Origin of the sequence: Candidatus Corynebacterium faecigallinarum (assembly GCF_052264515.1) — a bacterium.
GTDB lineage: Bacteria > Actinomycetota > Actinomycetes > Mycobacteriales > Mycobacteriaceae > Corynebacterium > Corynebacterium faecigallinarum.
This window is the reverse complement of sequence record NZ_JBQQOC010000001.1, coordinates 1-57671: the sequence shown is the minus strand read 5'-3', so window position 1 is coordinate 57671 and position 57671 is coordinate 1. Positions and strand designations below refer to the sequence as shown.

The 57671-nt window shown below is 67.0% G+C and carries 50 protein-coding genes and 1 tRNA gene (1 of these 51 running past the window's edge); 29 read left to right on the top strand and 22 right to left on the bottom strand.

Annotated features, from left to right (window positions below; genetic code table 11):
- The 10 genes from ACTXPP_RS00255 to secG all read left to right on the top strand — a co-directional run.
- Window positions 1-337, top strand: partial view of a PH domain-containing protein gene (locus ACTXPP_RS00255; protein WP_443340394.1) — the 3' portion only. It extends 167 nt beyond the left edge of the window; 337 of the gene's 504 nt are visible here — the last part of the coding sequence; the start codon falls outside the window, past its left edge; the stop codon is at window positions 335-337.
- A gap of 37 nt (window positions 338-374) precedes the next feature.
- Window positions 375-2447 carry an excinuclease ABC subunit UvrC gene (gene uvrC / locus ACTXPP_RS00250; RefSeq protein ID WP_443340393.1) on the top strand — a complete coding sequence of 691 codons (2073 nt, stop codon included), beginning with the start codon at window positions 375-377 and terminating at the stop codon, window positions 2445-2447.
- A 24-nt stretch (window positions 2448-2471) separates the two neighbouring features.
- Window positions 2472-3377 (top strand): RNase adapter RapZ, encoded by a 906-nt coding sequence (gene rapZ, locus ACTXPP_RS00245; protein WP_301497591.1) that lies wholly within the window; start codon window positions 2472-2474, stop codon window positions 3375-3377.
- Window positions 3374-4474, top strand: a complete 1101-nt coding sequence (locus tag ACTXPP_RS00240) for a gluconeogenesis factor YvcK family protein (protein WP_443340392.1) — start codon at window positions 3374-3376, stop codon at window positions 4472-4474. Before rapZ ends, ACTXPP_RS00240 begins: the two co-directional genes overlap by 4 nt.
- Window positions 4458-5456 (top strand): DNA-binding protein WhiA, encoded by a 999-nt coding sequence (gene whiA, locus ACTXPP_RS00235; RefSeq protein WP_443340391.1) that lies wholly within the window; start codon window positions 4458-4460, stop codon window positions 5454-5456. Before ACTXPP_RS00240 ends, whiA begins: the two co-directional genes overlap by 17 nt.
- 138 nt (window positions 5457-5594) lie before the next feature.
- Complete coding sequence (gap, locus tag ACTXPP_RS00230; RefSeq protein ID WP_443340390.1) at window positions 5595-6602, top strand: type I glyceraldehyde-3-phosphate dehydrogenase; 1008 nt, start codon at window positions 5595-5597, stop codon at window positions 6600-6602.
- A complete protein-coding gene (locus tag ACTXPP_RS00225; RefSeq protein WP_443340389.1) occupies window positions 6602-7813 on the top strand; it encodes a phosphoglycerate kinase in 1212 nt (403 codons plus the stop codon). The genes gap and ACTXPP_RS00225 overlap by 1 nt, the downstream gene beginning before the upstream one ends.
- 45 nt (window positions 7814-7858) lie before the next feature.
- Window positions 7859-8641 carry a triose-phosphate isomerase gene (gene tpiA / locus ACTXPP_RS00220; protein WP_443340388.1) on the top strand — a complete coding sequence of 261 codons (783 nt, stop codon included), beginning with the start codon at window positions 7859-7861 and terminating at the stop codon, window positions 8639-8641.
- Window positions 8642-8678: 37 nt separating this feature from the next.
- The gene (ppc, locus tag ACTXPP_RS00215) at window positions 8679-11564 is read left to right on the top strand and encodes a phosphoenolpyruvate carboxylase (protein ID WP_443340387.1); all 2886 of its coding nucleotides are present in this window, start codon (window positions 8679-8681) and stop codon (window positions 11562-11564) included.
- 134 nt (window positions 11565-11698) lie between these two features.
- Window positions 11699-11938 carry a preprotein translocase subunit SecG gene (gene secG / locus ACTXPP_RS00210; protein ID WP_301495636.1) on the top strand — a complete coding sequence of 80 codons (240 nt, stop codon included), beginning with the start codon at window positions 11699-11701 and terminating at the stop codon, window positions 11936-11938.
- 95 nt (window positions 11939-12033) lie between these two features.
- On the opposite strand, the gene pgl is transcribed toward secG, so the two are convergent.
- The 5 genes from pgl to tkt form a co-directional block, all read right to left on the bottom strand.
- On the bottom strand, window positions 12034-12834 hold the full coding sequence (pgl, locus tag ACTXPP_RS00205; protein ID WP_301495638.1) for a 6-phosphogluconolactonase: 801 nt from the start codon (window positions 12832-12834) through the stop codon (window positions 12034-12036).
- Complete coding sequence (locus tag ACTXPP_RS00200; RefSeq protein ID WP_301495640.1) at window positions 12831-13889, bottom strand: glucose-6-phosphate dehydrogenase assembly protein OpcA; 1059 nt, start codon at window positions 13887-13889, stop codon at window positions 12831-12833. The genes pgl and ACTXPP_RS00200 overlap by 4 nt, the downstream gene beginning before the upstream one ends.
- Window positions 13889-15409 carry a glucose-6-phosphate dehydrogenase gene (gene zwf, locus ACTXPP_RS00195; protein ID WP_301495641.1) on the bottom strand — a complete coding sequence of 507 codons (1521 nt, stop codon included), beginning with the start codon at window positions 15407-15409 and terminating at the stop codon, window positions 13889-13891. The genes ACTXPP_RS00200 and zwf overlap by 1 nt, the downstream gene beginning before the upstream one ends.
- On the bottom strand, window positions 15406-16500 hold the full coding sequence (gene tal / locus ACTXPP_RS00190) for a transaldolase (protein ID WP_301495643.1): 1095 nt from the start codon (window positions 16498-16500) through the stop codon (window positions 15406-15408). Before tal ends, zwf begins: the two co-directional genes overlap by 4 nt.
- Before the next feature lie 76 nt (window positions 16501-16576).
- Window positions 16577-18658, bottom strand: coding sequence for a transketolase (tkt, locus tag ACTXPP_RS00185; RefSeq protein WP_443340386.1), 2082 nt, complete (start codon window positions 18656-18658; stop codon window positions 16577-16579).
- 332 nt (window positions 18659-18990) lie between these two features.
- Between tkt and ACTXPP_RS00180 the strand changes: the two genes are divergently transcribed.
- Entirely contained in the window at window positions 18991-19917 is a 927-nt protein-coding gene (locus ACTXPP_RS00180; protein ID WP_301495647.1) for a heme o synthase, read from the top strand.
- Window positions 19918-20273: 356 nt separating this feature from the next.
- Here the strand turns inward: ACTXPP_RS00180 and ACTXPP_RS00175 are convergent, their stop codons facing one another.
- The 4 genes from ACTXPP_RS00175 to mptB form a co-directional block, all read right to left on the bottom strand.
- Window positions 20274-21326 (bottom strand): COX15/CtaA family protein, encoded by a 1053-nt coding sequence (locus tag ACTXPP_RS00175; protein WP_443340477.1) that lies wholly within the window; start codon window positions 21324-21326, stop codon window positions 20274-20276.
- Window positions 21327-21493: 167 nt separating this feature from the next.
- On the bottom strand, window positions 21494-22324 hold the full coding sequence (locus tag ACTXPP_RS00170; protein ID WP_443340385.1) for an ABC transporter permease: 831 nt from the start codon (window positions 22322-22324) through the stop codon (window positions 21494-21496).
- Entirely contained in the window at window positions 22321-23214 is an 894-nt protein-coding gene (locus ACTXPP_RS00165; RefSeq protein WP_443340384.1) for an ABC transporter ATP-binding protein, read from the bottom strand. Before ACTXPP_RS00165 ends, ACTXPP_RS00170 begins: the two co-directional genes overlap by 4 nt.
- Before the next feature lie 59 nt (window positions 23215-23273).
- A complete protein-coding gene (gene mptB, locus ACTXPP_RS00160) occupies window positions 23274-25019 on the bottom strand; it encodes a polyprenol phosphomannose-dependent alpha 1,6 mannosyltransferase MptB (RefSeq protein ID WP_443340383.1) in 1746 nt (581 codons plus the stop codon).
- Window positions 25020-25243: 224 nt separating this feature from the next.
- Between mptB and ACTXPP_RS00155 the strand changes: the two genes are divergently transcribed.
- The 7 genes from ACTXPP_RS00155 to ACTXPP_RS00125 are packed head-to-tail and all read left to right on the top strand — an operon-like array spanning window position 25244 to window position 31662.
- Window positions 25244-25927 carry a helix-turn-helix transcriptional regulator gene (locus tag ACTXPP_RS00155; protein ID WP_301499085.1) on the top strand — a complete coding sequence of 228 codons (684 nt, stop codon included), beginning with the start codon at window positions 25244-25246 and terminating at the stop codon, window positions 25925-25927.
- A gap of 1 nt (window position 25928) precedes the next feature.
- Window positions 25929-27374 carry a Fe-S cluster assembly protein SufB gene (gene sufB, locus ACTXPP_RS00150; RefSeq protein ID WP_301524664.1) on the top strand — a complete coding sequence of 482 codons (1446 nt, stop codon included), beginning with the start codon at window positions 25929-25931 and terminating at the stop codon, window positions 27372-27374.
- 3 nt (window positions 27375-27377) lie between these two features.
- The gene (gene sufD, locus ACTXPP_RS00145; RefSeq protein ID WP_301498881.1) at window positions 27378-28589 is read left to right on the top strand and encodes a Fe-S cluster assembly protein SufD; all 1212 of its coding nucleotides are present in this window, start codon (window positions 27378-27380) and stop codon (window positions 28587-28589) included.
- A gap of 45 nt (window positions 28590-28634) precedes the next feature.
- Window positions 28635-29399, top strand: a complete 765-nt coding sequence (sufC, locus tag ACTXPP_RS00140) for a Fe-S cluster assembly ATPase SufC (RefSeq protein WP_301520474.1) — start codon at window positions 28635-28637, stop codon at window positions 29397-29399.
- A gap of 7 nt (window positions 29400-29406) precedes the next feature.
- Window positions 29407-30693, top strand: coding sequence for a cysteine desulfurase (locus ACTXPP_RS00135; protein WP_301495942.1), 1287 nt, complete (start codon window positions 29407-29409; stop codon window positions 30691-30693).
- Window positions 30690-31142 carry a Fe-S cluster assembly sulfur transfer protein SufU gene (gene sufU, locus ACTXPP_RS00130; RefSeq protein WP_301495943.1) on the top strand — a complete coding sequence of 151 codons (453 nt, stop codon included), beginning with the start codon at window positions 30690-30692 and terminating at the stop codon, window positions 31140-31142. The genes ACTXPP_RS00135 and sufU overlap by 4 nt, the downstream gene beginning before the upstream one ends.
- A gap of 19 nt (window positions 31143-31161) precedes the next feature.
- A complete protein-coding gene (locus ACTXPP_RS00125; RefSeq protein WP_443340382.1) occupies window positions 31162-31662 on the top strand; it encodes a metal-sulfur cluster assembly factor in 501 nt (166 codons plus the stop codon).
- On the opposite strand, the gene ACTXPP_RS00120 is transcribed toward ACTXPP_RS00125, so the two are convergent.
- Window positions 31652-32908: a lycopene cyclase family protein gene (locus ACTXPP_RS00120; protein WP_301495945.1), complete on the bottom strand. Its 1257-nt coding sequence runs from the start codon at window positions 32906-32908 to the stop codon at window positions 31652-31654. The two genes, ACTXPP_RS00125 and ACTXPP_RS00120, sit on opposite strands and share 11 nt — an antisense overlap.
- A gap of 497 nt (window positions 32909-33405) precedes the next feature.
- Here ACTXPP_RS00120 and ACTXPP_RS00115 point away from each other — a divergent pair, with 497 nt between their 5' ends.
- Both ACTXPP_RS00115 and ACTXPP_RS00110 read left to right on the top strand, forming a co-directional pair.
- The gene (locus ACTXPP_RS00115; RefSeq protein WP_301495947.1) at window positions 33406-35034 is read left to right on the top strand and encodes an ABC-F family ATP-binding cassette domain-containing protein; all 1629 of its coding nucleotides are present in this window, start codon (window positions 33406-33408) and stop codon (window positions 35032-35034) included.
- 70 nt (window positions 35035-35104) lie between these two features.
- A complete protein-coding gene (locus tag ACTXPP_RS00110; protein ID WP_443340381.1) occupies window positions 35105-36454 on the top strand; it encodes an alpha-hydroxy-acid oxidizing protein in 1350 nt (449 codons plus the stop codon).
- On the opposite strand, the gene ACTXPP_RS00105 is transcribed toward ACTXPP_RS00110, so the two are convergent.
- The 5 genes from ACTXPP_RS00105 to ACTXPP_RS00085 all read right to left on the bottom strand — a co-directional run bounded on the left by ACTXPP_RS00105 (window position 36414) and on the right by ACTXPP_RS00085 (window position 42471).
- The gene (locus tag ACTXPP_RS00105) at window positions 36414-37175 is read right to left on the bottom strand and encodes a hypothetical protein (RefSeq protein WP_301520473.1); all 762 of its coding nucleotides are present in this window, start codon (window positions 37173-37175) and stop codon (window positions 36414-36416) included. The genes ACTXPP_RS00110 and ACTXPP_RS00105 overlap by 41 nt on opposite strands.
- A 38-nt stretch (window positions 37176-37213) precedes the next feature.
- Window positions 37214-38584: a PFL family protein gene (locus ACTXPP_RS00100; RefSeq protein ID WP_301495952.1), complete on the bottom strand. Its 1371-nt coding sequence runs from the start codon at window positions 38582-38584 to the stop codon at window positions 37214-37216.
- Window positions 38585-38598: 14 nt separating this feature from the next.
- Window positions 38599-38865, bottom strand: a complete 267-nt coding sequence (locus ACTXPP_RS00095; protein ID WP_301495961.1) for an ACT domain-containing protein — start codon at window positions 38863-38865, stop codon at window positions 38599-38601.
- Window positions 38866-39003: 138 nt separating this feature from the next.
- Window positions 39004-39576: a TetR/AcrR family transcriptional regulator gene (locus ACTXPP_RS00090; RefSeq protein WP_301495954.1), complete on the bottom strand. Its 573-nt coding sequence runs from the start codon at window positions 39574-39576 to the stop codon at window positions 39004-39006.
- Window positions 39577-39657: 81 nt separating this feature from the next.
- Window positions 39658-42471 (bottom strand): aconitate hydratase, encoded by a 2814-nt coding sequence (locus tag ACTXPP_RS00085; RefSeq protein WP_301495956.1) that lies wholly within the window; start codon window positions 42469-42471, stop codon window positions 39658-39660.
- 307 nt (window positions 42472-42778) lie between these two features.
- On the opposite strand from ACTXPP_RS00085, the gene ACTXPP_RS00080 reads away from it, so the two are divergent.
- Both ACTXPP_RS00080 and ACTXPP_RS00075 read left to right on the top strand, forming a co-directional pair.
- Window positions 42779-43279 carry an Rv1476 family membrane protein gene (locus tag ACTXPP_RS00080; protein WP_301495958.1) on the top strand — a complete coding sequence of 167 codons (501 nt, stop codon included), beginning with the start codon at window positions 42779-42781 and terminating at the stop codon, window positions 43277-43279.
- A gap of 550 nt (window positions 43280-43829) precedes the next feature.
- Window positions 43830-45716, top strand: coding sequence for a DIP1281 family NlpC/P60 protein (locus tag ACTXPP_RS00075; RefSeq protein ID WP_443340380.1), 1887 nt, complete (start codon window positions 43830-43832; stop codon window positions 45714-45716).
- 16 nt (window positions 45717-45732) lie between these two features.
- Here ACTXPP_RS00075 and ACTXPP_RS00070 read toward each other — a convergent pair whose 3' ends face one another.
- Window positions 45733-46566, bottom strand: a complete 834-nt coding sequence (locus ACTXPP_RS00070) for an Rv1486c family protein (protein WP_301497773.1) — start codon at window positions 46564-46566, stop codon at window positions 45733-45735.
- A 28-nt stretch (window positions 46567-46594) separates the two neighbouring features.
- Here ACTXPP_RS00070 and ACTXPP_RS00065 point away from each other — a divergent pair, with 28 nt between their 5' ends.
- The 3 genes from ACTXPP_RS00065 to ACTXPP_RS00055 are packed head-to-tail and all read left to right on the top strand — an operon-like array spanning window position 46595 to window position 49228.
- Window positions 46595-47473: a DUF3097 domain-containing protein gene (locus ACTXPP_RS00065; protein ID WP_443340379.1), complete on the top strand. Its 879-nt coding sequence runs from the start codon at window positions 46595-46597 to the stop codon at window positions 47471-47473.
- Window positions 47474-47485: 12 nt separating this feature from the next.
- A complete protein-coding gene (locus ACTXPP_RS00060) occupies window positions 47486-47923 on the top strand; it encodes an NfeD family protein (protein WP_301497767.1) in 438 nt (145 codons plus the stop codon).
- Window positions 47924-47926: 3 nt separating this feature from the next.
- Window positions 47927-49228, top strand: coding sequence for an SPFH domain-containing protein (locus ACTXPP_RS00055; RefSeq protein ID WP_301497769.1), 1302 nt, complete (start codon window positions 47927-47929; stop codon window positions 49226-49228).
- Here the strand turns inward: ACTXPP_RS00055 and ACTXPP_RS00050 are convergent.
- The 3 genes from ACTXPP_RS00050 to ACTXPP_RS00040 all read right to left on the bottom strand — a co-directional run bounded on the left by ACTXPP_RS00050 (window position 49113) and on the right by ACTXPP_RS00040 (window position 50693).
- Window positions 49113-49838 carry a DNA-binding protein gene (locus tag ACTXPP_RS00050; RefSeq protein WP_443340378.1) on the bottom strand — a complete coding sequence of 242 codons (726 nt, stop codon included), beginning with the start codon at window positions 49836-49838 and terminating at the stop codon, window positions 49113-49115. The genes ACTXPP_RS00055 and ACTXPP_RS00050 overlap by 116 nt on opposite strands.
- A 9-nt stretch (window positions 49839-49847) precedes the next feature.
- On the bottom strand, window positions 49848-50525 hold the full coding sequence (locus ACTXPP_RS00045; RefSeq protein ID WP_301494649.1) for a TVP38/TMEM64 family protein: 678 nt from the start codon (window positions 50523-50525) through the stop codon (window positions 49848-49850).
- Window positions 50526-50604: 79 nt separating this feature from the next.
- Window positions 50605-50693: transfer RNA gene (locus ACTXPP_RS00040), tRNA-Leu, on the bottom strand.
- 318 nt (window positions 50694-51011) lie between these two features.
- On the opposite strand from ACTXPP_RS00040, the gene ACTXPP_RS00035 reads away from it, so the two are divergent.
- The gene (locus ACTXPP_RS00035) at window positions 51012-51575 is read left to right on the top strand and encodes a YbhB/YbcL family Raf kinase inhibitor-like protein (protein ID WP_301494651.1); all 564 of its coding nucleotides are present in this window, start codon (window positions 51012-51014) and stop codon (window positions 51573-51575) included.
- 69 nt (window positions 51576-51644) lie between these two features.
- On the opposite strand, the gene ACTXPP_RS00030 is transcribed toward ACTXPP_RS00035, so the two are convergent.
- Window positions 51645-52793: a quinone-dependent dihydroorotate dehydrogenase gene (locus ACTXPP_RS00030; RefSeq protein ID WP_443340377.1), complete on the bottom strand. Its 1149-nt coding sequence runs from the start codon at window positions 52791-52793 to the stop codon at window positions 51645-51647.
- An 8-nt stretch (window positions 52794-52801) separates the two neighbouring features.
- Window positions 52802-53911: a hypothetical protein gene (locus ACTXPP_RS00025; RefSeq protein ID WP_443340376.1), complete on the bottom strand. Its 1110-nt coding sequence runs from the start codon at window positions 53909-53911 to the stop codon at window positions 52802-52804.
- Window positions 53912-54147: 236 nt separating this feature from the next.
- Here ACTXPP_RS00025 and ACTXPP_RS00020 point away from each other — a divergent pair, with 236 nt between their 5' ends.
- The 3 genes from ACTXPP_RS00020 to ACTXPP_RS00010 are packed head-to-tail and all read left to right on the top strand — an operon-like array spanning window position 54148 to window position 56781.
- Entirely contained in the window at window positions 54148-55032 is an 885-nt protein-coding gene (locus ACTXPP_RS00020) for an undecaprenyl-diphosphate phosphatase (protein WP_443340375.1), read from the top strand.
- Between the two features lie 52 nt (window positions 55033-55084).
- On the top strand, window positions 55085-56389 hold the full coding sequence (gene mshC / locus ACTXPP_RS00015; protein ID WP_301494658.1) for a cysteine--1-D-myo-inosityl 2-amino-2-deoxy-alpha-D-glucopyranoside ligase: 1305 nt from the start codon (window positions 55085-55087) through the stop codon (window positions 56387-56389).
- Complete coding sequence (locus ACTXPP_RS00010; protein ID WP_301494660.1) at window positions 56386-56781, top strand: hypothetical protein; 396 nt, start codon at window positions 56386-56388, stop codon at window positions 56779-56781. Before mshC ends, ACTXPP_RS00010 begins: the two co-directional genes overlap by 4 nt.
- A 39-nt stretch (window positions 56782-56820) precedes the next feature.
- Here ACTXPP_RS00010 and ACTXPP_RS00005 read toward each other — a convergent pair whose 3' ends face one another.
- On the bottom strand, window positions 56821-57654 hold the full coding sequence (locus ACTXPP_RS00005; protein WP_301520171.1) for a thioesterase family protein: 834 nt from the start codon (window positions 57652-57654) through the stop codon (window positions 56821-56823).
- Window positions 57655-57671 lie beyond the last annotated feature (17 nt).

Below are 57671 nucleotides of genomic sequence, written 5' to 3'. Positions count from 1 at the left end.
CATCGGTGACACCGGTGTTGCCGTCACCGCCGTCGACCAGTTGTCCTTTCTCGGACTGGGCCTGATCTTCTCCAGCTGCATCCTGTGCCTGCTGCGTCCGCGCGTGCGGGTCAACGAGGCCGGGGTGGAGGTCCGCAACATCTTCGGCGCCCAGTTCTACCGCTGGAGCATCATCCACGGTCTCTCCTTCCCCCGCAACGCCCGCTGGGCACGCCTGGAACTCCCGGACTTCGAGTTCGTCCCCATGATGGCCTTCCAGCTCGCCGACAAGGCGACCATCGCCCGCAAGGTCGAGGACTTCCGGGTGCTCGAGGACCGCTACATGCCCGCCGAATAACCTGACTGCACCTCACGTATCCCCGAGACCCACGCCCATGGCTGATCCAGCGAGTTACCGTCCCGCCCCCGGTTCGATCCCGACGAACCCGGGGGTCTACACGTTCCGCGACGCCGATGACCGGGTGCTCTACGTCGGCAAGGCGAAGAACCTGCGGGCCCGACTGTCGAACTACTTCCAGGATCCCGCGCACCTGGAGCCCCGGATCCGCACCATGGTCCACACCGCCGATCACGTGCAGTGGACGGTGGTCGGCAGCGAGCTCGAGGCGCTGAACCTCGAGTACACCTGGATCAAGAAGTTCGCCCCCCGGTTCAACGTCATGTACCGGGACGACAAGACCTACCCGATGCTCGCGGTCAGCGTGAAAGAGCAGTTCCCGCGTGCATTCCTGTACCGGGGGCCGCGCAAGAAGGGCGTGCGCTATTTCGGTCCGTACCCCAAGGCCTGGGCGATCCGCGACACCCTGGAATCGCTGACCCGTGTTTTCCCGGTGCGCACCTGTACCGCCGGTGTGTACCGCCGGCATGAACAGCTGGGACGCCCCTGCCTACTGGGGTACATCGACCGCTGTTCTGCCCCCTGTGTCGGTCGGGTCAGCCCGTCAGAACACATGGAACTCGTCGACGGGCTGTGCTCTTTCCTCGCGGGGGGCAACACCGAGCGGGTGATGCGCGAGGTCCGTCACGACATGCAGTCTGCCGCCGAGAACCTCGATTTCGAGCGCGCCGCCTCGCTGCGCGACCAGCTCGGCGCGATGGAGAAGGCGATGGAGAAGCAGGCGGTGGTGTTCTCCGACGACACCGACGCCGATGTCGTTGCCGTCGACAGCGATGATCTGGAGGCCGCCGTCCAGATCTTCCACGTCCGTGGTGGACGCATCCGTGGTCAGCGCGGGTGGGTGGTCGAACGGCAGGCGTCCAGTGAGGACGGCAGCGGTGACAGCAGTGCCAGTGGCAGCAGTGCCAGTGGCAGTGCCGCTTTGTCCGTCCTGCTCGAGGATTTCCTCACCCAGTTCTACGGAGACACCGCCGCCCTCGACAGCGCCACCGAATCCGCCGTCGGCGGCAACTCCAGGGCCACCGACGGGGTCACCCTGGAACCGGTACCCCGGGAGATCCTCGTCCCCGAACTGCCCGCCGACGCCCCCCGACTCACCGAATGGCTCGAGGACCTCCGCGGCGGCAAGGTCCGGCTGCGGGTGCCCCAACGTGGCGACAAGAAGGCACTGATGGACACCGCCACCGCGAATGCGTCCCAGGCGCTGGCCCAGCACAAGATCGCCCGCGCCGGTGACCTCACCACCCGGTCAGCCGCACTGCGCGACCTTCAGGAGGCGCTGTGGATGGAGGATTCCCCGCTGCGGATAGAATGCACCGACATCTCGCATATCCAGGGCACCGACGTCGTCGCCAGCCTGGTCGTCTTCGAGGACGGGCTGCCCAGGAAGTCCGACTACCGGCGATACCGCATCCGCGAGGCAGCCGGGGACGGTCACTCCGACGACGTCGCCTCGATCGCCGAGGTCGTACGTCGCCGGTTCCGCCGTCACGGACAGGACCGCCTGGTAGTCCCCGCCGGGGATGACGGGGGAGACCTGCTCGACGGTGAAGTCACCGTGGAACAGGCCGAGGCGTCCTCCAAGAAGTTCGCCTACCCGCCGCAGCTGTTCATCGTCGACGGTGGCAAACCCCAGGTCAATGCGGCACAGGAGGTGCTCGATGAGCTCGGGGTCACCGATGTCACCCTCGTCGGCGTGGCCAAGCGACTGGAGGAGCTGTGGGTCCCCGGCGACGAGTACCCGGTGATCCTGCCCCGCAACTCCCAGGCGCTGTACCTCATCCAGCAGATCCGCGACGAGGCCCACCGCTTCGCCATCACCTTCCACCGGGCCGGCCGCGGTAGACGCATGACCCGCTCCGCCCTCGACGACGTCCGGGGCCTGGGACCGACCCGTCGCGCCCAACTGGTCAAGGCATTCGGATCGGTCGCCAAGGTCCGCGAGGCCGGGGTGGAGGGGATCGCCGAACTGCCAGGATTCGGCCTGACTCTGGCCGAGGCCGTGATGCAGGCGCTGACCCCGCAGGAGCCGGACCAGGGATCCGGCTGATGATTCCGGCTAGACTCGGGCGGTATGACAACCCCTGACAATCCGCGCGATTCCCAGCTGGAGGCGTCGCTGGTCCTGATCACCGGCATGTCCGGTGCCGGGCGCAAGGAAGCGGCCACGGTCCTCGAGGAAATGGGGTGGTATGTCGCCGACAACCTGCCCCCGGAACTGATCATGCGGATGGTCGAGCTCAGCTTCGAGTCCGACTCTCCGGTGGAACGGCTCGCCGTGGTCACCGACGTCCGCTCCCGGGATTTCGTCGGGTCGCTGACCGACGTGCTCACCAGCCTGCACGATTCCGGTCGACAGCCCTTCGTGCTCTACCTCGACGCCGACGACCGCACCCTGATCCGCCGCTACGGGCAGCTTCGCCGCGTCCACCCCCTGCAGGGCGATGAGACGCTGCAGGCCGGCATCGACCGGGAACGTGAATCCATGGAAGGCATCCGGCAGCGTGCGGACGTGGTCATCGACACCACCGGCACCAGTGTCCACGACCTGCGGCGCACCCTGGAGGGCTACTTCGCCGCCATCAGTGACCGACGGGAACACATCACCGTGCAGTCCTTCGGCTTCAAGCACGGTACCCCGCGGGACATCGACCTGCTGTTGGACGCCCGGTTCCTGCCCAACCCCTACTGGGAACCAGAACTGCGCGACTCCAGCGGCCTGGATGCCCCGGTGGCTGACTTCGTGCTCTCCCGGCCGGAGGCGTCCGACTACCTTGACGGGGTCGTCCGGCTGCTCTCCACCGCCTTGCCCGGCTACCGGCGGGAAGGCAAACACTTCATCACCGTGGCGGTGGGGTGCACCGGTGGCCAGCACCGGAGTCCGGCGCTGGTCGAGGCGCTGGCCGAGCGGTTGCGCGGCCTGTCCGAGCTCGACGTGCGGACCATGCACCGTGACCTGGTCAGGGGGGAGTCGTCATGACCGAGTACACCCCCGAGTACACACCTGAGGACCCCACCGAACACATCCCCGAGCGCTCCGACGGACACCCGTTGCAGAAGATCACCTCCCTCGGCGGCGGCCACGGCCTGTTCGCCACGCTCCGTGCTGCCCGCGAGGCCGCCGACTACGTCAGCGCGGTGGTCACCGTCGCCGACGACGGCGGGTCGTCCGGACGCATGCGTCGCGAACTCGGCTCCCTTCCCCCGGGAGACCTGCGCATGGCGCTGGCCGCCCTGGTCCGTGACTCACCACGCGGTCATCTGTGGGAGACGACCCTGCAGCACCGGTTCTCCGGGCACGGTGCACTCGCCGGCCATGCTGTCGGCAACCTCGTCCTCACCGGTCTCACCGAGGTGATGGGCTCCAGCATCGCCGCCCTCGATGAACTGGGGAGGCTGCTCGGTGTGCAGGGGCGGGTGCTGCCGATGTCCCCGGAACCGCTCGACCTGGAGGCCGAGGTGCAGGGGCTCGGCGACGATCCGCGCGAAGTCAACGCCGTGCGTGGTCAGGTCGCTGTCGCCTCGACCCTCGGGCAGGTCCGTCGGGTGCGGCTGATCCCGCAGAATCCGGAGGCCTCCCCGGAGGCGGTCGAGGCCATCCTCGATGCCGACATGGTGACCCTGGGGCCCGGTTCCTGGTTCTCCTCGGTGATTCCGCACCTGCTGATGCCCGGTATCGTCGAGGCACTGCAGGAGACCACGGCCACCCGTGTGGTGATCATGAACCTCGTCGCCGAACCTGGGGAGACCAGTGGTTTCTCCATGGAACGCCACATCCACATGCTGCTGCAGCACTGCCCGAGCCTGAGGATGGACGTGGTGGTGGTCGACACCTCGACCCTGCTGCCCGGCAGTGAACGCCGTCACCTCGAACGCGCCGCCGAACGGCTCGGTGCCGAGGTGGTCTACCGCAACGTCCGGCAGGACGATGACCGGGGCCGTTGGACCGACCGGCACTCCTCGGAGAAGTTGGCGGACGTTCTGCGCGAACTGGCTACCTGGGAGGCGGTAGGATCAACGGGATCCACCAGCGGCCTAGAGGAAGGGAGCGGCAGCCACAGTGGCACTGACAGCTGAGGTGAAGGACGAACTGGCACGGGTCTCGGTGACCCGTCCGGAGGAGATGACCGCCGAGATCGCCGGACTGCTGCGCTACAGCGCCGGTCTCCACCTGGTCGCCGGACGCATCGTCGTCGAGGCCGAGGTCGACAGCGGGGCGACCGCACGCCGGGTCTCGCAGGCCGTCGAGGAGCTCTTCGAACTCACCGCCGAGATGCAGGTCGTCGGGGGAGGGAACCTGCGCACCTCCGCCCGGTACGTCCTGCGTTGGACCGAGGGCGGCACCGACCTGGCCCGGCGTACCGGCCTGATCGACCGTGCCGGACGTCCGGTGCGGGGCCTACCACCCTTCATCATCGGCGGTACCGCAGACCAGTGCGTTGCCGCGTGGCGCGGTGCCTTCCTGGCGCGCGGCTCGCTCACCGAGCCGGGGCGGTCCTCGGCACTGGAGGTCACCACCCCAGGCAATGAGGCCGCTCTGGCGTTGGTGGGGGCGGCCCGCCGCATCGGTGTCACCGCCAAGAGCAAGGAGACCCGCGGGGTGATGCGTGTGGTCATCCGCGATGGTGAGACCATTGGCGACCTCCTCACCCGGATGGGGGCGCACCGCACCAAGCTGCAGTGGGAGGAGCAGCGCATGCGCCGCGAGGTGCGGGCCACCGCCAACCGGCTGGCCAACTTCGATGACGCCAACCTGCGACGTTCGGCACGGGCTGCGGTGGTCGCGGCAGCGCGCGTCGCCCGGGCCCTGGACATTCTCGGCGAGGATGTTCCCGACCACCTCGTGCAGGCCGGGACGCTTCGTGTCCAGCACAAGCAGGCCTCGCTGGAGGAACTCGGTAAGCTCGCCGATCCGCCGATGACCAAGGATGCGGTGGCCGGCCGGGTGCGCCGCCTGCTGACGATGGCGGACCGTCGGGCAACCGAACTCGGCATCCCGGACACCAGCGCCGCGGTCACCGACGAGATCTTCGACATCGACGACGAGCCGGAGAACTGATCCGGTAGCTGACTGTTGCTGTCCGGCACCGTCCGGGATCCCCCGGACGGGAAATTACGTCCGGCGACGGCGGTGCAGCCTCTGTAGTCTGGGTAACTGGAAATACCACCCAAGCAACTCGACCACAGGAGCACCACCGTGACCGTACGAGTAGGAATCAACGGATTCGGCCGCATCGGCCGTAACTTCTTCCGGGCAGTGCGCGAAAGCAGTGCCGACCTCGAGATCGTGGCTTTCAACGATCTCACCGACAACAAGACCCTCGCCAACCTCCTGAAGTACGATTCGATCCTCGGTCGGCTGGATGCCGAGGTCAGCTACGACGATGAGTCGATCACCGTCGACGGCAAGCGCATGGCAGTCACCGCCGAGCGTGAGCCGAAGAACCTCAAGTGGGGCGACCACGGGGTGGACATCGTCATCGAGTCCACCGGCCTGTTCCGCGATGCTGAGTCCGTGCAGCCTCACCTGGACAACGGAGCGAAGAAGGTCATCATCTCCGCTCCGGCCAAGGGCGAGGACGCCACCTTCGTCGTCGGTGTCAACCACACCGACTACGACCCGGAGAACCACCACATCATCTCAAATGCGTCCTGCACCACGAACTGCCTGGCTCCGCTGGCCAAGGTGCTCGACGAAGAGTTCGGTATCGTCCGCGGCCTGATGACCACCATCCACGCCTACACCGGCGACCAGCGCCTCCACGATGCACCTCACAAGGATCTGCGCCGTGCCCGGGCGGCGGCACTGAACATCGTTCCTACCTCCACCGGTGCGGCCAAGGCCGTCTCCCTGGTCCTGCCGCAGCTCGCCGGAAAGCTCGACGGATTCGCCATGCGCGTGCCGGTGCCCACCGGTTCGGTCACCGACCTGACCATCGAGGCCGGCTCCGACGTCTCCGTCGAGGCAGTCAACGCAGCGGTCAAGAAGGCCGCCGAGGGCGAGCTGGCCGGCATCCTGTCGTACTCCGACGGCGAGCCGCTGGTCTCCACCGACATCGTCGGCGACCCCCACTCGTCCATCTTCGACTCGGGGCTGACTAAGGTCATCGGTAACCAGGTGAAGGTCGTTGCCTGGTACGACAACGAGTGGGGCTACACCCGTCGCCTCATTGACCTCGCTGAATACGTTGGGGAGCGCCTCTGATGACTGTCCGGACCATCGACAACCTGATTGACGACGGCGTCGAGGGACGTCACGTACTCGTACGTGCCGACCTCAACGTCCCACTGGCCGACGGTGAGATCACCGATCCCGGCCGTATCGACGCCTCCGTCCCCACGCTGCGCCGGCTCATCGACGCCGGTGCCCGCGTGATCGTCAGCGCCCACCTGGGACGTCCGAAGGGTGAGCCGAACCCGGACTTCTCGCTCGCCCCGGTCGCCGAGGCCCTGGCCGAGCGGCTGGACCAGTGGGTTCCGCTGGCCGCCGACGTCACAGGTGAGGATGCCCACGAGCGGGCCAACGGCCTCAACGACGGTGACATCCTGCTGCTGGAGAACGTGCGTTTCGACGCCCGCGAGACCTCCAAGGACGAGACCGAACGCGCTGCCTTCGCCGCCGAGCTCGCCGCCCTGACCGGCGACGACGGCGCGTTCGTCTCCGACGGTTTCGGTGTCGTCCACCGTCGGCAGGCCTCCGTCTACGACGTCGCCGAACTGCTGCCGCACTACGCCGGTGGCCTGGTGCAGTCGGAGCTGGAGGTGCTCAAGACCGTCTCGGAGAACCCGGCACAGCCCTACGCCGTGGTTCTCGGTGGCTCGAAGGTCTCCGACAAGCTCGGGGTCATCGAGGCCCTGGCACCGAAGGTCGACACCCTGGTCATCGGAGGTGGCATGTGCTTCACCTTCCTCGCCGCCCAGGGCCACCAGGTCGGCACCTCGCTGCTGCAGGAGGACATGGTCGACACCTGCCGTGACCTGCTGGAGCGCTTCGGTGACGTGATCAGCCTGCCGGTCGACGTCATCGTCGCCCCGGAGTTCGCCGCCGACGCCCCGGCCACCACCGTGGCCGCCGACGCGATCCCGGCCGACCAGATGGGCCTGGACATCGGACCGGCATCCGTGGCGACCTTCGCCGCCGCGCTGTCGGCATCGAAGACAGTCTTCTGGAACGGTCCGATGGGTGTCTTCGAGTTCCCGGCCTTCGCCGAGGGGACCCGTGGTGTGGCCGAGGCGATCATCGCCGCGACCTCCGACGGTGCCTTCTCCGTCGTCGGAGGCGGCGACTCCGCCGCCGCCGTGCGCACCCTGGGCCTGGACGAGGCCGGCTTCAGTCACATCTCCACCGGCGGTGGAGCCTCGCTGGAGTTCCTCGAGGGCAAGGAACTGCCCGGTATCACCGTGCTCGAGAAGTAGCACACCCGAGAAGTAACCTGCCCGAGAACTGAAAGGCCCGGTCCAATGACCCGCACCCCGCTCATCGCCGGCAACTGGAAGATGAACCTGAACCACCTGGAGGCCATCCAGGTGGTGCAGAAGTTCGCCTTCGCCCTGCCGAAGGACTACTACGACCACGTGGACGTCGCGTTCATCCCGCCGTTCACCGATATCCGCAGCGTCCAGACCATCGTCGATGGCGAGAAAGTCCCGCTGACCTACGGTGCCCAGGACGTCTCCGTCCACGCAAAGGGTGCCTACACCGGCGAGGTGTCCGCGTCGATGCTCGCCAAGCTGGGCTGCCGCTGGGTCGTCGTCGGTCACTCCGAGCGCCGTCAGTACCACCACGAGGACGACGCCACCGTGGCGGCGAAGGCGAAGGCCGCGCTGTCCGAGGGTATGTCGCCGATCGTCTGCGTGGGTGAGCCCCTGGAGGTCCGTCAGAAGGGCGGGCACGTCGACTACGTCGTCGCGCAGACCCGGAACTCCTTGGCAGGTCTCTCGGCGGGCGACCTCGCGTCCACCGTCATCGCGTATGAACCCGTGTGGGCGATCGGCACCGGCGAAGTCGCCTCCGCCGGTGACGCCCAGGAGGTGTGCCAGGCGATCCGCGGACTCGTCCGCGAACTCGCCGACGACGGCACCGCCGACGGTATGCGCATCCTCTACGGCGGGTCGGTGAAGACCGACTCGGTCGGCGAGATCGTCAGCCAGCCCGACGTCGACGGAGGGCTGGTCGGTGGGGCCAGTCTCGACGGCGAGGACTTCGCCCGACTGTGTGCCGCGGCAGCGAAGGCGGGTCGCTGAGCCAGCGAATGTGGGCTACTGCGGGCACAATGGGGTCATGACTCCACACACACCGCAGTCACCACAGCGGGCGGATTCCGCCCCTCAGACCGTCCCCGGCACCGCGATCCCCGCGGTTGCCCCGGACACCGAGACCCCGGAGATCATTCCCGGACTTCGCCAGGAGGTGCGCTACCTCGGCGCCATCCTCGGTGACATCATCCGGGACCAGGAGGGGGAGGAGGTCTTCTCGGTCGTCGAGGAGACCCGCCGGGCCGCCTTCGCGATTCGTGACGGGGACGGGGACCCTGCCGCCCTGGAGTCACTGGCCGACCGGCTGCACGACCTTCCCGCAGCGACGGCACTCCCGGTGATCCGGGCCTTCTCACACTTCAGTCTGCTGGCGAACCTCGCCGAGGACCTCCACGAGGAACGTCTCCGGGACCGTCGGGCCGATGATGGCGTGGCCCCGCCGGCCGACACCCTCGACTCGGCATGGACCGCACTGTCCGATGCCTCGGTGACCTCCCGACAGGTCGCCGAGGTCGTCGCGAAGGCCCAGGTTGCCCCGGTGCTTACCGCCCACCCGACGGAGACCCGTCGCCGCACGGTCTTCGACGTGCAGTGGGACATCACCCGACTGATGCGCAGCCGCGGACGCATCCTCAACAGTGGACGCACCGCACGCAGCGACGAACGTCTGGCCAGCATCGACACCGACATCCGCCGCCGGGTGTCGATCCTGTGGCAGACCGCGCTGATCCGCTCGGTGCGCCCCCGTATCGAGGACGAGATCAACGTGGGGCTGCGCTACTTCACCATCAGCCTGCTGCAGGAGATTCCGGCGATCAACCGCCGGGTCACCGTGGCACTACGCGACCGCTATGGACAGGACGTCCCGGCCACGCCGACGGTGCGTCCCGGCAGCTGGATCGGCGGCGACCACGACGGCAACCCCTTCGTCACCGGGCAGACCGTCACCTACGCCACAGCGCGGGCCGCCCAGACCGTCTTCGACTGGTACCTGGGCCAGCTCGGGAAGCTGGAGCACGAGCTGAGCTTGTCCGTCCGGCTCACCCACGTCACCGAGGATCTCGCGGAGCTGGCCGACCGGGGCAGGAACGACGTCCCCTCCAGGGTCGACGAACCCTACCGCCGGGCCGTCCACGGTATCCGGGGACGCGTCGCCGCCACCGCGGCATCCCGCCTGAGTGAGCAGGTCGAGGTCGCACAGGATCAGACCCTGTCCCGTGGCCACCAGCCCTACACCGACAGCACCGAACTGCTGGCCGACCTGGAGACCATCGACGCTTCACTGCGCGCCAGCGCCGACGACATCATCGCCGACCACCGGCTAGGCGACCTCATCGCCGCGACGCAGACCTTCGGGTTTCACCTCAGTAGCCTGGATCTGCGACAGAACTCGGAGAGCTTCGAGTCGGTGCTGAGCGAACTCTTCACCAGGGCCGGAGTCACCGACGACTACACGGCGCTCACCGAAGAGGAGCGGGTGGCGTTGCTCACCGCCGAGCTGCGTTCGCCGCGTCCCCTCAGCGACCCCCGTGCCACCTGGAGCGAGGTTACCGAGCGCGAACTGGGGATCTTCCGGGCGGCCGCGGATGCCGTGGAGCGTTTCGGCCCGGACGCCGTCCCGCACTGCATCATATCGATGGCGTCATCGGTGTCGGACATTCTGGAGCCGATGATCCTGCTCAAGGAGGTGGGGCTGGTCACCGCCGACGATGGCCGCATCAGCGGCAGCGTCGACGTGATCCCGCTGTTCGAGACGATCGAGGACCTGGCCGCCGGTGCGGACGTGATGCGGGAGGTGCTGTCCCTCGAGCTCTACCGCGACTACGTCCGCAACCGTGGCGAGGTCCAGGAAGTCATGCTGGGATACTCCGACTCGAACAAGGACGGTGGCTACCTGGCGGCGAACTGGGGACTGTACGACGCCGAGATCGCCCTGGTCGCCGCAGCCTCCGACGCCGGTGTCGGACTGCGGTTGTTCCACGGCCGTGGCGGCACGGTCGGACGCGGCGGCGGGCCCAGTCACGAGGCGATCCTCGCCCAGCCTGAAGGCGCGGTGCAGGGTAGCGTGCGGATCACCGAGCAGGGCGAGATCATCTCCGCCAAGTACGGTGTGCCCTCGGTGGCCCGACGCAACCTCGAGTCCCTGGTGTCGGCGACCCTGGAGGCCAGCCTGTTGCCGGTCGACCGGATCGACGATCCGGAGCGGGCCTACGCCACCATGCGCGAACTCGCGGAACTGTCCCGTCTAACCTATGCCCGGCTGATGCACGACGACCACGGGTTCATCGACTACTTCACCAGTTCCACCCCGCTGGAGGAGATCGGCAACCTGAACATCGGTTCCCGGCCCAGTTCCCGCAAGCAGACCAGCAGCATCTCCGACCTGCGCGCCATCCCGTGGGTGCTGTCCTGGTCCCAGTCGCGGATCATGTTGCCCGGCTGGTTCGGGGTGGGCAGTGCGGTGCGTCAGTGGATCGACGGAGGTGACTCTGCCGATTCTGCCGCACGTCTGGACTACCTCCGGCAGTTGTACCGGCGCTGGCCCTTCTTCCGCTCGGTGCTGTCGAACATGGCCCAGGTCATGGCGAAGACCGACCTGTCGGTGGCTCACCTGTACTCGGCACTGGTGCCGGACCGGGAGGACGCCGACCGGATCTTCGAGATGATCTCCGGGGAGTTCACCCTCACCGTGGAGATGTACCTGCAGATCACCGAACAGGACACCCTGGTCGACGACAACCCCGAGCTCGCCCTGTCGGTGCGCAACAGGTTCCCGTACCTCCTGCCGTTGAACCTGCTGCAACTCTCCCTGCTGCGGCGGTACCGCGACGGCGATCGCAGCGAGGATGTCCTCGACGGTATCCGACTGACGATGAACGGCCTGGCCACCGGCCTGCGGAACTCCGGATAAGCTTCCGGGCCGACACCGGCAGGTTAGTGCTGCATCGGTGGGCCCTCGTGGGCTATGATGGGGGAGTTTCCGAAAGGGCTGAATTGTCAGAGTTGTTCCTGCCCTCCCCGACACGACGTTAGGCACTTACCGACATGGTTCTCACCCTCCAGATCGTTCTGGTGGTCACCAGCCTCATCATGGGACTGTCCGTCCTGCTGCACAAGGGCAAGGGCGGCGGCCTGTCCAGCCTCTTCGGTGGCGGCATGCAGTCGAGTCTGTCCGGCTCCACCGTGGTCGAGAAGAACCTGGACCGGCTGACGGTGATCACCGCGGTGATCTGGATCGCCGCCATCATCGGGCTGAACCTGGCCGTCCACTACGCCCAGGTCTAGTAGGAGCCCGTACGTACCGCCCTGTACGAGTATCGCGGCACAGCAGAAGGGCCCGGCAATCTGCCGGGCCCTTGGCGCATGTCGGAGACGGGTTCCTAGCGAGGATCGGCCCCGGCGTCGACGTGCAGGACCGTCTCGGAAGTACCGCACACCGCAGCCGCCGGCCACTGGGCCGGATCATCGCCGCTGACCACATGGTCGGCGGCGTCCTTTTTTGCAGCTCCACACACCAGCAGCCAGACCCGCTGGGCGGAGTTCACCGCTGCCAGAGTCAGGGACACGCGTTCGGCCGGAGGCTTGGGGCACCCGCGCACGGCGACGACGGTGGTCCCGTCAGCGGGGGAGAGCTCCGGGGTGTGGGGGAACAGTGAGTTGATGTGTCCCTCCGGCCCCATCCCCAACAGGTGCAGGTCGAAACCCTCGGGGGCGTACTCGCCGAGCACGGTGGCGTAGTCGGATGCCGCGGTGTCCAACTCCGGGCCGTCCGGGGACTCCGCGTCGGTGGGTGCCGCCACCCGGTGCACATGCTGTGCCGGGATGCCGACATGTTCCAACAGCTCGGTGTCAGCCAGGCCGTCGTTGCGGGCCACTGCACCGGTCGTCCCGACCGGGACGAAACGCTCGTCGCCGAAGAAGACGTGAACCTTCGACCAGTCGATGGCGGTGACCGGGAAGGACTCCGCGGTCTGCCGTGCGGCAAGGTCCAGGGCGGCCAGGGCACGCAGTACGGCGCCGCCGGCCCCACCGCCGGTGAGGACGATCCGGGCGAAGCCGTCGTCGGTCACCCCACCGCGGCGCTGAACCTCGGCGATGACCTCGACGATGTCACGGGCCACCCCCTCGGCCAAGGTGTCCTGGTCAGGCCAGGCGGTCACGGACACGGAACGGGTGGTCATCGGCGACTCTCCTGGGACGACATCGGCAAGGGGGAACTCATCGAATCCTTCGGGGTACGCACCCGGGGAAGACCATGCAGGGCATCACCGAAGGCACGGTCGGGTTCTAGGTAACGCAGTTCCTCGGCGAGACAGTCACCGACCGGGCGGCGGGACAGGTTGACCACTGTATCGGTGCCGATTCCGGTGCTGACCCGGGCCGAGTGGTGGTCGAGGATCTCCAGGACCACTTCGCCGTCGTCGAGGGTGATCACGGTGCGGCGCACCGGTGCGGTCGGCTGACCGTCGTCGTCGACGGGGATGGTGGGGGAACCGTCGGCGCAGCGGGACACCGGGACGTTCAGCCGGTGGGCGAGCCAGCCGGCGGCGATGTCGACCGCCGGGTCATCGGCGGGGCCGTCGACCTCGGCGGAGACGATCGTCGCCCCGGGTCGCTGGTCCAGGGCGCTGGACAGCAGTCCACGCCACGGGGTGATCCGGCTCCACACCAGGTCGGAGTCACCGCGGCTGTAGCCGATGCGGCGACGGAAGATCGCCTCGGCACCGCGTCCGGCGGTGGCGTCGGCGAGACTGTCGGTGATCCGGCGGGTGGCCAGTGCACCGAGGGCGTCGGCGGCGGGGTTGCGGGGCGAGGTGAACGGCCACCACACCACCACCGGGGTGTCCGGCAGCAGCAGCGGCATGACCGCATTGTCGGCATGGTCGGCCAGTGCACCGTGCAACCGCATGAGGATCATCTCCGAGGCGCCGGCGTCGCCACCCAGGTGGATCGCGGCATCCATGCTCACCTCGGTGGTGGAGCGGTCGTGCACCACGAAGATCACCCGGGCAGGGTGCTCGCGCGAGGCCTCCACGGTCGCGGCGACGACAGCGTCGAGGTCCTCTTCGGAACGCATGGACACGATGAGGGTCAGCACCCGGCCGGTGGCCACCTCGCCGCGCTGTTCACGCAGCCGGTGTAGTTCACGCCCCAGAGCCCGTGTCGTCGTGGTGCCGAGGTTCCGGACCACGGCCTGGTCGCCGGTACTGGTGTCGGTGAAGGTCGCGGCGGACATCAGGGTCGCCTCCATTTCCTGCTGTGGCGGGTCAGCATCCGGTCGGCGCCGAACGGTCCCCAGGTGCCGGACTCGTAGTCCTCCGGCCGTCCGGACTGTGACCAGTAGTTCAGGATCGGGTCGAGGATGCGCCAGGACTCCTCGACCTCCTCGTTGGTGGGGAACAGGCTGGCCTCGTCGAGCAGGGCGTCGAGGATGAGCCGCTCATAGGCCTCCGGGGACTGCTCGGTGAAGGCCTCGGAGTAGGAGAAGTCCATGTTGACGTCACGGACGTCCATCGCCGAGCCAGGCACCTTGGATCCGAAGCGCAGCAGCACACCCTCATCCGGCTGCACCCGGATGACCAGCACGTTGGAGTCCTGTGCCTCGGTCTGGTCCCGGGCGAAGGACTGGTGCGGGGCGTCCTTGAACACCAGCGCGATCTCGGTGACACGTCGGCCGAGCCGCTTGCCGGTACGCAGGTAGAACGGCACCCCGGCCCAGCGCCGGGAATTGATCTCGAAGGTGGCAGCAGCATAGGTCTCGGTGGTGGATGTCGGTTCGAAACCATCCTCCTCGCGCAGTCCGGGGACGAACTCCGAGCCCTGCCAACCGGCGGTGTACTGGCCACGGGCGGTGGTCTGGGCGAACGGGCCGACCGGCCGGGTGGCCTTGAGCACCTTGAGTTTCTCGGACTTGAGTTCATCCGGGGCGAAGGTCACCGGCTCCTCCATCGCCACCAGGGCCAGCAACTGGAGCAGGTGGTTCTGCATCACGTCGCGGGCGGCACCGATGCCGTCGTAGTAGCCGGCGCGTCCGCCCAGGCCGATGTCCTCGGCCATGGTGATCTGGACGTGGTCGATCAGCTGGGAGTTGAACAAGGGCTCGAACATCTGGTTGGCGAAACGCAGCACCAGGATGTTCTGTACGGTCTCCTTGCCCAGGTAGTGGTCGATTCGGAACACCGAGGACTCCGGGAAGACCGCGTTGACGGTTCGGTTGAGCTCCGCGGCGGACTCCTCGTCGTGGCCGAAGGGCTTTTCGATGACCACCCGCTTCCAGCCCTGGGAGCTGTCGGCGAGCCCGGAGCGCTGCAGCTGGTTGCACACGTCGGAGAAGTACTGCGGCGGGACTGAAAGATAGTAGGCCCAGTTGCCGGCGGTACCGCGTTCGGCGTCCATCCGGCGGGTCATCGCCGCCAGGTCGTCGAAGGCGGCATCGGTGACGAAGTCACCCTTGACGAACTGGATGCCGGCGGCGAGCTGGTTCCACACCGACTCACGCCACGGGGTGCGGACCCGTTCACGGACGGCATCGAGCACCTCGGCCTCGAAGTCCTCCTTGGTCCAGTCACGACGGCCGTATCCGATGAGGCTGAAACCCGGGGGGAGCAGGCCACGGTTGGCCAGGTCGTAAACGGCGGGAAGCAACTTACGCCGCGCAAGGTCGCCGGTGACACCGAAGATCACCAGACCGGACGGCCCGGCAATGCGCGGGACGCGTCGGTCTGCGGAGTCCCGCAGCGGGTTCACCGAGGTCACAGGCGCTCGCCGATGGCGTCGAGGAGATCCTGCCAGGAGCTGACGAACTTCTCGACTCCCTCGCGCTCCAGCACGGCGAAGACGTCCGACAGGTCGATGCCGACGTCCTCGAGTGCGGCGAAGACCTCATGGGACGCATCCCCGGTCCCGGTGAGCGTGTCGCCGGTGATCTTCGCGTGGTCGACGGTGGCGTCCAGGGTGTCCTGGGGCATGGTGTTCACCGTGTGCGGGCCGGCCAGTTCGGTGACGTACAGGGTGTCCGGGTACTCCGGGTTCTTCACACCGGTGGACGCCCACAGCGGACGCTGGACGTTACCGCCGCGGGTGGCGAGGTCCTGCCAACGGGAGTCACCGAGCAGGTCCTCGCCGAAGGCGGCGTAGGCCAGGCGTGCATTGGCGACACCGGCCTTGCCCCGCAGGGTCAGGGCGGCGTCCCCACCGGATTCCTCGAGGCGACGGTCGATCTCCGAGTCGACGCGGGAGACGAAGAAGCTGGCGACCGAGTGGATGGTGGAGATGTCCAGTCCGTTGTCCGCGGCGCGTGCGACACCCTCGATGAAGGCGGCGATGACCTCGCGGTAGCGCTCGACGCTGAAGATCAGGGTGACGTTGACGCTGATGCCGGCGGCGAGCACCTCGGTGATTGCGGGCAGGCAGGCGGTGGTCGCCGGGATCTTGATCATCACGTTCTCCCGGCCGACCTCCTCACGCAGCTGCTTGGCCTGGGCGATGGTGGCCGCCGGGTCCTCGGCCAGCCGCGGGTCGACCTCGATCGACACCCGCCCGTCGACACCGGCGGAAGCCGCGTAGGTGTCGGCGAAGGCGTCGCAGGCGTCGCGGACGTCGTCGACGGCCATGGCGAAGACGGCGGTGGAGGCGTCCGACCCGGACTGCGACAGGGTGGCCAGCCGGGTGTCGTAGGCGGTGCTGGACGTCATGGCCTTGGCGAAGATCGCCGGGTTGGTGGTGACCCCGGCGATGCCGGTGTCCGCGATGAGACCGGCGAGGTTTCCGGAGGTCAGACGGTCGCGGGAGAGATCGTCCAGCCAGACGGAGGTACCGGTGGTGGCGAGTTCAGAGACGTTGTTCACGATGGTGTTCGACCAACTTTCTGCTCAAGACGTACGGGAGAAGGGATGCGGGAGAGTAGGAGAGTGGAGTGGTGGACTAGAGGATGTCCCGGGCGGCGGCGACGACTGCCTCGGCGGTGATGCCGAACTCCCGGAACAGGGTCTTGTAGTCGGCGGAGGCACCGAAGTGCTCCAGTGAGACGTTGCGACCGGCCGTGCCGGTGTAGCCCTTCCAGGGCATCGCGATACCGGCCTCGACCGACACCCGGGCGGTGACCGCGGCGGGCAGGACGGACTCGCGGTAGGCGTCGTCCTGTGCCTCGAACCACTCCATGCAGGGCACGGAGACGACGCGGGTACCGACACCGTCAGCCTCCAGGGTGGCGGCCGCCTCGACGGCGAGCTGCACCTCGGAGCCGGTGGCCAGCAGGATCACCTGCGGGACCTCGGTGGAGGACTCGACGAGGACATAGGCGCCACGGGCGACCCCCTCGGCGGCCTTCACGGCGCTGCCCTCGAGCACCGGAACTCCCTGACGGGTGAGGACCAGTGCCTTCGGGGCGGCCGGGGCCTGCAGTGCGGCCAGCCATGCCTGGGCGGTCTCGTTGGCGTCCGCCGGGCGGATCACCGAGAGGTTCGGGATGGCACGCAGCGCAGCGAGGTGCTCGACCGGCTGGTGGGTCGGGCCGTCCTCACCGAGACCGATGGAGTCGTGGGTCCAGACGTAGTAGGTGTCGGTGCTCATCAGGGCGCCGAGACGGACCGCACCGCGCATGTAGTCGGCGAACTGCAGGAACGTCGCGCCGTAGGGACGGGTCGGACCGTGCAGGGCGATACCGTTGAGGATCGCGCCCATGGCGTGCTCACGGATACCGAAGTGCAGGTTGCGGCCGTAGGGCTCGGCCGACCATGCGTCGGTCGAGATCGACTCCGGGCCGAAGGAGGATGAGCCCTTGATGATGGTGTTCGTCGAGCCGGCGAGGTCGGCGGAACCACCCCACAGCTCCGGCAGGACTGCGCCGAGGGCCTGCAGGGAGGCTTCGGAGGCCTTGCGGGTGGCCAGGGCCTCGCCGGCCTCCCAGGTGGGTAGGTCTGCCGCGATGTCCTCGGGCAGTTCACGTGCCAGGGAGCGGTCCAGCAGTGCCTTGCGCTCCGGGTTGGCCTCGGCCCAGGCGTCGAAGGCCTGCTGCCACTCGGCGTGGGCCTGTGCGCCGCGCTCGACCAGACCGCGGGAGTGGGCGATGACCTCGTCGGCTACCTCGAAGGTCTGCCCGGTGTCGAAGCCGAGCACCTGCTTGACTGCGGCGACCTCGTCGCCACCGAGGGCGGCACCGTGGATGCCGCCGGTGTTCATCTTGGAGGGGGACGGGAAGCCGATGACGGACTTCACCCGGATGAAGCTGGGGCGGGTGGTGTCGGACTCGGCCTCGGCGATGGCGTCGAGGATGCCGGTGACGTCCTCGGCGTTGGCCTCCAGTGTCTGCCAGCCGTAGGCGGCGTAGCGGGCGACGACGTCCTCGGTGAAGGCGATGTCGGTGTTGTCCTCGATGGAGATGTTGTTGTCGTCCCAGAAGACGATGAGGTTGCCCAGCTGCTGGGTTCCTGCGATAGAGGAAGCCTCGGCGGTGACGCCCTCCTGGATGTCGCCGTCGGAGGCGATGACGTAGATCCGGTGGTCGAAGGGGGACTCACCGGCCGGGGCCTCCGGGTCGAACAGTCCGCGCTCGCGACGCTGCGCCATCGCCATGCCCACGGCCGACGCCAGACCCTGGCCCAGCGGGCCGGTGGTGATCTCCACACCGGCGGTCTCACCGACCTCGGGGTGTCCCGGGGTCACCGAGCCCCACGTGCGCAGGGCCTTGAGGTCGTCGAGCTCCAGGCCGAAGCCGCCGAGGTAGAGCTCGATGTACTGGGTGAGGGAACTGTGGCCACAGGACAGGACGAAGCGGTCCCGGCCGAGCCAGTTCGTGTCCGCGGGGTCGTGACGCAGCACGCGCTGGTAGAGGGTGTACGCAAGCGGTGCCAGGGACATTGCGGTGCCCGGGTGTCCGGATCCCACCTTCTCCACGGCATCGGCGGCCAGCACGCGGGCCGTGTCCACCGCCCGGGTGTCCAGCTCGGACCAGTCGTCCGGGTAACGCCGGACGGTGCGGGCTTCGAGTTCCTGGGGGAGCGTCACGGTGTGGTTGCCTTCCTGTGGGCGATGAGGGGATCACGTGTCCGGCACGGGAGTGAAGAGGTCTGCCCGTGCACCTGGCGACAAGTGTAGTGGGCCGCGCGTCACCGTGTCACCGGTGGTCGGTGGAAGGCTCACCTATCTCCTGACCGCACCTCGACGGGGGGCGTAATGGAAGGCTGAGCGGTTTGGTGCTCGAGGGCACCACTCGGGTAGCCTGTCAGTTTGGCGGCACCGTGAGTACGCCTCCGAGGACCCATGGTCCTGTGGGGTCGGAAGAACAATGCGGTGAATACGACGCGGTGACTTTGGTGCTGATGGAGGCGGACTAACCGGTGGACAAGATCAAGGCCTACATCTCGCTGACCAAACCTCGGGTCATCGAGCTGTTGTTGGTCGCCGCCATCCCTTCAATGCTGCAGGCGCAGCGCGGCGAGATCGACCTCGGTCTGATCCTGCTGACCCTGGTCGGTGGATGGATGGGCGCGGCCGCTGCCAACGCCTTCAACATGATCGCCGACTACGACATCGACCAGAAGATGCGGCGTACCCACCGGCGTCCGCTGGCCAAGCACACCGTCACCAAGGGGCAGGCGACGGTGTTCGCCTGGACGCTGACGGTCGCCAGTGTGCTCTGGCTGGGCTTCTTGTGTAGTTCCTGGCTGGCCGCCGGATTCATCCTGCTGACCATTGCCTTCTACATCTTCGTCTACACCAAGTGGCTCAAGCGCCGGACCTGGCAGAACGTCATTTGGGGTGGGGCGGCCGGCTGTATGCCGGTGATGGTCGGCTGGGCCACCGTCACCGACTCCACCGGCGGTGCCTTCAACGCAGGCTGGGCCTCCTGGGGACAGGCACTGATCCTGTTCCTGATCATCTTCTTCTGGACCCCGCCGCACACCTGGGCACTGGGCATGCGTTACCGGGAGGACTACGAGGCCGCCGGTGTGCCCATGATGCCGGTAGTCAAACCGCCGCTGGAGGTCACCCGACAGATCCTCTGGTACACCTGGGCGACCGTCATCACCTCGCTGCTGCTCGTTCCGGCTGCTGGCTGGGTCTACGCCGCGATCGCGCTGCTGAGTGGTGCCTGGTTCATCTTCCGGGCCCACGGGCTGCACAACGGCGTGAAGAAGGGCATCAAGGTCAAGCCGATGAACCTCTTCTTCCTCTCGAACAACTACCTCTCCATCCTTTTCGTCGGCCTGTCGGTGGACGCCGTCATCGGGCTGGAGACCATCGCAGAGATGGTCGGGTTCTAGACACAGCTCGGGTTCTCATCCTTCGACGATCCCACCGGAAGCCCCCGGGCGTGTCGCCGGCCTACCCAGCCTTGCTGCGTGCCCACAGGGCAGAGAACAACCACTCTCGATCGAGAATCCCGTGAACGGATCTGTTCAGAGGATTCTCGATCGAGAGTGGTTGTTCTGTTCCGCACAGCGTTCACGTACAGCTGTCCGTCGGGGATGGCCCGGTGACACTCGCCCGCTCATGCTGCGGCGGAAGGGTCGTGTGGACGTGAAGGAACCGGCTTGGCAGCGCAGTAGGGACGTGGGGGACGGGGAGTAGCGGCCGACGGAGAAATTCGGAGGAAGTAGAATCGACCCGTGCCTGATCGTCAGGAGGTCTTCTCTGCCGCCAGCTCGGCGGCGAACTCCTGGTCCGCGGTATCGAAGTCCCGGTAAGCGGAGTCGACACCTCTGCGGAACCGCATCGCCCACAGTAGGCCGGTCATCGCCGTGACGATCGCGGAGCCGATGACGTGCAACGGCACCGTCCACCGGGGCACACCCAGGTTGTACTGCAGGACGCCGACAACGCCCTGCAGCACGATACCCAGGATCAGCCAGAGGGCGACGTTCCTGATCCGACGGTCGACACGCACGGCGAATAGTCCGGCCAGCAGACCGATGGTGATGCCCATGTAGAGGTACATGATGTGGGCGTGCAGGTTCGCGATCTCGATCAGCTCGATCTGCAGCCGGTGCTCCGGCAGGATCGCCTCGTCACCGGCGTGTGGGCCGGCGCTGGTGGTCATCGTGCCGGTGATCAGGACCAACGCCAGGGTGACCGCCGATCCCCAGGTAGCCCAACGCAGGGCGACCGGCATAGTGGCGCGGCGTGGGGCGTCGTCGTCCTCGGTGATCTTGATGACCATGAAGGCGGCGAAGTAGACCAGCAGCATCGAGGGCAGGAAGTGGGCCATCACGATCCACCAGGCCAGGTCCAGGTGCACGGTGATGCCACCGAGCACGGCCTGCACGATGATGCCGATGCCCTGCAGGAAGGCGATGTGCAGGATGGTGTTGCGGCGGGCTGCGCGCAGCACCGCGATGAAGGCGAGCGCCGCGGCGATGATCAGGACGAAGGTCAGCGTACGGTTGCCGAACTCGATGACCTGGTGGATCCACGGCGCCGAGCCGGATTCCGGGATGAAGGTGCCGGGGTGGCACTGCGGCCACGTGTCACAGCCCAGGCCAGAGCCGGTGACGCGCACCAACGAGCCGGTGAAGGTGATGCCGCCCTGGCAGACCAAGAGGATGATCGCGTAGAGACGCTGGCGCTTCACCGTGGGCACCGGCATCTTCTTGCACAGCGACAGAACCGCGGTGTAGAGCGAGACAAGACTGTGGCTCACCGACGGCTTCATCGACTCGACGCGTTCCCGCATCACCGGGAGGGTGGTGTCACGCACCAGCTCCCGTCGACCGCCAGCGTCTGGTGCAGTGCTACCGTTGCTGTCCTGGGTTTTCTGAGGGCTAGTCACAGGTCACCAGTCTATCGGCGGATGGCACCGGGATGAAACTTCTGACGCCCGGGCGACCACCCCGGGTGGGGTCAGTCGTCGTTCATGGTGAAGGAGAAGAAGCGCACCGCCAGTATGGTGCCGAGCACCGCCCAGCCGCCGAGGATGAGCAGGTTCCCCAGGTCGACGCTGCCCTCAGCCGCGGCGATGAGGCCATCGGTCAAGGCCACCGAGGGGATGACCTGCAGGGCAGTCAGGACGGCGTCCGGCATTTCCGGGTCCATCGCGGTGGTCACGGATGCGCCGAGCAGCAGGAACCAGATGGTGTTGCCCAGGGCGAGTACCAGTTCAGAGCTCAGGGTGCCGCCGAGCAGCAGACCCAGCGCGGTGAACGTCGCCACCCCCAGAACCACGAACAGCAGACCAGGCAGCAGACCGGAGGCGGTGACGCTGAATCCGAGGATCAGCCCGATCACGGTGAGTACCGCGATCTGCAGCAGGACCGCAGCGCCGACAGCGAGGATCTTGCCGCTGATGAGCACCCGTCGTGGCACCCCGGAGGCCCCGATGCGTTTCAGGGCCCCGTAGCGGCGGTCGAAGGCCACGGCGATGGCCTGGCCGGTGAATCCGGCGCTCATCAGGGCGATACCCAGGGTCATCGGGTAGATCCGCTGGACGGGGTCGTCGAGGGGGACGACCGGCAGCAGACTCAGGCCGATGAGCAGGGCGACCGGGATCACCAGGGAGAGCAGCTGCTGTTCACCGTGGCGCAGGAAGAGCAGGGTCTCGATCCTTGCCTGGGACAGCAGCATCCGCCCTGTCGGTGCCGGTGTCGGGTTCGGGGTGAACGTCCCCGGCGCGAAACGGTCGGTGACCGTGGGCTTCCCGGCGGTGGGGTGGGTGGTGCTGTGGGTGTTGCTCATGGGCGCATCTCCCGTCCGGTGATGTCGAGGAATACGTTCTCGAGGCTACGTTGATCGACCTCCAGGGCAGTGACCAGCACATTCTGTCGCTCGGCCTCGGCGGTGATCGCGGTGACGAGCGAGGGGGTGACGGTCGCTGACACGGTGACCTGGTTGTGGCGGCTGACCGTGAGTTCGGCACCATGGTCGGACAGTCGTCCGGCGAGTACCTCGGCGTTCAGCGGACGTGAGGTGGTGATGGTGGTCCTGGGTTCGGCGCTGCTGGTCAACTCCGAGATCGACCCCTGGGCGACGACACGACCATGGTCGATGATCACCACCCGGTCCGCTAGAGCCTCGGCCTCGTCCATCAGGTGGGTGGTCAGCACGACCGAGACACCGTCGGCACGCAGGGCGGACACCAGGTCCCAGACGGCAAGGCGCGACTGGGCGTCCAGCCCGGCGGTCGGCTCGTCGAGGAAGATCAGTTCGGGACGTCCGACCAGGGCCAGCGCCAGGGACAAACGTTGTTGTTGGCCGCCGGAGAGCCGCCGGAAGGTGGAACGCTCATGGCCGGTGAGTCCGACGGTGCGTAGCAGCCAGTCAGGGTCCAGGGGATCCGCGGAGTAGGACGCGGCGAGCCGGAGCATTTCGCCCACCAGGATACCGGGGTAGGCGCCGCCGCCCTGCAGCATCACGCCGATGCGTCCGCGCAGCCGGTCGGTGTCCTCGACCGGGTTCATCCCCAGCACCTCGACGGTGCCGGCATCGGGGACGAGGAAGCCCTCGCACATCTCGATCGTGGAGGTCTTGCCGGCGCCGTTGGGGCCCAGCAGTGCCAGAACCTCGGCTTGGTCGACGGTGAGGTCGAGTCCGTCGACGGCGGTGGTGCTGCCGTAGCGTTTGACCACCCCCCGTAGCCTGAGTGCAGGCTCAGGGGCGGGTTCGGGTGCTGCTGTTCCTGCCGAAGTCACGGTTGCCGAGTGTAGCCGGTGGTCAGACGGCGACGGTAAAGCAGCCAGCCCACACCAATGAGTGTCAGAGCGATGGCCGCGGACATCAGGTACATCATCGTCACGGTCGCCGGCGGCAGGTTGAGGCCACGGGGCAGGATGAAGAAGCTGAGCACCACCGAGTAGGCCACGACCGCCAGGCGGAAGAGACGCTGGTTGGCCCAGGCGGCCAGGGGCATGACCGCCCACAGCACGTACCAGGGGTGGACGACGGGGAAGAAGACCACGAGCATGAAGGTCGCCACGCCGAGCCCGCCGACCGGGTGGATACGTCCCCGGAAGGACGCCCACAGCATCCGGACCACCCAGAATGCCCCGACCAGCAGGCCGAGCGTGCGGGCGATGCTCAAGGCGGCGGCGGTGTGGTCGCCGAGGCCCAGGAACTGGGCGGTCCCCGCGGTGAGCAGGCCGACATCCGTGGTCAGCGACATCCAGCTGATGATCTCGGTGGCGCCACCCTGCACCAGGATCCAGCCGAACCCCAGGCCGGTGCCGAACGACACCGCGGAGACCACCGCGATGGTTCCGGCGGTGAACAGTGCCGTTGCCAGGAGAAGGTCCCGGAAGCGTCCGCCGAGCATCCGGGCCACGGCGACCCCGACGAACCCGAGGGCGAGGAAGGCGGTGACCTTGACCATCCCGGCGCAGCAGATCAGGGTGATCGCAGCTCCCGTGAACGCCCACCGGTGACCGGCATTGCGGCCTGGGTCGGTGGCCCGGAGGCCGAGTTCGACACCACAGAGCAGCAGCCCCATCATGAGGGCCTCGTTGTGTACCCCGGCGACCAGGTGCAGCAGCACCAGGGGATTGAGGATGCCGAGCCAGAGCGCTGCCTGGTAACGCACGGAGCAGCGTCGGGCCAGCTGGGTGATGGCCCAGGCCGCGGCAGCGACGGCGAGGATGGAGACCAGCCGGTGGAGCACCACGGCCGGTCCGATCGCATCACCGGTCACCAGGGAGATCAGTGCGGCGACGCCCACGGCGACCGGGCCGTAAGGGGCGGGGGAGTGCGACCACTCGTAGGGCACGGAGCGGGCAAGGTCGTCGTCGACTCCGAGCAGGTCCACCGGGCCGCCGGAGTAGGGGTCCATGCCCTGGGCGGCGATCGATCCCTGCGCCAGGTAGGAGTAGATGTCCTGGGTGAACATCGGGGCGGTGACGACCAGGGGCAACACCCACAGCACGAAGGTGCGTTGTATGGCGCGCATCGGCAGGACAGGGCTGCTGCCCACCCGGGCGGGCAGGCAGAACCGCCACAGCATCAACCAGCCGAGGACGAGCAGCGCGATGCCGACGAAGACGGTCACTGTGGTGGTGTGCAGCATCCGCGCCAGGAAACCCACCCCGGGGATCGCCCAGAGACTGTTGCCGACCACCGGCAGTGCACCGGCACCCAGTCCGCCGACGGCGATGAGGATGGAGCCGACGATGCCGACGAAGACACCGGTCCGGTAACGGAGGAGGTCGCGTGCGGTGAAGTGGGGTCGTGACCCCGGCGGTTTCGGGGTGTGCAGCCGGGCACTTCGAGAGCCGGCGAGTCCGAGGTTCGGGAGCAGGGCGGTCAGCCGGCCGCTGCGGCTGGCGGTGGTTCCGGTGCCGCTACCGGTGCTGGTACCAGCGTCCGTACCGCGGTCGTCGGCACCGGCGGCGGTGCCAGGTGTACCCGGCCCGTCCGACGCGCCGTCGATTGAGGTGTTGCTCACACCGGTAGTCTACGTCGCGACCGTGTCGGGGCGAGGTCGCGGCCCCGTCGGCGCCCGGGAGGTTGCGAAATTCGGCGCCGGAACGTCCCGGTAAATCAACAGGTCAGCCTGTCCTTATTAGACAACGGGAATGATTTACGCGACACTCGTGTTGTCTAATCATGAGACCGCCGATCGGAGTGATCGGCGACGAGAGACCCCACACACGGAGGAGGTGGACGGCAGTGACTGACCGGGATACCCGACGAGAGGTGCTGGACCAGATTCTCCGTAACGGGCCGATCAGTGCCTCCGAGATCAGCGACGCCCTCGGCATCAGTACCGCCGGTGTGCGTCGTCACCTCGACAATATCGTCGAGGACGGCTTCGCCGAGACGGTGGAGGCCGCCCGGACCGCAGCGTCCGGGGGACGCGGACGAGGACGTCCGGCGAAACTCTTCCGGCTCACTGACGCCGGTCGGGGACGTTTCGGCCATGATTACGACACCCTGGCACTACTGGCGCTGCGCGCGCTACGTGAGACCGGCGGCGACGACGCCGTCGCCCACTTCGCCGACGAGCGGATGAGTGACCTCTTCGGGGCGCTCACCGATGACGCGTCCGATCAGGACGCACCGTCCGGCGACGTTGTCGACCGTGCCGAGCGCATCGCCGAGGCGTTGACCGACCGTGGCTACGCCGCGACCGTCAACGACGCCGCCACCGGCATCCAGATCTGCCGTCACCATTGCCCGATCCAGGACGTCGCGCATGAGTTCCCTGAACTGTGCGCGGCTGAACACCGCGTGGTCACGGAGCTGCTCGGCCGCCACACCCAACCTTTGGCGACCATCGCCGACGGCAACGGGATCTGCACAACCCACATTCCGCTGACCACCATCAACCCTTCATCGACGAAGGAGAGCTGACATGACCCAAGCTGCCCAGACACCGGCGAACACAGCGCCGCAGACTGACGACGAAATCATCGAATCCATCGGCGCCTACGGCTACGGATGGCACGACTCGGACGCGGCCGGCGCCGCGGCCCAGCGTGGCCTGTCCGAAGCTGTCGTCCGCGACATCTCCGCCAAGAAGAACGAGCCGGAGTGGATGCTCGAACGCCGCCTGAAGGCGCTGAGCACCTTCGACCGCAAGCCGATGCCCACCTGGGGTGCGGACCTCTCGGAGATCGACTTCGACAACATCAAGTACTTCGTCCGGTCGACCGAGAAGCAGGCCCAGACCTGGGAGGATCTTCCGGAGGACATCAAGGAGACCTACGACCGTCTGGGTATCCCGGAGGCTGAGAAGCAGCGTCTGGTCGCCGGTGTCGCCGCGCAGTACGAGTCTGAGGTGGTCTACCACCAGATCCGCGAGGACCTGGAGGAGCAGGGAGTCATCTTCCTGGACACCGACACCGCGCTCAAGGAGCACCCGGAGCTGTTCAAGGAGTACTTCGGCACGGTCATTCCGGCCGGCGACAACAAGTTCTCCGCACTGAACACCGCGGTGTGGTCCGGTGGCTCCTTCATCTACGTGCCCAAGGGTGTCCACGTCGACATCCCGCTGCAGGCCTACTTCCGGATCAACACCGAGAACATGGGCCAGTTCGAGCGCACGCTGATCATCGTCGACGAGGACGCCTACGTCCACTACGTCGAGGGCTGCACCGCGCCGATCTACAAGTCGGACTCGCTGCACTCGGCAGTCGTCGAGATCATCGTGAAGAAGGGTGGTCGCTGCCGCTACACCACGATCCAGAACTGGTCGAACAACGTCTACAACCTGGTGACCAAGCGCACCAAGGCTGAAGAGGGCGCGACCATGGAGTGGGTCGACGGCAACATCGGCTCCAAGGTCACCATGAAGTACCCGGCGGTCTGGATGACCGGCCCGCACGCCAAGGGCGAGGTGCTCTCCGTCGCCTTCGCCGGCGAGGGACAGGTGCAGGACACCGGTGCCAAGATGACCCACATGGCGCCGTACACCTCGAGCAACATCGTCTCGAAGTCGGTGGCCCGCTCCGGTGGTCGTGCCGCCTACCGTGGCCTGGTCCAGATCAACAAGGACGCCCACCACTCCAAGGCGAACGTGGAGTGTGACGCCCTGTTGGTGGACTCGATCTCCCGGTCGGACACATACCCCTACAACGACATCCGCAACGACCACGTGACCCTCGGCCACGAGGCCACCGTCTCGCAGGTGTCCGAGGACCAGCTGTTCTACCTCATGAGCCGCGGGCTCGAGGAGGATGAGGCGATGGCGATGATCGTCCGTGGATTCGTTGAGCCCATCGCCAAGGAGCTCCCGATGGAGTACGCCCTGGAGCTCAACCGCCTGATCGAACTGCAGATGGAAGGATCGGTGGGTTAAGTAATGACCGCACCTACGACAAACCCGCTCGACGGCAACGACGGCGCCATCACCCCGGCGAACGCCATGCCGACCAAGGGTGACCGCTACCAGTCGGCCGACCCCGCAGAGTTCCCCGTCCCGCACGGCAAGGAGGAGGACTGGCGCTTCACCCCGCTGCGCCGCCTGCGTGGCCTGGAGGACACCTCCGCGGGCAAGGGTGCCCCGGCGGCCCGCGCCAATGTCACCGTCGACACCGGTGACCAGGCTGGCGTGACCTACTCCGAGATCAGCATGGACGACGAGCGCACCGGACGCGCCGGCCTGCCGGTCGACCGTCCCGCTGCCGAGGCCTGGGTCAACAGCCGGGTCGCCGACCATGTCCTGGTCTCCAAGAACACCGCGTTGGACGCCCCGGTCACCATCACCGTCACCGGTGCCGGTGACGATGTCACCACCTTCGGCACCATCGTCGTCGAGCTGGAGGCCCACGCCGAGGCCATCGTCGTGCTGCGCTACATCGGTGACGGCGTGCACTCCGACAACCTCGAGTTCGTCATCGGTGACGGTGCCCGACTGACCACCGTGGTCTGGGAGGACTGGGGACGCACCGCCGTCCACCTGTCGAACTCCCACATCCTGGTCGGCCGCGATGCCACGGTGCGCCACACCGCCGCCAACTTCGGTGGTGACGTCGTCCGCTCCGTCCCGCACGTGCGCTTCGCCGGACCCGGCGGCGACGCCGAACTGCTGGGCGTGTCCTTCGCTGACGCCGGCCAGTACTTCGAGCAGCGCCTGCTGGTCGACCACAGCGTCCCGAACTGCAAGTCGAATGTGATGTACAAGAACGCGCTGCAGGGCGAGACCGGCAGCCGCGGCCACGAGGCCCGCACCGTGTGGATCGGCGACGTGCTGATCCGCCCGGATGCCACCGGTACCGACACCTACGAGACCAACAAGAACCTGGTGCTCACCGAGGGTGCCCGCGCCGACGCCGTGCCGAACCTGGAGATCCAGACCGGTGAGATCATCGGTGCCGGCCACGCCGCCACCGTCGGACGCTTCGACGACGAGCACATGTTCTACCTGAAGTCCCGCGGCATCTCCGACGACGAGGCACGGCGCCTCATCATCCGCGGATTCTTCACCGACGTCATCCGTCGCGTTCCCGTCGACTCGGTCCGCGAGAATCTCGAGGACGTTGTCGAGCAGGAACTCGTCAACACCGTCCTCTGATCCACATCACGTCTTCAGAACGAACTTTTTAGAAGGAATACATAGATGAGCACCCTCGAGATCAAGAACATCCACGCCCAGGTCGTCCCGCAGGACGAGAATGAGGATCCCAAGCCGATCCTGCACGGCGTGAACCTCACCGTGAACTCCGGTGAGACCCACGCCATCATGGGCCCGAACGGCTCCGGCAAGTCCACCCTGTCCTACGCCATCGCCGGCCACCCCCGCTACGAGATCACCGAGGGCGAGGTCCTGCTCGACGGCGAGAACCTGCTCGACATGGACGTCTCCGAGCGCGCCCGCGCCGGCCTCTTCCTCGCCATGCAGTACCCGGTGGAGGTCCCCGGTGTGTCCATGGCCAATTTCCTACGCACGGCGGCCACCGCCGTGCGTGGCGAGGCCCCGAAGCTGCGCCAGTGGGTCAAGGAGGCCCGCGGTGCGATGGACGAGCTGGAGATCGACCCGTCCTTCTCCGAGCGCTCCGTCAACGAGGGTTTCTCCGGTGGCGAGAAGAAGCGCCACGAGATCCTGCAGCTCGGCCTGCTCAAGCCGAAGTTCGCCGTGCTCGACGAGACCGACTCCGGTCTGGACGTCGACGCCCTGCGCGTCGTCTCCGAGGGCATCAACCGCTACAAGGAGCGTGAGAACGGTGGCCTGATCATGATCACCCACTACCAGCGCATCCTGAACTACGTGAAGCCCGACTTCGTCCACGTCTTCGCCAAGGGCCGCATCGTCGAGTCCGGTGGCCCGGAGCTGGCCGAGCAGCTCGAGGCACACGGCTACGAGCAGTTCACCGCAAAGGCCTGATAGCACTATGAGCACACTGGACACCGCAGCCATCAGGGCAGATTTCCCGATCCTGTCCCGCACCGTGCGTGACGGTCGTCCACTCGTGTACCTGGATTCCGGGGCGACCTCGCAACGGCCGCTGCAGGTCCTCGATGCCGAGCGGACGTTCCTCACCGAGTACAACGCCCCGGTCCACCGTGGCGCCTACCAGATCGCCGAGGAAGCCACCGACGCCTACGAAACCGCCCGCGAGGCCATCGCCGGCTTCGTCGGCGCGGTGGACGAGGAGATCGCCTTCACCAAGAACGCCACCGAGGCGCTCAACGAGGTGGCCTTCATGCTGGGCGATCCGCGCAGCGGGGAGCACACGGTCGGTGAAGGCGACGAGATCGTCATCTCCGAGATCGAGCACCATGCCAACCTCGTTCCCTGGCAGGAGCTGGCCCAGCGCACCGGGGCGACCCTGCGCTGGTACACCGTCACCGAGGACGGCCGGATCGACCTGGACAGCCTCGAGCTGTCGGAGAAGACGAAGGTCGTGGCGCTGACCCACCAGTCCAATGTGACCGGAGCACAGCTGGACGTCGACGAGGCGGTCCGCCGTGCCCACGCCGTGGGTGCACTGTTCGTCCTCGACGCCTGCCAGTCGGTGCCGCACATGCCGGTGGACTTCCACGCCCTGGACGTCGACTTCGCCGCCTTCTCCGGCCACAAGATGCTGGGACCCAACGGTGTCGGCGTGCTCTACGGCAAGGCCGAACTGTTGCGTGTCCTCCCGCCGTTCCTCACCGGTGGTTCGATGATCGAGATCGTCACCATGGAGAAGACGACTTTCGCCGCCCCACCGCAGCGTTTCGAGGCCGGCACCCAGATGACCTCGCAGGTCGTTGCACTCGGTGCGGCGGTGAAGTACCTGCAGGGGCTCGGGATGGACAAGGTCGCCGCCCATGAGCATGAGCTGACCTCCTATGCACTTGCCGCACTCGCTAAGATCGAGGGACTGCGCATCATCGGTCCGTCCGAGGCGGACGACCGTGGCTCCGCGGTGAGCTTCGTGGTCGACGGCATCCACCCCCATGACCTTGGGCAGGTGCTCGACGACCAGGGTGTCTGCATCCGTGTGGGACACCATTGTGCCTGGCCGGTGCACCGGAGCCTCGGCGTGCAGGCCACCGCGCGGGCCAGTTTCTACGTATACAACACCATCGAGGAAGTCGATGCCCTGGTCGACGGGATCCGTCACGCCCAGGAGTTCTTCGGCACCGTCCCCGCTACCAACGCAGACAGAGAGCAGGCGAGTCAGACACTGTGAAGCTTGAGCAGATGTACCAGGAAGTGATCCTGGACCACTACAAGCACCCGCAGCACGCGGGGCTGCGCGATCCCTACGAGGCTGAAGTCCACCACGTCAACACCTCCTGTGGTGACGAGGTGACCCTGCGCGTCCACCTCAGTGAGGACCACAGTACGGTGCTCGACGTGTCCTATGACGCCATGGGCTGCTCTATCAGCCAGGCCGCCACCTCGGTGATGGCCGAGGAGCTGGTGGGTCAGAGCGTGGAGAATGCCCTGGGCAAACTCGCCGAGTTCGAGACGATGGTCACCTCGCGCGGGACCATCGAGGGTGACGAGGACGTCATCGGAGACGGCGTCGCCTTCGCCGGTGTGTCGAAGTACCCGGCCCGGGTGAAGTGCGCCCTGCTCGGGTGGAAGGCCTTCGAGGCCGCCACTCGTGAGGCGAGCGAGAAGACAGCGAACTAGAGAGGACGGGAAAGAGACCATGACTGACCAGCAGACCCCGGACACCACTGCCGATACTGCCAGCGCTGCCCCTGTCGGCAACGCCACCGGCAACGGCGGTACCACCGGCTCCGCCGACCCCGGCAGCCCGCAGATGGACCCGAACCCCTTGGACGTCGTCCCCGAGCCGCCGGCGGAGCTCTCCCAGGAGGACGTGATGCTCGCCGACCAGATCGAGGAGGCGATGCTCGACGTGATCGACCCCGAGCTGGGGATCAACGTCGTCGACCTCGGCCTGGTGTACCAGGTGTGGGTGGAGCGCACCGATGCCGGAACCGAGGCGGTCATCAACATGACGCTGACTTCCCCGGCGTGCCCGCTGACCGACATGCTCGAGGACCAGTCCCACGCTGCGGTCGCCGGTGGTATCGAGGAGATCTCCGGGCTGCGGATCAACTGGGTCTGGTCCCCGCCGTGGGGCCCCCACATGATCAACGAGGACGGCCGCGAGCAGCTGCGCTACCTCGGCTTCAGCGTCTAGGACGCAGTAACGTCCGAAGACCTCCAGGAAGCGTGGGCCGTCCACGCCCTGCCGGTGATGACTCCCGTGTCCCGAACACTGCGCGCAGTGCGGCGGGAGTCTGGCGCAGGAAAGGGAGCACCTGGCGGGGGAAGGCGGCTAGCGAGACCATGGCCAGGGCAACAGGGGTACCGCCTTGGCCGGCGAGGTAGCCGCTCTGCAGATGGTGGGGGAGCCGGAAGAAGGCATCGAAGAACCGGAGCAGGACCTGCTGGTCTGCCCGGACGATCAGCTCTGCCCCGAATCGGCGCAGATGGTAGGCCGTAACAGCCGAGAGCCTGGCTCGGCGGGGAAGTGACCCCGCCTCGACCATGTCCAGCATCCGGTCAGCGGTGCGGGCCGCGGCAGCCACCGAGTATCCGGTGGCGGGGTGGACCAGCCCGCCCGCCGCGCCGAAGACCGCGATGCCGTCCTGCACGCCGGTGTACCAGCCTCGACGTCGACGGTCCATCGGGAAGTGGACGGTCTCGGTGTCGGTGACCACCTTCTCCACCTCCTCACCCGCATCGTCTACGAGGGCAGGGATACGACGGTGGAGCCGCGTACGGAGCAGCGGCAGTAGGTCCCGGGTGCGCTGCCGGGTAGCCAGTACGGTCTCCTCGAGGAGGATTCCCTTCTCGACTGGTTGAATGTAGAGGAAGCTCGGGGGAGCCGTCTGCTCTCGCGCATCCGGCACGTCCGGCCCAGCCGGCCGCCAATCCATGAACTCCGCGTCGCCGAGACCCCACGATTCAGCCAGCTCCGGGGGGACCACCACCCCATAGGCCACCTGGCGGATGCTGCCGGGACGGTCGACGACCCCGCGACAATCGACGACCACGTCGACGCCCAGAGCGTCAGGGGAGAGGTCGGTGACCCGCTCCCGGTGCAGTCGGATACCCCGGGTGAGGTCGTGTCGGGTGCGGTCACGGTCGATCATCGCATAGTCCCAGTTGCGCAGCAGACGGGGAGTCGGAGTGTGCACCAGCAGGTCTGGGGACACTGCACTGAAGGTCATGGCGGTTCGCGCCCAGCTCGGAAGGTCCACAATGCTGACGCCGTAGGTACTGCGCCAGGCCGGAGCCTGGATGTCGCTGCCTTCCTCGTCCGGACCTGCGGTCCCGGTGACACAGGCAGGATCGTAGCCGTCGACCGTCCACCCCCGACTGAGCGCGCGGTGGGCCAGAACTGCCCCGGCCGGCCCGAGACCGATGATGGCGATGTGCACGTCTTTTCTCCTTTGGTGAGTCTAAACTACCCCCGGATAACCCTCCTGGGTATCGCTGTGTCTGGGCTACCTAAACAGTGTGTGACTAGCGTAGTTTCCCCGGCTGAACTCCTCGTTGTTCCTCACGGTATCACCGGTTGCTACCCCCGGCGTAACGTCCCGGGTGATCGTTGTTCAACAAAACCGAGTCAAAGGCGCGGCCCGCAGATATATTAAGCAGCGTCCGGGTGGCATGGCCCGAAGGACGATGGCAACGGAGAAGGGGGAGTTTACACTCCGTGGCCGGGCGGAAGTGGTGGGTGGGACGTCCTCGGTCCTCCTGAAGGAAAAGGCCGACGCGGTTCTCTCCCCTAGGCGGGAGGACGGAGAGCACGACGCCCACCCCCACAACTGTCCGGATGAGCCAATGGTCGGCTCTGACCGCTCCCGGATTCACGACGCCGATCCTCAACGGCCGAGACCTGCCTTAAGAGACCAGCGTGTTAGGCTGGTCCGTTGTGATTGTTACCCAGGATCTTGAGGTGCGCGTCGGGGCCCGCACCCTGCTCAATGCCCCAGACCAGCAGCTCCGAGTACAGCCCGGGGACCGGATCGGCCTCGTCGGACGCAACGGCGCGGGCAAGACGACGACGATGCGCATCCTCGCTGGCGAAGGCGAGCCCTACGGCGGAACCGTGACCCGCTCCGGCGAGATAGGCTACCTGCCGCAGGACTCCAAGGAGGGCGACATCGAGCAGACCGCCCGCGACCGGGTTCTCTCCGCCCGCGGACTCGACCAGCTGCGGTCCTCCATGGACCGTCAGCAGGAGCTCATGGAGGTCGGATCCGACTCCCAGCGGGACGCTGCGATCATCAAGTACAGCCGCCTGGAGGAGCGCTACAGTGCGCTCGGCGGCTATGAGGCTGACTCGGAGGCCGCACGGATCTGCGACGGTCTCGGGCTTCCCCAACGCATCCTCGACCAGCAGCTCAAGACGTTGTCCGGGGGTCAGCGCCGTCGTGTGGAGCTCGCCCAGATCCTCTTCGCCGCGACGTCCGGCTCCGGACGCTCGGCGACGACTCTTCTGCTGGACGAGCCGACGAACCACCTCGACGCCGACTCGATCACCTGGCTGCGCGGCTTCCTGCAGCGCCACGAGGGTGGGCTGATCATGATCTCCCACGACGTCGAACTGTTGGAGGCCGTGGTCAACAAGGTCTGGTTCCTCGACGCGGTGCGCGGTGAGGCCGATGCCTACAACATGACGTGGCAGAAGTACCTTGCTGCGCGAGCCAATGATGAGGCGCGGCGTCGTCGGGAGAAGGCCAACGCCGAGAAGAAGGCCGGGGCACTGCGTGACCAGGCGGCGAAGTTCGGCGCGAAGGCCAACAAGGCCGCCGCGGCCAAGCAGATGCTGGCGCGTGCCGACCGGATGCTCGACAACCTCGACGAGGTCCGTCAGGAGGACAAGTACGCCAATATCTCCTTCCCGGAACCGGCCGCCTGCGGCAAGACCCCGCTCAATGCGACCGGCCTGACCAAGATGTACGGTTCGCTCGAGGTCTTCGCCGGTGTTGACCTCGCCATCGACAAGGGCTCCAGGGTCGTTGTCCTCGGCTTCAACGGCGCCGGCAAGACCACCTTGCTGAAGCTGCTGGCCGGAGTGGAGCGCACCGACGGCGAGGGTGGCATCGTCTCCGGCTACGGGCTGAAGGTCGGCTACTTCGCCCAGGAGCACGACACCATCGATCCGAACGCCAGCGTGTGGACCAATGCGATCCAGGCCTGCCCCGAGGCCGGGGAGCAGGACCTTCGCGGACTGTTGGGCGCCTTCATGTTCTCCGGTGAACAGCTCGACCAGCCGGCCGGCACACTCTCCGGCGGTGAGAAGACCCGTCTGGCGCTGGCGACGTTGGTGAGCTCCCGGGCGAATGTCCTGCTGCTGGACGAGCCGACGAACAACCTGGACCCGCAGTCCCGCGAGCAGGTGCTCAACGCCCTGCGGACCTACACCGGTGCCGTTGTCCTGGTCACGCACGACCCGGGCGCGGTGCGTGCCCTGGAGCCGGAGCGGGTCATCGTCCTGCCCGACGGCGACGAGGACCTGTGGAGCGACGCGTACATGGAGATCGTCGAGCTGGCGTAGGGGAGAACCCCACCGGCCGAATTCGACGATCCGCCGTGCCGAACTTTCGCGTCCGATAGCATCCGGAGGTATGGACGCAGACACCGGAGCGGGACGCGCGAGGCAGGGGAAGATCTACCGGGCGGGGGCGTCCGGGCGTCGCCCGACAGTGCCCACCGATGCCGACGGCCTGGCCAAGGCCGCCAGGCGCAAGATGTCCCGCAAGGCGTGGGCCTACGTCGCCGGCAGTGCTGGCGAAGGCCGCACCAGCGACAACAACCGGGAGGCCTTCGATCGCCACCGGATCATTCCGCGAATGGCACACGGAGTCAAGCAACGTGACTTGTCTGTGAGTATATTCGGCGATGACATTCCCTCGCCGGTGCTGCTAGCGCCGGTCGGCGCCGGTGCGCTGGTCCATCCGGACTCTGACCTGCTGATCGGCCGAGCCGCCGGGCACTCCTCGGTGCCCTACGTGATCAGCAACCAAGGCTCCTCTCCGCTGGAAGCCATCACTTCGGCGATTCGAGAGTCAAGTCAAAATGCTGGACATTGGTTCCAGTTGTACTGGTCGAAAGATGAGTCCCTCGTGGACAGTCTCATCGCCCGCGCAGAGGCCAGCGGAGCCGGAGCCCTGGTGGTCACCCTCGACACCACCGTGCTGGGGTGGCGACCGCAGGACCTGAATCTCGGCTCGCTGCCGTTCTCCCGCGGACAGGGCATCGCCCAGTACACCTCCGACCCCACCTTCAGGGAGATCGTGCGCTCCCGGATCGCCGGTGCCACCCAGCGGGCCAACGCAGCCGCTGCGGCCGGTACAGACAATGCAGCCGCTACAGCTGCGGAGGAGGAGAAGGTCGCGGTCACCCCGGCCGCTGTGGCATCGCTGCTGTCGATCGTGCGGCACCATCCCGGGCGGACCCTGCGCAATCTGCTGTCGCCGGAGCCCCGGGCGGCCGTCGAGACCTTCCTGGACATCTACTCCAATCCGGGGCTGGACTGGGAGATGCTGGCCACCCTGAAGGACCGAACCAGCCTGCCGGTGGTGTTCAAGGGAATCCTCCACCCCGCCGACGCCGAGAAGGCGTTGGAGATCGGCGCCGACGGCCTGATCGTCTCGAATCACGGGGGGCGACAGGTGGACGGCTCCATCGCCGCCCTCGACGCGCTGGTGCAGGTCCGTGAGCGCATCGGCCCGGATCCGACCGTCCTGCTCGACTCCGGGATCCGTACCGGACGCGATGTCGCCGTCGCTCTCGCTCTCGGTGCGGACGCCGTCCTACTGGGGAGGCCGCACATGTACGGCCTCGCCGTGGGCGGTCAACAGGGTGTGGAGGAGGTCATTGCGAACGTGCTGGCCGAGTTGGAGCTGACGATGGCGCTGACGGGTGCCGCGACGGTCAGTGACCTGCGTGACCTGCCGCTGCAAGAGCGGCCCTGACCTGGTCGTCCGACAAGTTCGTCGTCACCGTGGCACTGGCCGCGCAGGAGGCGGCGTCCCCGGCGACGTAGCGGGCCACCGTCCAGCCGTTGGCGTACTCCGGTTCGAAGGAGTCCAACGGACCCGGTGCGGTGCGGAGGTCATGCGGACGCCCGTCACGGTCGCCGAGCGCCTGGAAGGGCTCCGTGGTGACCGTGAACGGGGCGTGCCCGTCGGTGGGGTGCACCTGGACCAGCGCCCGGTACCAGTACCGGTTGTCCTGGTTGACCCGGTCATGCCGTTTCTGCCCGTGCTGCACCGTCCGGTCGACCCACACCGCGCTCACCTCGGCGGGTGCGAAGCGGAGCCAACCGTTCTGCCATGCGGCGGCCAGCAGGAGCAGGTTACGGTGACGGGCACGCACCGACACTGCGGTGATCGCCCCGACCACCAGGCCGATAACCCCCAGCACCACCCCGGTGACCAGCCCAGGGGTGTCGGACGGCCCGGAACTGACACCGATGAGGACCACCCCGGCCAGTACCAGTACCGCGGAGGCCCCGGCGAGCACCAACTGGCCGGTGGACATCCCCAGCCAGCGTGTCCCGGAGATCGGCATCGTTCCTTGGTCCTGCAACGCATCCGTCACTGCGGCGGAGTCCGGGGGAAGCGTGCAGGGCACGTCGAAAGCGCCGGAGTTCACACCCTCGGCCAGGGCGCTATCGGGGTCGTGGAGAGTCATTGAGTTGCGCGCGTGAGTGAAGATCATGGTGTTGGTGGTCAGTTGCGGAATCCGTGGACGGGGGCAGGGATGAAACCGCCACGGCTGATGAAGCCGTCGCTGCCGACCGAACTCACCGGCATCACCGGGGCGTGGCCGAGCAGCCCGCCGAAATCGACGTCGTCACCGGTGGACGTGCCGACGGCGGGGATCACGCGCACCGCGGTGGTCTTGTGGTTCATCATCCCGATGGCGGCCTCGTCGGCGATCATCCCGGCGATGGAGGATGCGGGTGTGTCCCCGGGGATGGCGACCATGTCCAGGCCCACCGAACAGATGGCGGTCATCGCCTCCAGCTTCTCCAGGTTCAGGTTCCCGGCCTTCACGGCCTCGATCATCCCGGCGTCCTCGGAGACCGGGATGAACGAGCCGGAGAGGCCACCAACCCGTGAACAGGCCATCATGCCGCCCTTCTTCACCGCATCGTTGAGCAAGGCCAGGGCAGCGGTCGTGCCGTGGGCACCGACCTGCTCCAGACCCATGTGCTCCAGGATATGGGCCACGGAGTCACCGATCTCCGCGGTCGGCGCCAGGGAGAGGTCCACGATACCGAAAGGAACGCCGAGCCGCTCAGCGGCCATGGTACCGACCAGCTGGCCGGTGCGGGTCACCTTGAAGGCGGCCTTCTTGATCTCCTCGGCGATCTCGTTGAGTGAAGCCTCGGGGCCCAGGGCGGCGACGGCCCGGTCGACGACACCGGGGCCGGAGACCCCGACGCTGATCACGCAGTCGGGTTCCTCGATGCCGTGGAAGGCGCCGGCCATGAACGGGTTGTCTCCGACGGAATTTGCGAAGACCACCAGCTTCGCGCAGGCGATCGAGCCACGGTCGGCGGTTGCGGTGGCGCAGTCCTTGATGACCTGGCCCATCTCCCGGACGGCGTTCATGTTGATACCGGCCCGCGAGGACGCGATGTTCACCGAGGAACACACCACGTCGGTCTCGCTGAGCGCCTCGGGGATCGACCTGACCAGTCGCTTGTCGCCCTCGGTACCGCCCTTCTCCACGAGCGCGGAGTAGCCGCCGATGAAGTTCACGCCCACGGTTGCCGCGGCCCGGTCCAGCGCACGGGCGATGTCGACCGGGTCGCAGCCGGGCACCGCCGAGGAGACCAGGGCGACCGGGGTCACGGAGATGCGCTTGTTGACGATCGGGATGCCCAACTCGGCTTCAATGCCGCGGCACACCGGGACGAGTTCCTCGGCGCGGGAGGTGACCATGTCGTACACCGCCTCGCAGGTGGCCTCGGAGGTGGCGCGGACGCAGGGGAGCAGGTTGATGCCCATGGTCACGGTGCGGATGTCCAGCCGGTAGCGCTGGATCATCTCGATGGTCTCCAGGATGGAGGATGACGGAAGGAAGGCAGTCACGTGTCCTGGTCCCCTCAGATCTCGTGCATGGCGTCGAAGATCGCCTGCGACTGGAGGGTGATGACCAGCTTCTCCTGCTCTTCGACGCGCGTCATACGGTCGTTGACGGCGGTGACGGAAAGGTCGTCGGGCAGTTCGACGTGCAGGATCATGGTGAACCATTCATCCATGATCGTCTGGGAGACGTTGCGGATGTTGATCCCCAGCTCCGCACAAGCCGTGGAGACGGCGGCGATGATTCCGGTGTGGTCCCGTCCGGTGACGGTCATGATCGCGATCATACTTCTCATGCTACGTCCTGGGGGGAATGGAGACGCCCACCGGTGGCGGTCTCGCCCGGAAATGGGCGGTCCCGGCACCCGTGGGCGCAGTGGGTGGTGCGGCGGATCATCCTCCGGCAGACACTGGACAACCGACGTCTAGTCGGTGTCCTGGACTCGGAGCGAGTGTTCGACGATATCGAGTGCCTCGGGGAGGAGGGTGTCGTCCCGGTCGGACGCCAGATGCGCCATGACACCTTCGAGGACGAGCTCCAGCAGTTGGAGGGTTGTCTCGGTGGAGATGTCGGTGCGCAGGCGCCCGGAGTCACGCTGTTCCTCCAGACGTGCGGTGACCGCCCGGCGGAGGGTCTGCTGGTCGGCGTCCCAGGTTTTCCTGAGCTGTTCGTCGTGTCGGATCCGACGGGTGATCTCCACCCGCAGGCCCCACCAGTCGGCAAGCTCGGGGTCCTCCAGCAGGTACCTGATCAGACCGATCATGCCCTGTTCGCTGGCCAGCTCGGTCATCCGGAGCATGTCCCGGTGTGCGACTTCGCGGAACAAGGTCTCCTTGTTCCGGTAATGGTGGAAGATCGCCCCGCGTGACTTGCCTGTCTCCTTCTCCAACCGGGAGACGGTGGCACCGTCGTAGCCGTGGGTGACGAAGCACTCACGGGCTCCCCGGAGAATGTCTGTCCGCCGCTCGGAGAGGTCTGTCTCGCTGACCTTTGGCATGGAGTTCAGCCCCTTTTAAGCGGGATAGCGGTCCGCCCGCCGCGCGAGGACTCGCGTGACGGGCGGTGACGGACGAAGGGTCTAGACCTTCTTCATCATGCTGCGCAGCACGAACGGCAGGATGCCGCCGTTGCGGTAGTAGTCAGCCTCACCGGGGGTGTCGATACGGGTGACGGCGTCGAACTCGATGACCGAGCCGTCCTCCTTGGTGGCGGTGACCTTGACGGTCTCCGGGGTGACACCCTCGTTCAGGGTCTCGATGCCCTCGAAGTCGAAGGTCTCGGTTCCGTCGATGCCCAGGGACTTCCATGACTCGCCGGCCGGGAACTGCAGCGGGACAACGCCCATGCCGACCAGGTTGGAGCGGTGGATACGCTCGAAGCTCTCGGCGATGACGGCCTTGACGCCCAGCAGCAGGGTGCCCTTGGCAGCCCAGTCACGCGAGGAACCGGTGCCGTACTCCTTACCACCCAGGACGACCAGCGGGGTGCCCTGCTTCTCGTAGTTCACCGCAGCGTCGTAGATGAAGGACTGCGGTGCACCCTCCTGGGTGAAGTCGCGGGTGTAGCCACCGGCGATACCGTCGAGCAGCTGGTTCTGCAGGCGGATGTTGGCGAAGGTACCGCGGACCATGACCTCGTGGTTACCACGGCGGGCACCCAGGGAGTTGTAGTCCTTACGCTGGACACCCTTGGAGTCCAGGTACTGGGCGGCCGGGGTGCCGGGCTTGATGGAGGATGCCGGGGAGATGTGGTCGGTGGTGACCGAGTCGCCCAGCAGAGCCAGGACGCGGGCACCCTTGACATCGTTGACCGGGGACGGGGTGGTCTCCATGCCGTCGAAGTAGGGGGCCTTGCGGATGTAGGACGAGGCGTCGTCCCAGGCGAAGGTCTTGCCCTCCGGCACGTCCAGGGACTGCCAGCGGTGGTCGCCCTTGTACACGTCGGCGTAGTCGGCGGTGTACAGCTCGCGGGAGATCGAAGAGTCGATGACTTCCTGGATGTCCTCGGTGGAGGGCCAGACGTCCTTGAGGAAGACGTCGTTGCCGTCCTGGTCCTGGCCGAGCGGCTGGGTCTCGAAGTCGAAGTCCATGGTGCCGGCGATGGCGTAGGCGATGACCAGGATCGGGGAGGCCAGGTAGTTCATCTTGATGTCGGGGGAGATGCGTCCCTCGAAGTTACGGTTACCGGAGAGGACCGCGGTGGCGGCCAGGTCGGCGTCGTTGATGCCCTTGGAGATCTCGTCCGGCAGCGGGCCGGAGTTACCGATGCAGGTGGTGCAACCGTAGCCGACCAGGTAGAAGCCCATGGCCTCCAGGTCCTTCCACAGGTTGGCAGCCTCGAAGTAGCCGGTGACGACCTGGGAACCCGGGGCTATGGAGGTCTTGACCCACGGTGCGGAGGTCAGTCCCTTCTCGGCGGCCTTGCGGGCCAGCAGGCCGGCACCGACCATGACCGACGGGTTCGAGGTGTTGGTGCAGGAGGTGATCGAGGCGATACCGACCATACCGTGGTCCAGGATCATGTCCTGGCCGTTGTAGTTGACCTCGACCGGGTTGGACGGACGACCCACGTTGCCGTTGGCGGCGGACGGCAGGTTGCCCTTGGCGTCGGCAGCGGTGGTCGGGGTGCCGGCGTGGCCCCCGACGTTGCCGCCCTCGGCGACGAAGTCCTGGGCGTCCGGGTTGCCGGAGTTGCTGTCGGCGTAGTTGTGCAGGTCCTTGCGGAACTGGGCCTTGGAGGAGGAGAGCTCGATACGGTCCTGGGGACGCTTCGGGCCGGCGATGGACGGCACGACGGTGGACAGGTCCAGCTCGAGGTACTCGGAGAAGTTCGGCTCGTTCTCGTCAGCGGTCTCCGGGTCAAGCCACATGCCCTGCTCCTTGGCATATGCCTCGACGCGGGCGAGGGTCTCCTCGTCGCGGCCGGTCAGGCGCAGGTAGTTGACGGTCTCCTGGTCGATCGGGAACATCGCGGCGGTGGAGCCGAACTCCGGGGACATGTTGCCGATGGTGGAGCGGTTGGCCAGGGGCAGCTTGGAGACGCCCTTGCCGTAGAATTCCACGAACTTGCCGACCACGCCGTGCTGGCGCAGTATGTCGGTGATGGTGAGCACCACGTCGGTGGCGGTCACGCCGGTGGGGATGTCACCGGTCAGCTTGAAGCCGACCACGCGGGGGATCAGCATGGAGATCGGCTGGCCGAGCATTGCTGCCTCGGCCTCGATGCCACCCACGCCCCAGCCGAGGATGCCGAGGCCGTTCTCCATGGTGGTGTGGGAGTCGGTGCCGACACATGTGTCGGGGTAGGCGACACCGTTCATGTCGAAGACGGTGCGGGCCAGGTACTCGATGTTGACCTGGTGGACGATGCCGGTTCCCGGGGGGACCACGCGCAGGTTGTCGAAGGCGCCGGTGGCCCAACGCAGGAGCTTGTAGCGCTCCTCGTTGCGCTGGTACTCGATGTCCACGTTCTTCTCGAGAGCGCTGGAGTCACCAAAGTTCTCGATGATGACCGAGTGGTCGATGACCATCTCGGCGGGGTTCAGCGGGTTAACGTCGTCAGCCTCGCCGCCCATGGCGACAACGGCGTCACGAATCGTCGCGAGGTCGACAACACAGGCCACACCGGTGAAGTCCTGCATGACGACGCGGGCGGGGGTGAACTGGATCTCGATGCTCGGGTCAGCCGAGGGGTCCCAGTTGGCGATGGCCTCGATGTGCTCGGCGGCGACGTTGGCACCGTCCTCGTTGCGCAGCAGGTTCTCGCCGAGGACCTTCAGCGAGTAGGGCAGCTTCTCCATGCCCGGGACTTCGCTGAGGCGGTACATCTCGTAGGTGCGGTCACCAACCTCGAGAGTCCCCTTGGCTCCGAAGGAGTTCTTGCTTTCAGTCACGTCAGTGCTCCTGAATCTCTTCTCGTTATCGTCGTCAGTTGTGTGACGTTCGTCCGACGTCATCCCACTCTCGGCGCCGTCGAAGATACGCGCCGTCGCAGGCCACCTTCCATTGTGCAGTAGCCGCCGCGGATTCCGTCACTTCTACTGTAACAGTACGACCGTTATGCTACATAACTGCAGGATGAGACCGGACTCGCTCTGGAATACTGCGCGTGTCGACACCCCCGAACGGCACGCGTGCTGGTACAAATCTATACAGTCAGATAACCAACAGCAGAACCGACAGTGGCGGATGAGGTGCACGGTGGAGTTCGAGAATATTGATCTCGACGCGATTCTCCAGGAGATCGAGGCCTCCGGACTCTCCGTCTCGCAGGCCGGAGACGGGCTCAGTGACACGGATATCGCGAGTTACCGCGAGCTCGTCGCTGGCGCGGGGGAGAGTGCGTCCGCACTCGAGGACTTGAACATCGTCCTGCTTGACCGAAGCACCGGGGCCGGAACCGTGCTTCGGAACCTGGCTCAGACCGTCAAGGACGATACGGGTGCCGACACTGTCATGGTTCGTGCCCCGCACAACACCCAGGTACTCAGCGATTCCCTGTCGCGCTATCAGATCGAGTCGACCCAGCGCGAGCTCCACGGCTCACGTGCACCTGAGGATGTGCCGGATTTCCTCCTCTCCGCTGAGCAGATGCAGCCGGACTTCGGCCTTCTCTATGTCCTGATCCTGGTCGGAGTGCTGATCGTCGCACTCTGTGCCACTGCCGGCGCCGTCATCACCTATCGACGTCCCGGACGCTGACAGTCACGGATTTCCCTATGAAGCGCCGACCCCTGTGAGTGTCGGCGCTTCACCCTTGTCAAGGTCGTTGGCTTGTCCTAGCTAAAGTCCTGGTCCAGACTTCGGCACTACCTGCATCGATGTGGCAATTCGACACGCCGAGACATTCCCTAATGTGATGAAAATCACATAGATGCCGAACATCTTTCCGCTCGCAGGTCAAGCCGTATCCCATGACTCATGTTCCCCGTGTTTCTTATGTGATTAGTGGGAGTCGGGTTTCGCATGGGAGTGCTGTGGCTTACGGTTCACCTGTCGTCATTTGGTAACGATCTGGTATCAGAGTGACGGAAGTTGCATCTAGTGCTTCCGCGCACCAGACCGAACCGAAACCAGACCGTGACAATCTGGCGGGCCTCACAGCTCCGTCGGATCGCTCCGGAGCTTCGGGCCCTGGACCATCATGCGGGGAAGCGTGGTGGACAGGACGCCGGATCACGGGGTCCACGGTCGACGGCACGCGAGATTTGCCCCTTATCGCCATCGCCATTTCCACGAGGAGAGACCAACCGTGGCACTTCGACTGAAAGCCCGTGGGACGACCCGCAGGTCGACCGTCCGGTCCACGCGGACACTGCTGTCCTTTGCAGTCGCCGCTGGACTCACTGTCCAAGCGACCACTGCCGTCGCCGCCCCCTCGGACGCGTCGGACCCGGCGGACTCCGGGTCCGGTGACTCCAACGCCACCGCCGAATCTTTCCTCGCTGACCTCGTCGGCGAGGTCTCGTCTACCGAAGGCGCGGTCGCGTCGATGGAGAACGAGCTCGGTGGCCTGCGCGAGTCCGTCAACAAGGCCCGCGTCGACCTGGACCGTGCCCAGCGTGAAGCCCAGGAAGCCCAGGACAATGTCACTGACGCCCGCGGACGTCTCGACTCGTCCAACTCCGATGTGGAAGAGGCGCAGGAGCAGCTCGACGAGATCGCCCGGTCCGCCTACGCCCGTGGTGGTGACGCCGCCCCGGTGAACCTGGCTGCTGGTGGTGACATCGCCGCAGATTCCCTGGACCGTGCCACCTACCTGCGACTCGCCAGCGAGAAGCAGCAGTCCGAGATCGACCGTCTCGACCTCGTCCGGACCCAGACCGCCAACGAGGAGTCCTCGTTGCGTGAGTCCCGGGACACCGCCGACGGAATGGTCGGACAGGCTCGTGACGCCCATGCGGCCGCGGAAGAGGCATTTTCCAGTGCCCAGTCCTCCATCGCGGAAAAGTCCAGCGAGCTCGAGGGCGTGCGCTCCGACCTTGCCGCAGCCGAGGCCCGCCTGAAGGCGGCCAAGAGCGCCGTCGACCGGGTGTCCGCCAACGCCGGGGCATCCTCCTTCGACAAGCGTCGGGCCGCCGAGAACGCCGCCGACCGTGCCGAGGCGCGGCTCGAGGGACAGGATGACACCGCTGATCAGCTGGTGGAGCCCAAGGTCGAGGAGGTCGAGATCCCTGAGGGCGCCGAGGGCATGGAGGGCACGGAGAGCGCTGAGGCACCTGAGGGTGCTGAGGCTCCGGCGGACGTCGAGGCTCCTGCCGAGCAGGATCTCGGCGAGGAGGGTCCTGCAGAAAGCGCCCCCGCTGAGGAAGATCCCGCAGTGCATGACGAGCAGCCCGACGAGCAGCCTGCCGGGGATCCCGGCCTGTCCGAGGGCTCAGGTGCTGAGGGTAGTGCCGGCGGTGAGGAAGGTGAGCCGGTCGATCCGGGTGCCATCGAGTCCTCCTTCAGTGCTGACCCGGAGGGCGATGAGCGCCGTCAGGCCGCGATCGATGGTCTGGTCGGTGCCGCTGGCGCCGCCGCATTCGCCGGCATCAACGCGCACCTGGAAGGAAACCCTGATGGGGCCGTTGACGCCGCAATCAACGCCGCACAGGGCGCAGCGGGCGCGTCCTGGGAGAACCTGCCGTCCGGCGGGGAAGACGGAATCGTCCCGAGCCTCCCGACCCCCGGTGGCAGCGAGCCGGCAGCGCCGGATTCCTCCGGTAGCCGCGAGGAGAAGATCGAGCGGGTCATCGAGCGCGGAATGGGCGTGATGGGCACCCCGTACTCCTGGGGTGGCGGCAACCAGGACGGGCCCACCCTCGGTGTGCGCGACGGTGGTGTCGCAGACACCCACGGCGACTACGCCAAGGTCGGCTTCGACTGCTCCGGCCTGATGGTCTACGCCTTCGCCGCTGTCGGTATCCAGCTCGAGAAGTACTCCGGCTACCAGTACTCCAGCGGCGGCACCCAGGTGCCGGCGGGAGAAGCACAGCGTGGCGACATGATCTTCTGGGGGCCCGGTGGCACCCAGCACGTGGCCCTCTACCTCGGTGACGGCCAGATGCTGGAGGCACCGAACTCCGGCGATGTCGTCAAGATCTCGCCGGTGCGCTGGGACGGCATGGAGCCGATGGCGGTCCGCCCGATCGAGTGACCCGCTGCCGAAGCAGCTAGCGCACCAGCTCCCGCATCGCGTGGTCCACAGCAGTGATCCGCGCGGTGCGGACCGCGCGTGAGAGGGGGAGCAGGGCCGGGTCCAGGGAGGCGCCGGCCGCCGAGGACCGGGTGACCTCGATGATCGAGGACACCACGTCGGCCCTGGCCATCAATTTCACGGCACGCGGCGACACGCCCTCGGGAAGGCCCGGCAGTCCGAAGTAGTCCGACAGGGTCCCGACCGCCAGTCGGGGACCGGCGTGCGGGGTGGGGGACAGACCATCGTCGGACGCCTCCTCGATCAGTGCCGCCGCAGCACTGGTGGCCTCACGTAACCGGGTCTCCGCCTCGCCGGGACTGAAGAACTCCGCCGGTGCAGAGGGCCCTTCACAGCGGTACCAGACCCACTCGACCAGCGAGGCGTCCCGCAATGTCGGGACGATGACATGGACGACGTCCGACTCGGCGTCGGCGACAGTGATCCCGGCCCCGGTGGACGCCACCGCCGCGGCACCACGGGTGCCGGCCGGCAGGGCCGGGGGATCACCTGGGCCGGCGAGGGCCAGTCCGACCAGGGGACGGTCCGCCAGGCCGACGGGGCTGTCCTTGGTGACCTCCCGGGCGGCGAGTAGAAGGTCCACCAGGGTCGTGCGGCGTCCGGTGAACCGCCCGCCGAAGGGGTCGCCGGACATCTCGTCGACCACGAGGGTGTGTGCCGGTCCCTGAACATCCTGGAAAGCGTCGATGACCTGGTCGGTGGGGAGCAGACCGTGGAGCCACCACCCGAGCCAGAGGGAGGTGTTCTGCACCGGAGACCAGAGTTGCTCGCGGATGGGGGTGCGGGACATCATCCGTCCTAGCCTATTGTTGACCGTCATGAGCTTCAACGACAGGTACGGAAACGACATCCTCGGAGGATCAGGATCTGGCGGATCACGATCCGGGGGAGCGGCATCACGGCGCCCTGCTCCGCCGGAGATCCCGGCGAAGACCGGCACCGTGGTCGAGGACCCGGTGAGCGGCTGGGTCGGCGCGGTGACCGGTTTCGAGCGGACCTACGACGGTGACTTCGTCCGGCTGGAGGACCGCCACGGGCGGGACCGGCTGTTCAAGATGCGTCCCGGCGGATTCCTCGTCGACGGGCACCCTGTCACACTGACCAGGTACATCGCACCGTCGGATGTTCCGGAGGCCGCCGAGCAGCAACGCTCCAACTCCGGTTCCCGCCGGGTCGCCAATGTGCAGGCGAAGGTCGCCGCCCCGTCACGCATCTGGGTGGAGGGACTGCACGATGCCACCATCGTCGAACAGGTCTGGGGTCACGACCTGCGGGTGGAGGGGGTGGTGGTCGAGTTCATCGAGGGCCTCGACAACCTCCCAGAGATGCTCGCCGAGTTCCGGCCCGGACCGGACAGGCGGGTCGGCGTTCTCGCCGACCACCTGGTCGAGGGCTCGAAGGAGTCGCGGATGACCAGGGGCCTGGGGCCCCATGTCATGGTCACCGGCCACCCTTATATCGACATCTGGGAGGCTGTGAAGCCGTCGTCGGTCGGTATCGACGCCTGGCCGACGGTGCCCTACGGCGAAGACTGGAAGACCGGGGTCTGCCGCCGACTGGGCTGGGGAAGTCCGACCGACGGCTGGCGGCACGTCAGGGCGACGGTGAAAACCTTCCGGGATCTGGACGCCACGTTGATCGGGGCGGTCGAGCGCCTGGTTGACTTTGTGACCGAGCCAAACCTCTCTGAGAACTGATAGCGTGTGGTCATGGGTGCAGTCATCTGGTTGATCGGAGCGGCGGTTCTGGCCGTGGGCGAGTTCATCGTCATGGACTTCACTCTGCTGATGCTCGCCGTCTCGGCCCTGGGAACCGCGGGGGTGGCGGCGTTCGATGTTCCGGTCTGGGTGGAGGCGGGGGCTTTCGGTGCTTTCGCGTTCGCCAGCGTCCTGTTCATCCGCCCGATCCTGCGTCGTCGGTTCGTGGCCCAGGGGGAGGTCAGGGAGTTCACGTCCCTGGAACTCGAGGGGCGGACCGCTGAGGTGCTCAGCCCGGTGTCGGCGGACAACACCGTCGGACAGGTCAGCATCGACGGAGACATCTGGTCGGCCCGGGCGGCACACCCCGGGGAATCGTTCACCACCGGAGATCGTGTGCAGATCGTCTCCATCGAAGGCACCACAGCAGTGGTGTGGAAAGGAGTCTGACGTATGTTAGCGAGTATCCTGCTGATCCTGCTGCTCGTCCTCGTTGCCGTCGCCCTGTTCAAGTCGGTGGCCCTGATACCGCAGGGAGAGGCCGCCGTCATCGAGCGGCTGGGCCGCTACACCCGGACGGTCTCGGGTGGGCTGACCATCCTGGTCCCGTTCATTGACCGCGTCCGTGACCGGGTCGACACCCGTGAGCAGGTGGTCTCCTTTCCGCCGCAGGCCGTCATCACCCAGGACAACCTGACGGTGGCCATCGACATTGTCGTGACCTTCCAGATCAACGACGCGGCCCGGGCGATCTACGGCGTCAACAACTACATCGTCGGTGTCGAGCAGATCTCCGTCGCCACGCTGCGTGACGTGGTCGGTGGCATGACCCTGGAGGAGACGCTGACCTCCCGTGACGTGATCAACCGTCGCCTGCGCGGCGAGTTGGACGCGGCGACGACCAAGTGGGGTCTGCGGATCAGCCGCGTCGAGCTCAAGGCGATCGACCCGCCGCCCTCGATCCAGCAGTCCATGGAGATGCAGATGAAGGCGGACCGCGAGAAGCGCGCCATGATTCTCACCGCCGAGGGCCAGCGTGAGTCCGACATCAAGACCGCCGAGGGTAAGAAGCAGGCCCGGATCCTCGGGGCCGAGGGTGACAAGCATGCCCAGATCCTCTCCGCCGAGGCCGAGCGTCAGGCCCGGATGCTGCTCGCCGAGGGTGAGCGTGCCGCCAAGTACCTCGAGGCGCAGGGTCAGGCCAAGGCGATCCAGAAGGTCACCGCCGCGATCAAGTCCTCACAGGTCACCCCGGAGGTGCTGTCCTACCAGTACCTGGAGAAGCTGCCGGAGATGGCGCAGGGCGACGCGAACAAGGTCTGGATGCTGCCGATGCAGTTCGGCGATTCCCTGGAGCAGTTCGCCAAGGCCTTCGCGAAGAAGGACGACGAGGGTGTCTTCCGTTACGAGGCCGGCCCGGTCGACGAGGCACTGCGCGACTTCGCCAACGAGACCACGTCCGAGAACTGGTTCAGTACCGAGTCCGCCCCGGAGATTGCCAAGGCGGTGGCCGAGGCCAATGCCGTGGCGAACCGCTCGGTGGATGAGCAGGATGCCCCTCCGCCGCCGTCGGTGCCCTCCGTGTCAGTGCCCTCGGTGACGGGGGAGAAGTCCGAGGCAGGCGAGCAGTCCGAGGAGCCTAGCGGAAAGCGTCATCGCTCTGAAGAGACTCCGTCCTGGCCAACATATGGACAGCAAGCTGCCAACCCGCCTGCTCGGCCTGCCAACCCGCAGCAGCCAGGCGCTGAGACATAGCCTGCTTCGAGATTCCGACCATCTCCGCCGCCTCACTCTGCAGGTGGCCCTGACGCATCAGCGCAGTTGCCTCCCGGCCTTCGGCCGTGCGACGCGCCAGCATATGGGCCAGCAGGGTGAAGGCGGCGGTGATGTCTGAGGCGACCTCCATGCCGTGCCCGGGGTACTGCACCCCGCCGGGACCAGGGAGCTCCACCCGGGAGTGGATCTGGCCGGCCCGGCGCAGCCCCTCCGCGGCCCGTGCGGCGGCCGCGGCGAGCTGGGCGGTCAGCGGGTCGTCCTGGGAGCCGGCCTGCGCTGCCCCTTCGTCCTCGTCACCGGGCTTGTCTCCGTCGCTGCCTTCACCGCTGGTGGATTCGTAGGCGTCGGCGGCGTCGAGTTCGTCACCGGTGACCGCGGCGATGCCCACCGCGAAGTCCCCGGCCTGCAGGAGATTCAGGACGACTCCGGTGGCACTGTCGGAGTCCCCGGCGAGGACCAGGGCATCCTCCGCGCCCAGGACACGGGCTTCGTGGACTCCACCGGCGTGTCCCAGGGCGTCGGCGACCTGGCGAACGTAGTCCGCGCGACGACGGGATGTTCCACGGTATGTGGCTTGGATGGCGTACATGCCACCAGCCTACCGATTCCTGTCTACGGTGGGCCCTTGACCGGCGAGCTGTCGTTGGATGCCCAGCACCTCGCGTCCCGCGATCACCAGGCCGGTCAACCCGACAACCACGCCGATGAGAACGACCCGTGGATCTCCGTCGGCGACCACTGCATCCGCGGCAACGACCGCAACGACGGTCAGCGGAATTGAGCCTGCCACGGTGGCCGCGAGGCAGGGGAGCATGGGGATACGGCTGAGCCCGCAGGCGTAGTTCAACAGGCTGAACGGGATGACGGGGATCATCCGCAGCCCGAGGACGGTCGTCCAGCCTCGCTCGGAAAGGATCTCCTGCACCAACCGGACGCGGTCGTTGTCTTCCGCACGGCGCACAGCCGGCCCGGCCATCCAGCGCACCACCATCATGGACAGGGCGGCGGACAGGGCCATGCCGCCGATCGCCAGCAGGCATCCGATGAGACTGCCGAAGATGACTCCGGCGGAGACGGTCCAGATCGTGCGGGGCACCGGAACCTGCGTGGTCCCGACCATCAGGGCGAGGTAGGTCGCCGGCCCCCAGACGCCGCTGTCGGCGACCTGCCGCCGGACGGTCTCAATCTCTGGTGTGGGCATGAAGGCGACGCCGAGGAGCACCAGCAGGCCCAGGGCGAGGAGGCCCGCTGACGAGGCGAGGGGGTGTCGTCTCATGGTGGTGTGGCACACACTTCATCGGGATCGGTACGGGCAGCAAAAAGTAGAGACCCACTTTTCAGTGGGTCTCTACTCGTGGTGTCCGGAGGGGGACTTGAACCCCCACGTCCGTTAATAGGACACTAGCACCTCAAGCTAGCGCGTCTGCCATTCCGCCACCCGGACATGGATGCGGTAAACGAACAAGGTGAACCTTCCGGCGTCTGCCGTTGTCCGTTGCACTGCGATAACTGTAACGCCCTTGCCCTCACCAGACAAATGCGCAGGATGTTCGGCATTTTCGCCGCCTCGCCGCTATTCGACGGTGGCTCCCAACAGTTGGACGGTGGTTCGTCGACAGGCTGACGGGAGGCCGGGTGCGGGCCGACTCCGCCGCAGTTCCGCCACCTTCCGAGGCCACTCAGACCTGGCCGATAAACCGGTTAGATATGTCTGCATAATCGGTTTCTGCGGGGAGAGAATGGCTTCGGCATACTGGTCAGCATGAGTGATTCCAACCGCCACCACCGGCCCACGTACATCGACTCCCGGTTCCCCGGACCGGACCCCTACGCGCCGCTGACTGACCTGCCGACCTTCACCGTGACCAGCGATGACTTCGCTGACGGGGGCCGCCTGCCGGCCGAGCAGCTCGGCGGTGCCGACGTCTCGCCGCAGCTGTCCTGGAGCGGTGCCCCGGAGGGCACCGTCTCCTATGCGGTCACCTGCTACGACCCGGATGCACCCACCGCAGCTGGTTTCTGGCACTGGGCCGTCTTCAACATCCCCGCGTCGGTGACGTCCCTCGACGCCGGTATCGGCGATGCCGAACTGGCCGGCCTGCCCGAGGGCGCTGTCGCACTGCGTGGGGACAGTGGCAGTCGTGGCTTCTACGGTGCCGAGCCGCCGGCCGGTCACGGCCCCCACCGTTACATCTTCGCAGTCCACGCGATCCCCGAGATGCTGGACGATGTCAGCGACCGGTCCACACCGACCATCCTCGGATTCAACCTGAACTTCCGGGCGTCCTCCCGCGCCCTGCTCTGGGGCTGGGCGGAGAACAAGTAGGCGGAGAACAGGTAGGTCGTCCCGCACCCCGCCACGGGGTCACTCACCGGACCCCTGGCAGCGGCTGGGTCAGCCCTGCCAGGAGAGTCCAGCGCCGACGGCCTCGGAGATATTCCCCAGGCCGTGGCGTCGCACCTGCTGGGCCAGCCCCAGGTGAATGTCCCTGATCCAGTCCGGACCGCCGTAGATGAAGCCGGTGTAGCCCTGCAGTAGCGAGGCTCCGGCGTTGATGCGTTCCCACGCCTGCTGGGCGGTCGAGATGCCGCCGACACCGATGAGCACCAGGTCATCTCCTGCCCGCTGCCTGATCCGTTGGAGGACCTCCAGGGCACGCTCTGCGACCGGGATGCCGGAAACACCGCCGGCCCCCAATGCCGCCACCTCGGATGCCGGGGTGGCCAGCCCGTCGCGGCTGATGGTCGTGTTCGTGGCGATCAGTCCGGTCAGACCCAACTCCAGGGCCAGGTCCGTCACGGCGTCGATGTCCTCGTCGGACAGGTCCGGGGCGATCTTCACGAACAGGGGGAGGTCGCTGGCGCTGCGCACCGCGTCGACGATGGGACGCAGACTCTCCACCGCCTGCAGGTCGCGCAGACCGGGAGTGTTCGGTGAGGAGACGTTGATCACCAGGTAGTCGGCGTTGTCCCGTACCGTACGGGCTGACTCGAAGTAGTCGGCGGCAGCACGCTCGGAGGGCGTCATCTTCGTCTTGCCGAGGTTCAGTCCCACCGGTTCGGGCTCACAACGACGGGACAGTCGTGTGATCGCACTGCGGGCACCGTCATTGTTGAAGCCCATGCGGTTCAGCAGTGCCCCGTCCCGGCTCAACCGGAACAGACGCGGGGTGGGGTTACCCGGCTGGGCCACCGCGGTCACCGTGCCGACCTCCGAGTAACCGAAGCCCAGCGGACCCCACACGTCTACTTCGGTGGCGTTCTTGTCGAAACCGGCGGCCAATCCCAGCGGACGGGGGAAGGCGATCCCGGCGATGGTCTGTGACAACACCGGATCGTCGACGACCAGGGTGCGGCGCAGTGCGTCGCGGACCGGCGTCACCGCAGCGGTGGCGGTCAGGGCGGTGGACATCAGCCCGTGGATCCGCTCCGGACGGAGCCTGAACATCACCTTCAACGACGTCGCGTACACCCGGCCGCGGGCACGACGGAACAGCGACCGGTCCCCGAGTGATCGGTCAGGGGACTGGGGGAGGGAAGACATGGAGCGCTCTAGTCCTTTCTGGGGAGGTCATCTGCCGGGATCAGTTCCCGGGAGCCGTCGGCGGTGATGAGCAGGAGGTCACCGGAACCGTCGTCGATGATGTGCCGGACATCGGCCGAGGTCGAGACGTCACCGACCGACTCGGGTGTGCCCGAGGACAGGTCATAGGCGGTCAAGGTGTTGTCACCGGTGGTGGAGACCCACATCAGACCGCGTGCCGAATCCCACAGCACCGCCCACGTCCCGTCGCCGGTCGGAACGGATTGGGTGTGCCGGATCACGTCGGTGAGGGTGTAGACCAACGCCTGCCCCTGACGGGGGTCGCTGGCCACCAGGACACCGTCCGGATCGATGCCGGCGGACACGGTGCCGACACCCTGGCCGATACGCAGCGCCGCCTTGCGCTCCTGATCGTCGATGCCGAGATCGGTCACACTCGACTGGGCGGCATCGATGAGGGCAGCCCGCCACTCCGGTGCCCCGTCGTCGTCGGAGTTCCGGGTGTTGCCCACCAGGGTCACCCCGTCGGCGGTGTCGGTCATCGTCTCGGAGCTGATCTCCTCGCCGTCGGTGTCGAGCCAGTACGACTTGTCCGAGTCCTCGACGGAGACCAGGAGCGTTCCGGACGGCGACTGGGTCACCGAGGTCACCGGACCCGGGGCGTCGACCGATGAGGTCTCCGTCCCCTCATTGTCGAAGATGCGCACCGTGGAACCGCAGCCCAGCACCACGCCGTCGACCGTGCCGCTGATCGTGGTGCAGTCCTCGCCGACGGCAACCGTCTCGGCGTCGCCGCCGGCGACGTCAGCCAGGTCGGCCAAGGACCCGATCACCAGGTTGCCGTTCTCCAGTGACGCCACGGGCACCGGCTCGCCCTCCGCGTCGCTGTCAGCGGTGCCGCTGCTGTTCAGCGATGCTCGCACCAGCCCGGTGACCGGTTCCCCCTGGGACACCTCACCGACCGGGTTGGTTGCCTCGGGGGAGTCGGACGGGGTCGCCACGACACCCACGACACCCTCCTCGTCCCCCTCGACGTCATCCGACTCGCTGCCACAGCCGGCGAGGGCCACGGTCGACACGGTGGCCACGGCGGCCAGGGCGGCCGCTGTCGGAGTCACCCGGACTCGCCGTGTTCTGGTTGTTGCGGTGGTCTTCGTTACGGCACTCAGCAGGCTTCTCACGCCCATCACGCTACTACACGCCCCTCGCACCGCCCCAGAGGCAACTGCCTGTCACACCCGTTGTCCACCGTGCACTGCATGCAGGGGTGGTACCGGTATCCGGTCGTGCGTTGCGCCACAGTAGGTGTGGTGCAGCAGGCGGTCGGCGGTCTCGCAGGGTAGCCTGTCGGTCCATGGCAGTAACCGCAAACCTCGCCGCTGATTCGGCCAACATCGTCACGACCACAGACATGGGTTGGATGCAGACGGTCATTCTCTCCATCGTCCAGGGACTCACCGAGTTCCTGCCGGTGTCCTCCTCAGGACACATGCGCATCGTCTCCCAGCTGGTCTGGGGTGAGGACGCCGGCGCATCCTTCACCGCCGTGATTCAGTTGGGCACTGAACTGGCGGTCCTGGTGTTCTTCGCCAAAGACATCTGGGTGATCCTCACCGCCTGGTTCGCCGGGGTCTTCGACAAGACCAAACGCGACAACCTGAACTACCGGATGGGCTGGATGGTCATCGCCGCGACCATCCCGGTCGGCATCATCGGGTTCGTCTTCAAGGACGTCATCCGCGACAACCTGCGAAATCTGTGGATCACCGCCACGGTGCTGATCCTGTTCTCCTTCGTCTTCATCTTCGCCGAGAAGATCGGTACCCGTACCCGCACCTACGAGAAGTTGACCATGAAGGACGCCCTGATCATGGGCTTCGCCCAGTGCCTCGCGTTGATCCCCGGCGTCTCCCGCTCCGGTGCCACGGTCTCCGCCGGTCTCTTCCTCAACCTGGACCGTGAGGTCGCCACCCGGTTCTCCTTCCTGCTGGCCATTCCAGCGGTACTCGCCTCGGGTCTGTTCAGTCTGCCCGACGCTTTCGACCCCGCGGCCGGACAGGCCGCCTCCGGGGCCCAGCTCATCGTCGGCACCGCCATTGCCTTCGTGCTGGGTTACATCTCCATCGCCTGGCTGCTGAAGTTCGTCGCCAACCACTCCTTCGCCTGGTTCGCCCTCTGGCGGATCCCGGTCGGTGTCATCGTGCTCATCCTGCTGGCCACCGGCACCATCAACGCCTGACCGGCCAGCCCGGTCGCGCGCCGCGTCCTGTGGGGCGCTAGAATCTGGCCCCATGCGTTCATGGCCCATTCCCGAGGTACCCGTTCTCGCTGGAGACGGTGTACCCCTGACTCTCCACGACACCGCTGACGACCGCGTCCTGCCCGTCCGGGTCCCGGAGCACGGCGGTGCCGGTGAGGAGGTGGGGATCTACGTCTGCGGCATCACGCCCTACGACTCCACCCATCTCGGCCACGCCGCCACCTACGTGACCTTCGACCTGGTCATCCGGCAGTTGCTCGACAACGGGCACCGGGTGCACTACGTCCAGAACATCACCGACGTCGACGACCCGCTGTTCGAGCGTGCCGAGCGCGACGGGGTGGACTGGCGGGATCTCGGCACCGGCCAGATCGACCTCTTCCGGTCCGACATGGAGACCCTGTCGGTGATCCCCCCGCGCGACTACGTCGGGGCCATCGAGTCCGTGGACGAGGTCATCGGTCTGGTGTCCTCGCTGCTCGAGGTCGGGGCGGCCTACCGCCTCGATGCCGACGAGTTCCCCGACATCTACGTCGACCACACCTTCACCAAGCAGTTCGGTTACGAATCCCGCTACGACGCGGAGACGATGGCGACCCTGTTCGCCGAGCGCGGCGGTGACCCGGAGCGTCCGGGCAAGCGGCACCCGTTGGACGCTCTGGTCTGGCGCGCACACCGTGACGGCGAGCCCGCCTGGGAGTCACCCTTCGGGCCGGGACGTCCCGGCTGGCACGTGGAGTGCTCGGCGATCGCCACCAACCGCCTGGGGCCGTCCTTCGCCATCCAGGGCGGTGGCAGTGACCTGCGCTTCCCGCACCACGAGTTCTCCGCCGCCCACGCCGAAGCCGCCCACGACTGCGACCGGATGGCCGGGCACTACGTCCACACCGGCATGATCGGCCTGGCCGGGGTCAAGATGAGCAAGTCGCTGGGCAACCTCGTCTTCGTCTCCCACCTGACCGCCGAGGGGCATGACCCTGCGGCGATCCGGCTGGGCCTGTACGAGTCCCACTACCGCGAAGACCGTGACTGGTCGCAGGACGTGCTGGCCCGCGCCGAGGACCGACTGGCCCGGTGGCGGGCGTGGGCGACGGCAGCGCAGTCCCGTCCGGCGTCGGAGGCGGACCAACTCGTGGTCGAGGTGCGCACGGCTCTCGCCGACGACCTCGACACCCACCGGGTTCTCGACCTCGTCGATGCCTGGTGTGAGCAACTGGCGGAGGGCGGCGATCAGCCGACCGAGCAACTGACCGAGCAACTGACCGAGTCTGCGGGCGATTCAGCGGGCGACCGCTTCCGCACCCTGTGCTCGGCACTTCTGGGAGTGATTCTGTGAGCGACGAGGCCGCACTCGCCACCGACAACGCACGTCGCGAGTTCATCGACAACCTGAGCGCCATGGCCACCGGCAGCTACCTGCGTGAGGAAGACCGGGAGTTCTGGGACGCCCCCTTCCCGGAGTCCGCGGTCGCCGAAGCTGCCGAGATCCTGCACCGGCTGATCTCCGGGGCGAGGTCAGAACCGGCCGGGGAGGTCGTCCTGCAGGTGATGTCCGCCCACGACGCCCTGCAGGCGCTCAGTGACCGCCATGGTGGGGCGGTGTACGAGGACGAGGAGTACGAGGACTTCCGTGACCTGGTCACCGTGCTGTGCGAGGAGATCGGGGCGGACGGCGCCCAGGTCCTCGCCGACCTGGAACGGGTCACCGACGAGGACGACCAGGCCTGACGGGTGGCCGGCGGGTCACCGTCGGTCAGCGGAGAGCGGCTACGTGGCGATCGGCTCCAGCATCAGCGACTGGCTGGTGGTGCCGACGGGGCCGTCCAGGTCATGGATCCGGCCACTGGTCAGGCCGATGCCGTCCGGCCCGTAGCTGGCCTCGGCGGAGATGCCGATCCACTGGCCCCGGGGCAGCCGGTGCAGCTGGATGCTCAGGTCGGTGTTCATGAACGTCCACGATTTTGGGTCGAGGGTGGGGTTGGTGCCGTTGGCCACGTCGGCGACCGCGGCGAGCCTGGTCCACGGGGAGTCGGGGATGCCGGCGACGACCGGGATCCGGCTGTGCAGCCAGAGCTGGCCCGGGGCACCCCGGGTCACCAGTGAGTCGATGTAGCCGCTGGACCACATCTCGGCGAAAGCAGTCGACGTCGCCTCCTCCAACGGCACCATCCCGGTAGCGCTGGATGCTCCTGCCTCATCAGCCCCACTGCGCTCACCGGGGGTCTCGATCCCGGCAGTGTCACGGGTACGCACCCACCAGCCGCTACCGCGGATGACCTCGCGACCTTCCGGATCGGTGACCACAGCCTCGACCAGGCAGATCCTGCGTCCCGGTCGGACGACCCGTCCCACCGCATGGAGTTCTCCCAGCGGGACCGCGCCCAACAACTCGGTGGTGACCCGCACCAGGCGTCCGCCGGTCTCGGGGACGACCTGTTCGAGCACGTGGGTGATCAAAGCTGCGGGAGGCGAGCCGTGCTGGAACCCGCGACCCCAGGGACTCTCGGTGTGTTCAGTCGCGGTGAATGTCCGGGTGAACTGGCCGGTGTCGGTGGTCGACTCCGGCCCGGGCAGGAAGTAGGCGTCTGTGGTGGAGGTCATACCGCGGCAGTCTAGCT

Excerpts from the sequence above, each read along its gene's own strand:
- uvrC (WP_443340393.1), top strand. The coding sequence starts at position 375 with ATGGCTGATCCAGCGAGTTACCGTCCCGCCCCCGGTTCGATCCCGACG.
- rapZ (WP_301497591.1), top strand. The coding sequence starts at position 2,472 with ATGACAACCCCTGACAATCCGCGCGATTCCCAGCTGGAGGCGTCGCTG.
- ACTXPP_RS00240 (WP_443340392.1), top strand. The coding sequence starts at position 3,374 with ATGACCGAGTACACCCCCGAGTACACACCTGAGGACCCCACCGAACAC.
- ACTXPP_RS00225 (WP_443340389.1), top strand. The coding sequence starts at position 6,602 with ATGACTGTCCGGACCATCGACAACCTGATTGACGACGGCGTCGAGGGA.
- tpiA (WP_443340388.1), top strand. The coding sequence starts at position 7,859 with ATGACCCGCACCCCGCTCATCGCCGGCAACTGGAAGATGAACCTGAAC.
- ppc (WP_443340387.1), top strand. The coding sequence starts at position 8,679 with ATGACTCCACACACACCGCAGTCACCACAGCGGGCGGATTCCGCCCCT.
- secG (WP_301495636.1), top strand. The coding sequence starts at position 11,699 with ATGGTTCTCACCCTCCAGATCGTTCTGGTGGTCACCAGCCTCATCATG.
- pgl (WP_301495638.1), bottom strand. The coding sequence starts at position 12,834 with ATGACCACCCGTTCCGTGTCCGTGACCGCCTGGCCTGACCAGGACACC.
- ACTXPP_RS00200 (WP_301495640.1), bottom strand. The coding sequence starts at position 13,889 with ATGTCCGCCGCGACCTTCACCGACACCAGTACCGGCGACCAGGCCGTG.
- ACTXPP_RS00175 (WP_443340477.1), bottom strand. The coding sequence starts at position 21,326 with ATGCGGGAACGCGTCGAGTCGATGAAGCCGTCGGTGAGCCACAGTCTT.
- ACTXPP_RS00170 (WP_443340385.1), bottom strand. The coding sequence starts at position 22,324 with ATGAGCAACACCCACAGCACCACCCACCCCACCGCCGGGAAGCCCACG.
- sufB (WP_301524664.1), top strand. The coding sequence starts at position 25,929 with ATGACCCAAGCTGCCCAGACACCGGCGAACACAGCGCCGCAGACTGAC.
- sufD (WP_301498881.1), top strand. The coding sequence starts at position 27,378 with ATGACCGCACCTACGACAAACCCGCTCGACGGCAACGACGGCGCCATC.
- sufC (WP_301520474.1), top strand. The coding sequence starts at position 28,635 with ATGAGCACCCTCGAGATCAAGAACATCCACGCCCAGGTCGTCCCGCAG.
- ACTXPP_RS00135 (WP_301495942.1), top strand. The coding sequence starts at position 29,407 with ATGAGCACACTGGACACCGCAGCCATCAGGGCAGATTTCCCGATCCTG.
- ACTXPP_RS00125 (WP_443340382.1), top strand. The coding sequence starts at position 31,162 with ATGACTGACCAGCAGACCCCGGACACCACTGCCGATACTGCCAGCGCT.
- ACTXPP_RS00110 (WP_443340381.1), top strand. The coding sequence starts at position 35,105 with ATGGACGCAGACACCGGAGCGGGACGCGCGAGGCAGGGGAAGATCTAC.
- ACTXPP_RS00105 (WP_301520473.1), bottom strand. The coding sequence starts at position 37,175 with ATGACTCTCCACGACCCCGATAGCGCCCTGGCCGAGGGTGTGAACTCC.
- ACTXPP_RS00095 (WP_301495961.1), bottom strand. The coding sequence starts at position 38,865 with ATGATCGCGATCATGACCGTCACCGGACGGGACCACACCGGAATCATC.
- ACTXPP_RS00090 (WP_301495954.1), bottom strand. The coding sequence starts at position 39,576 with ATGCCAAAGGTCAGCGAGACAGACCTCTCCGAGCGGCGGACAGACATT.
- ACTXPP_RS00070 (WP_301497773.1), bottom strand. The coding sequence starts at position 46,566 with ATGTCCCGCACCCCCATCCGCGAGCAACTCTGGTCTCCGGTGCAGAAC.
- ACTXPP_RS00065 (WP_443340379.1), top strand. The coding sequence starts at position 46,595 with ATGAGCTTCAACGACAGGTACGGAAACGACATCCTCGGAGGATCAGGA.
- ACTXPP_RS00060 (WP_301497767.1), top strand. The coding sequence starts at position 47,486 with ATGGGTGCAGTCATCTGGTTGATCGGAGCGGCGGTTCTGGCCGTGGGC.
- ACTXPP_RS00055 (WP_301497769.1), top strand. The coding sequence starts at position 47,927 with ATGTTAGCGAGTATCCTGCTGATCCTGCTGCTCGTCCTCGTTGCCGTC.
- ACTXPP_RS00050 (WP_443340378.1), bottom strand. The coding sequence starts at position 49,838 with ATGTACGCCATCCAAGCCACATACCGTGGAACATCCCGTCGTCGCGCG.
- ACTXPP_RS00045 (WP_301494649.1), bottom strand. The coding sequence starts at position 50,525 with ATGAGACGACACCCCCTCGCCTCGTCAGCGGGCCTCCTCGCCCTGGGC.
- ACTXPP_RS00035 (WP_301494651.1), top strand. The coding sequence starts at position 51,012 with ATGAGTGATTCCAACCGCCACCACCGGCCCACGTACATCGACTCCCGG.
- ACTXPP_RS00030 (WP_443340377.1), bottom strand. The coding sequence starts at position 52,793 with ATGTCTTCCCTCCCCCAGTCCCCTGACCGATCACTCGGGGACCGGTCG.
- ACTXPP_RS00020 (WP_443340375.1), top strand. The coding sequence starts at position 54,148 with ATGGCAGTAACCGCAAACCTCGCCGCTGATTCGGCCAACATCGTCACG.
- mshC (WP_301494658.1), top strand. The coding sequence starts at position 55,085 with ATGCGTTCATGGCCCATTCCCGAGGTACCCGTTCTCGCTGGAGACGGT.
- ACTXPP_RS00005 (WP_301520171.1), bottom strand. The coding sequence starts at position 57,654 with ATGACCTCCACCACAGACGCCTACTTCCTGCCCGGGCCGGAGTCGACC.